At 62.0% G+C, this 54,114-nt stretch carries 62 protein-coding genes and 1 pseudogene (2 of these 63 cut by a window edge); 34 read left to right on the forward strand and 29 right to left on the reverse strand.

Annotated elements, in window-relative coordinates; genetic code table 11:
• From ABWI03_RS26990 to ABWI03_RS27005, 4 genes are all read left to right on the forward strand, one after another.
• Positions 1-680, forward strand: partial view of an amidase gene (locus ABWI03_RS26990; RefSeq protein WP_298772789.1) — the end only. 763 nt of this gene lie to the left of the window's left edge; 680 of the gene's 1,443 nt are visible here — the last part of the coding sequence; its start codon lies beyond the left edge, outside the window; it ends in the stop codon at positions 678-680.
• Positions 681-749: 69 nt separating this feature from the next.
• Positions 750-1,268, forward strand: coding sequence for a MarR family winged helix-turn-helix transcriptional regulator (locus ABWI03_RS26995; protein WP_003943230.1), 519 nt, complete (start codon positions 750-752; stop codon positions 1,266-1,268).
• Positions 1,269-1,506: 238 nt separating this feature from the next.
• Entirely contained in the window at positions 1,507-1,890 is a 384-nt protein-coding gene (locus tag ABWI03_RS27000) for a hypothetical protein (RefSeq protein WP_298772791.1), read from the forward strand.
• 56 nt (positions 1,891-1,946) lie between these two features.
• Complete coding sequence (locus tag ABWI03_RS27005; protein WP_298772793.1) at positions 1,947-2,813, forward strand: SDR family oxidoreductase; 867 nt, start codon at positions 1,947-1,949, stop codon at positions 2,811-2,813.
• Between the two features lie 43 nt (positions 2,814-2,856).
• Here the strand turns inward: ABWI03_RS27005 and ABWI03_RS27010 are convergent, their stop codons facing one another.
• A complete protein-coding gene (locus tag ABWI03_RS27010; RefSeq protein ID WP_298772910.1) occupies positions 2,857-3,105 on the reverse strand; it encodes a DUF3253 domain-containing protein in 249 nt (82 codons plus the stop codon).
• Between the two features lie 103 nt (positions 3,106-3,208).
• Between ABWI03_RS27010 and ABWI03_RS27015 the strand changes: the two genes are divergently transcribed.
• Positions 3,209-3,835: a class I SAM-dependent methyltransferase gene (locus tag ABWI03_RS27015; RefSeq protein WP_298772795.1), complete on the forward strand. Its 627-nt coding sequence runs from the start codon at positions 3,209-3,211 to the stop codon at positions 3,833-3,835.
• A 115-nt stretch (positions 3,836-3,950) separates the two neighbouring features.
• The gene (locus ABWI03_RS27020) at positions 3,951-4,421 is read left to right on the forward strand and encodes a hypothetical protein (RefSeq protein WP_095971782.1); all 471 of its coding nucleotides are present in this window, start codon (positions 3,951-3,953) and stop codon (positions 4,419-4,421) included.
• A gap of 39 nt (positions 4,422-4,460) precedes the next feature.
• Here ABWI03_RS27020 and ABWI03_RS27025 read toward each other — a convergent pair whose 3' ends face one another.
• The gene (locus ABWI03_RS27025) at positions 4,461-5,150 is read right to left on the reverse strand and encodes an Imm52 family immunity protein (protein WP_298772803.1); all 690 of its coding nucleotides are present in this window, start codon (positions 5,148-5,150) and stop codon (positions 4,461-4,463) included.
• On the reverse strand, positions 5,150-6,067 hold the full coding sequence (locus ABWI03_RS27030) for a LysR family transcriptional regulator (protein WP_235170687.1): 918 nt from the start codon (positions 6,065-6,067) through the stop codon (positions 5,150-5,152). Before ABWI03_RS27030 ends, ABWI03_RS27025 begins: the two co-directional genes overlap by 1 nt.
• A gap of 110 nt (positions 6,068-6,177) precedes the next feature.
• On the opposite strand from ABWI03_RS27030, the gene ABWI03_RS27035 reads away from it, so the two are divergent.
• Genes ABWI03_RS27035 through ABWI03_RS27045 form a run of 3 tightly spaced genes read left to right on the forward strand, consistent with a single transcriptional unit; the run spans position 6,178 to position 9,155 of the window.
• A complete protein-coding gene (locus ABWI03_RS27035; protein WP_298772806.1) occupies positions 6,178-7,389 on the forward strand; it encodes a YbfB/YjiJ family MFS transporter in 1,212 nt (403 codons plus the stop codon).
• A gap of 45 nt (positions 7,390-7,434) precedes the next feature.
• Positions 7,435-8,463, forward strand: a complete 1,029-nt coding sequence (locus ABWI03_RS27040) for an NAD(P)H-dependent flavin oxidoreductase (RefSeq protein WP_298772808.1) — start codon at positions 7,435-7,437, stop codon at positions 8,461-8,463.
• Entirely contained in the window at positions 8,460-9,155 is a 696-nt protein-coding gene (locus tag ABWI03_RS27045) for a hypothetical protein (protein WP_298772810.1), read from the forward strand. The genes ABWI03_RS27040 and ABWI03_RS27045 overlap by 4 nt, the downstream gene beginning before the upstream one ends.
• 18 nt (positions 9,156-9,173) lie before the next feature.
• Here ABWI03_RS27045 and ABWI03_RS27050 read toward each other — a convergent pair whose 3' ends face one another.
• The 3 genes from ABWI03_RS27050 to ABWI03_RS27060 all read right to left on the reverse strand — a co-directional run bounded on the left by ABWI03_RS27050 (position 9,174) and on the right by ABWI03_RS27060 (position 12,933).
• A complete protein-coding gene (locus tag ABWI03_RS27050; RefSeq protein ID WP_298772812.1) occupies positions 9,174-9,659 on the reverse strand; it encodes a hypothetical protein in 486 nt (161 codons plus the stop codon).
• A 20-nt stretch (positions 9,660-9,679) separates the two neighbouring features.
• Positions 9,680-11,515, reverse strand: a complete 1,836-nt coding sequence (locus ABWI03_RS27055) for an acyl-CoA dehydrogenase (protein ID WP_296554096.1) — start codon at positions 11,513-11,515, stop codon at positions 9,680-9,682.
• A gap of 395 nt (positions 11,516-11,910) precedes the next feature.
• Complete coding sequence (locus ABWI03_RS27060; protein ID WP_200312988.1) at positions 11,911-12,933, reverse strand: zinc-dependent alcohol dehydrogenase family protein; 1,023 nt, start codon at positions 12,931-12,933, stop codon at positions 11,911-11,913.
• 134 nt (positions 12,934-13,067) lie between these two features.
• Here ABWI03_RS27060 and ABWI03_RS27065 point away from each other — a divergent pair, with 134 nt between their 5' ends.
• Positions 13,068-13,964, forward strand: a complete 897-nt coding sequence (locus ABWI03_RS27065; RefSeq protein ID WP_298772816.1) for a helix-turn-helix transcriptional regulator — start codon at positions 13,068-13,070, stop codon at positions 13,962-13,964.
• 28 nt (positions 13,965-13,992) lie between these two features.
• Here ABWI03_RS27065 and ABWI03_RS27070 read toward each other — a convergent pair whose 3' ends face one another.
• Complete coding sequence (locus ABWI03_RS27070; RefSeq protein WP_298772818.1) at positions 13,993-15,192, reverse strand: MFS transporter; 1,200 nt, start codon at positions 15,190-15,192, stop codon at positions 13,993-13,995.
• A gap of 178 nt (positions 15,193-15,370) precedes the next feature.
• On the opposite strand from ABWI03_RS27070, the gene ABWI03_RS27075 reads away from it, so the two are divergent.
• Together ABWI03_RS27075 and ABWI03_RS27080 are read left to right on the forward strand one after the other, a co-directional pair.
• Complete coding sequence (locus tag ABWI03_RS27075; RefSeq protein ID WP_298772820.1) at positions 15,371-16,456, forward strand: PQQ-dependent sugar dehydrogenase; 1,086 nt, start codon at positions 15,371-15,373, stop codon at positions 16,454-16,456.
• 108 nt (positions 16,457-16,564) lie between these two features.
• Entirely contained in the window at positions 16,565-16,969 is a 405-nt protein-coding gene (locus ABWI03_RS27080) for a DUF4259 domain-containing protein (RefSeq protein ID WP_124567230.1), read from the forward strand.
• Positions 16,970-16,994: 25 nt separating this feature from the next.
• On the opposite strand, the gene ABWI03_RS27085 is transcribed toward ABWI03_RS27080, so the two are convergent.
• Entirely contained in the window at positions 16,995-17,678 is a 684-nt protein-coding gene (locus tag ABWI03_RS27085; RefSeq protein WP_095971784.1) for an SDR family oxidoreductase, read from the reverse strand.
• Positions 17,679-17,758: 80 nt separating this feature from the next.
• Here ABWI03_RS27085 and ABWI03_RS27090 point away from each other — a divergent pair, with 80 nt between their 5' ends.
• A complete protein-coding gene (locus ABWI03_RS27090; protein WP_296554100.1) occupies positions 17,759-18,385 on the forward strand; it encodes a TetR/AcrR family transcriptional regulator in 627 nt (208 codons plus the stop codon).
• 13 nt (positions 18,386-18,398) lie between these two features.
• Here ABWI03_RS27090 and ABWI03_RS27095 read toward each other — a convergent pair whose 3' ends face one another.
• On the reverse strand, positions 18,399-18,836 hold the full coding sequence (locus ABWI03_RS27095) for an SRPBCC family protein (RefSeq protein ID WP_095971718.1): 438 nt from the start codon (positions 18,834-18,836) through the stop codon (positions 18,399-18,401).
• 87 nt (positions 18,837-18,923) lie between these two features.
• On the reverse strand, positions 18,924-19,889 hold the full coding sequence (locus ABWI03_RS27100; protein WP_095971719.1) for a DUF8129 domain-containing protein: 966 nt from the start codon (positions 19,887-19,889) through the stop codon (positions 18,924-18,926).
• Between the two features lie 283 nt (positions 19,890-20,172).
• Here ABWI03_RS27100 and ABWI03_RS27105 point away from each other — a divergent pair.
• Positions 20,173-21,069: pseudogene (locus ABWI03_RS27105) on the forward strand (SDR family oxidoreductase).
• A 39-nt stretch (positions 21,070-21,108) separates the two neighbouring features.
• Here the strand turns inward: ABWI03_RS27105 and ABWI03_RS27110 are convergent.
• Positions 21,109-21,735, reverse strand: a complete 627-nt coding sequence (locus tag ABWI03_RS27110; RefSeq protein WP_296554103.1) for an FMN-binding negative transcriptional regulator — start codon at positions 21,733-21,735, stop codon at positions 21,109-21,111.
• A gap of 79 nt (positions 21,736-21,814) precedes the next feature.
• On the opposite strand from ABWI03_RS27110, the gene ABWI03_RS27115 reads away from it, so the two are divergent.
• On the forward strand, positions 21,815-23,149 hold the full coding sequence (locus ABWI03_RS27115; protein WP_296554104.1) for an aminotransferase class I/II-fold pyridoxal phosphate-dependent enzyme: 1,335 nt from the start codon (positions 21,815-21,817) through the stop codon (positions 23,147-23,149).
• A 594-nt stretch (positions 23,150-23,743) separates the two neighbouring features.
• On the opposite strand, the gene ABWI03_RS27120 is transcribed toward ABWI03_RS27115, so the two are convergent.
• Both ABWI03_RS27120 and ABWI03_RS27125 read right to left on the reverse strand, forming a co-directional pair.
• Positions 23,744-24,112: a hypothetical protein gene (locus ABWI03_RS27120; RefSeq protein WP_296554105.1), complete on the reverse strand. Its 369-nt coding sequence runs from the start codon at positions 24,110-24,112 to the stop codon at positions 23,744-23,746.
• A gap of 25 nt (positions 24,113-24,137) precedes the next feature.
• Positions 24,138-25,484, reverse strand: a complete 1,347-nt coding sequence (locus tag ABWI03_RS27125) for an APC family permease (protein WP_353799003.1) — start codon at positions 25,482-25,484, stop codon at positions 24,138-24,140.
• 146 nt (positions 25,485-25,630) lie between these two features.
• Here ABWI03_RS27125 and ABWI03_RS27130 point away from each other — a divergent pair, with 146 nt between their 5' ends.
• Positions 25,631-26,302, forward strand: coding sequence for a DNA alkylation repair protein (locus tag ABWI03_RS27130; protein ID WP_298772825.1), 672 nt, complete (start codon positions 25,631-25,633; stop codon positions 26,300-26,302).
• 5 nt (positions 26,303-26,307) lie between these two features.
• Here ABWI03_RS27130 and ABWI03_RS27135 read toward each other — a convergent pair whose 3' ends face one another.
• Positions 26,308-27,252, reverse strand: coding sequence for a GlxA family transcriptional regulator (locus ABWI03_RS27135; protein ID WP_298772827.1), 945 nt, complete (start codon positions 27,250-27,252; stop codon positions 26,308-26,310).
• Positions 27,253-27,458: 206 nt separating this feature from the next.
• Here ABWI03_RS27135 and ABWI03_RS27140 point away from each other — a divergent pair, with 206 nt between their 5' ends.
• The 4 genes from ABWI03_RS27140 to ABWI03_RS27155 all read left to right on the forward strand — a co-directional run bounded on the left by ABWI03_RS27140 (position 27,459) and on the right by ABWI03_RS27155 (position 30,433).
• A complete protein-coding gene (locus ABWI03_RS27140; protein WP_298772829.1) occupies positions 27,459-28,133 on the forward strand; it encodes a DJ-1/PfpI family protein in 675 nt (224 codons plus the stop codon).
• A gap of 34 nt (positions 28,134-28,167) precedes the next feature.
• Complete coding sequence (locus ABWI03_RS27145; RefSeq protein ID WP_298772831.1) at positions 28,168-28,638, forward strand: DUF2269 family protein; 471 nt, start codon at positions 28,168-28,170, stop codon at positions 28,636-28,638.
• Between the two features lie 81 nt (positions 28,639-28,719).
• Positions 28,720-29,385: a HEAT repeat domain-containing protein gene (locus tag ABWI03_RS27150; RefSeq protein ID WP_298772833.1), complete on the forward strand. Its 666-nt coding sequence runs from the start codon at positions 28,720-28,722 to the stop codon at positions 29,383-29,385.
• Positions 29,386-29,398: 13 nt separating this feature from the next.
• A complete protein-coding gene (locus tag ABWI03_RS27155) occupies positions 29,399-30,433 on the forward strand; it encodes a MerR family transcriptional regulator (RefSeq protein ID WP_298772834.1) in 1,035 nt (344 codons plus the stop codon).
• A 37-nt stretch (positions 30,434-30,470) separates the two neighbouring features.
• Here the strand turns inward: ABWI03_RS27155 and ABWI03_RS27160 are convergent, their stop codons facing one another.
• Positions 30,471-30,842: an SdpI family protein gene (locus ABWI03_RS27160; protein WP_298772835.1), complete on the reverse strand. Its 372-nt coding sequence runs from the start codon at positions 30,840-30,842 to the stop codon at positions 30,471-30,473.
• 160 nt (positions 30,843-31,002) lie between these two features.
• On the reverse strand, positions 31,003-31,344 hold the full coding sequence (locus ABWI03_RS27165; protein WP_298772837.1) for a VOC family protein: 342 nt from the start codon (positions 31,342-31,344) through the stop codon (positions 31,003-31,005).
• Between the two features lie 162 nt (positions 31,345-31,506).
• Here ABWI03_RS27165 and ABWI03_RS27170 point away from each other — a divergent pair, with 162 nt between their 5' ends.
• Both ABWI03_RS27170 and ABWI03_RS27175 read left to right on the forward strand, forming a co-directional pair.
• The gene (locus ABWI03_RS27170) at positions 31,507-31,950 is read left to right on the forward strand and encodes a hypothetical protein (protein ID WP_298772839.1); all 444 of its coding nucleotides are present in this window, start codon (positions 31,507-31,509) and stop codon (positions 31,948-31,950) included.
• A gap of 127 nt (positions 31,951-32,077) precedes the next feature.
• Positions 32,078-32,572, forward strand: a complete 495-nt coding sequence (locus ABWI03_RS27175) for a DinB family protein (protein ID WP_296554114.1) — start codon at positions 32,078-32,080, stop codon at positions 32,570-32,572.
• Between the two features lie 97 nt (positions 32,573-32,669).
• Here the strand turns inward: ABWI03_RS27175 and ABWI03_RS27180 are convergent, their stop codons facing one another.
• The 5 genes from ABWI03_RS27180 to ABWI03_RS27200 form a co-directional block, all read right to left on the reverse strand.
• Entirely contained in the window at positions 32,670-33,131 is a 462-nt protein-coding gene (locus ABWI03_RS27180; RefSeq protein ID WP_298772842.1) for a DUF6389 family protein, read from the reverse strand.
• Between the two features lie 38 nt (positions 33,132-33,169).
• Positions 33,170-33,868 (reverse strand): NUDIX domain-containing protein, encoded by a 699-nt coding sequence (locus tag ABWI03_RS27185; protein ID WP_298772844.1) that lies wholly within the window; start codon positions 33,866-33,868, stop codon positions 33,170-33,172.
• Positions 33,869-34,028: 160 nt separating this feature from the next.
• Complete coding sequence (gene dmpG, locus ABWI03_RS27190; RefSeq protein WP_020909650.1) at positions 34,029-35,057, reverse strand: 4-hydroxy-2-oxovalerate aldolase; 1,029 nt, start codon at positions 35,055-35,057, stop codon at positions 34,029-34,031.
• Complete coding sequence (locus ABWI03_RS27195; protein WP_020909649.1) at positions 35,054-35,998, reverse strand: acetaldehyde dehydrogenase (acetylating); 945 nt, start codon at positions 35,996-35,998, stop codon at positions 35,054-35,056. The genes dmpG and ABWI03_RS27195 overlap by 4 nt, the downstream gene beginning before the upstream one ends.
• Positions 35,995-36,822 (reverse strand): 2-keto-4-pentenoate hydratase, encoded by an 828-nt coding sequence (locus ABWI03_RS27200; protein ID WP_298772846.1) that lies wholly within the window; start codon positions 36,820-36,822, stop codon positions 35,995-35,997. The genes ABWI03_RS27195 and ABWI03_RS27200 overlap by 4 nt, the downstream gene beginning before the upstream one ends.
• A 69-nt stretch (positions 36,823-36,891) precedes the next feature.
• Between ABWI03_RS27200 and ABWI03_RS27205 the strand changes: the two genes are divergently transcribed.
• Positions 36,892-37,653, forward strand: a complete 762-nt coding sequence (locus ABWI03_RS27205; protein WP_095971733.1) for an IclR family transcriptional regulator — start codon at positions 36,892-36,894, stop codon at positions 37,651-37,653.
• Here the strand turns inward: ABWI03_RS27205 and helR are convergent.
• Entirely contained in the window at positions 37,615-39,837 is a 2,223-nt protein-coding gene (helR, locus tag ABWI03_RS27210; protein WP_298772850.1) for an RNA polymerase recycling motor ATPase HelR, read from the reverse strand. The two genes, ABWI03_RS27205 and helR, sit on opposite strands and share 39 nt — an antisense overlap.
• Before the next feature lie 271 nt (positions 39,838-40,108).
• On the opposite strand from helR, the gene ABWI03_RS27215 reads away from it, so the two are divergent.
• The 4 genes from ABWI03_RS27215 to ABWI03_RS27230 all read left to right on the forward strand — a co-directional run bounded on the left by ABWI03_RS27215 (position 40,109) and on the right by ABWI03_RS27230 (position 43,709).
• On the forward strand, positions 40,109-40,573 hold the full coding sequence (locus ABWI03_RS27215; protein WP_298772852.1) for a hypothetical protein: 465 nt from the start codon (positions 40,109-40,111) through the stop codon (positions 40,571-40,573).
• Positions 40,574-40,803: 230 nt separating this feature from the next.
• Positions 40,804-41,040 carry a microaggregate-binding protein 1 gene (gene mbp1 / locus ABWI03_RS27220; RefSeq protein WP_003943084.1) on the forward strand — a complete coding sequence of 79 codons (237 nt, stop codon included), beginning with the start codon at positions 40,804-40,806 and terminating at the stop codon, positions 41,038-41,040.
• A 143-nt stretch (positions 41,041-41,183) separates the two neighbouring features.
• Positions 41,184-43,352, forward strand: coding sequence for a catalase (locus ABWI03_RS27225; protein ID WP_298772854.1), 2,169 nt, complete (start codon positions 41,184-41,186; stop codon positions 43,350-43,352).
• Positions 43,353-43,439: 87 nt separating this feature from the next.
• The gene (locus ABWI03_RS27230) at positions 43,440-43,709 is read left to right on the forward strand and encodes a DUF7218 family protein (protein WP_095971744.1); all 270 of its coding nucleotides are present in this window, start codon (positions 43,440-43,442) and stop codon (positions 43,707-43,709) included.
• A 57-nt stretch (positions 43,710-43,766) separates the two neighbouring features.
• Here the strand turns inward: ABWI03_RS27230 and ABWI03_RS27235 are convergent, their stop codons facing one another.
• On the reverse strand, positions 43,767-44,072 hold the full coding sequence (locus ABWI03_RS27235) for a hypothetical protein (protein ID WP_298772856.1): 306 nt from the start codon (positions 44,070-44,072) through the stop codon (positions 43,767-43,769).
• A 160-nt stretch (positions 44,073-44,232) separates the two neighbouring features.
• On the opposite strand from ABWI03_RS27235, the gene ABWI03_RS27240 reads away from it, so the two are divergent.
• The 3 genes from ABWI03_RS27240 to ABWI03_RS27250 all read left to right on the forward strand — a co-directional run bounded on the left by ABWI03_RS27240 (position 44,233) and on the right by ABWI03_RS27250 (position 46,547).
• On the forward strand, positions 44,233-45,381 hold the full coding sequence (locus ABWI03_RS27240) for a glutamate--cysteine ligase 2 (protein WP_298772859.1): 1,149 nt from the start codon (positions 44,233-44,235) through the stop codon (positions 45,379-45,381).
• A 162-nt stretch (positions 45,382-45,543) separates the two neighbouring features.
• Complete coding sequence (locus ABWI03_RS27245; protein WP_298772861.1) at positions 45,544-46,023, forward strand: hypothetical protein; 480 nt, start codon at positions 45,544-45,546, stop codon at positions 46,021-46,023.
• Positions 46,020-46,547 (forward strand): CinA family protein, encoded by a 528-nt coding sequence (locus ABWI03_RS27250; protein WP_095971748.1) that lies wholly within the window; start codon positions 46,020-46,022, stop codon positions 46,545-46,547. Before ABWI03_RS27245 ends, ABWI03_RS27250 begins: the two co-directional genes overlap by 4 nt.
• Positions 46,548-46,555: 8 nt before the next feature.
• Here the strand turns inward: ABWI03_RS27250 and ABWI03_RS27255 are convergent, their stop codons facing one another.
• The 3 genes from ABWI03_RS27255 to ABWI03_RS27265 form a co-directional block, all read right to left on the reverse strand.
• Positions 46,556-46,771 (reverse strand): hypothetical protein, encoded by a 216-nt coding sequence (locus ABWI03_RS27255; protein ID WP_235170663.1) that lies wholly within the window; start codon positions 46,769-46,771, stop codon positions 46,556-46,558.
• Positions 46,772-46,846: 75 nt separating this feature from the next.
• Positions 46,847-47,698: a PHP domain-containing protein gene (locus tag ABWI03_RS27260; protein WP_166809951.1), complete on the reverse strand. Its 852-nt coding sequence runs from the start codon at positions 47,696-47,698 to the stop codon at positions 46,847-46,849.
• A gap of 37 nt (positions 47,699-47,735) precedes the next feature.
• The gene (locus tag ABWI03_RS27265) at positions 47,736-48,434 is read right to left on the reverse strand and encodes a TetR/AcrR family transcriptional regulator (protein WP_240952064.1); all 699 of its coding nucleotides are present in this window, start codon (positions 48,432-48,434) and stop codon (positions 47,736-47,738) included.
• 219 nt (positions 48,435-48,653) lie between these two features.
• Between ABWI03_RS27265 and ABWI03_RS27270 the strand changes: the two genes are divergently transcribed.
• The 3 genes from ABWI03_RS27270 (at position 48,654) to ABWI03_RS27280 (ending at position 52,155) form a co-directional block, all read left to right on the forward strand.
• Positions 48,654-50,024 carry an MFS transporter gene (locus ABWI03_RS27270; protein ID WP_042448184.1) on the forward strand — a complete coding sequence of 457 codons (1,371 nt, stop codon included), beginning with the start codon at positions 48,654-48,656 and terminating at the stop codon, positions 50,022-50,024.
• A 14-nt stretch (positions 50,025-50,038) separates the two neighbouring features.
• Positions 50,039-50,503, forward strand: a complete 465-nt coding sequence (locus ABWI03_RS27275) for a MaoC family dehydratase (RefSeq protein WP_200312966.1) — start codon at positions 50,039-50,041, stop codon at positions 50,501-50,503.
• Between the two features lie 122 nt (positions 50,504-50,625).
• A complete protein-coding gene (locus tag ABWI03_RS27280; protein ID WP_387411010.1) occupies positions 50,626-52,155 on the forward strand; it encodes an AMP-binding protein in 1,530 nt (509 codons plus the stop codon).
• Positions 52,156-52,162: 7 nt separating this feature from the next.
• Here the strand turns inward: ABWI03_RS27280 and ABWI03_RS27285 are convergent, their stop codons facing one another.
• The 3 genes from ABWI03_RS27285 to ABWI03_RS27295 all read right to left on the reverse strand — a co-directional run bounded on the left by ABWI03_RS27285 (position 52,163) and on the right by ABWI03_RS27295 (position 53,791).
• The gene (locus ABWI03_RS27285) at positions 52,163-52,525 is read right to left on the reverse strand and encodes a hypothetical protein (RefSeq protein WP_234036585.1); all 363 of its coding nucleotides are present in this window, start codon (positions 52,523-52,525) and stop codon (positions 52,163-52,165) included.
• 88 nt (positions 52,526-52,613) lie between these two features.
• The gene (locus tag ABWI03_RS27290; RefSeq protein WP_298772870.1) at positions 52,614-52,916 is read right to left on the reverse strand and encodes a hypothetical protein; all 303 of its coding nucleotides are present in this window, start codon (positions 52,914-52,916) and stop codon (positions 52,614-52,616) included.
• Positions 52,917-53,065: 149 nt separating this feature from the next.
• Positions 53,066-53,791, reverse strand: coding sequence for a TetR/AcrR family transcriptional regulator (locus ABWI03_RS27295; RefSeq protein WP_166809947.1), 726 nt, complete (start codon positions 53,789-53,791; stop codon positions 53,066-53,068).
• A 97-nt stretch (positions 53,792-53,888) separates the two neighbouring features.
• Between ABWI03_RS27295 and ABWI03_RS27300 the strand changes: the two genes are divergently transcribed.
• Positions 53,889-54,114 carry the 5' portion of a VOC family protein gene (locus ABWI03_RS27300; RefSeq protein WP_298772872.1) on the forward strand. 152 nt of this gene lie beyond the right edge of the window, so only the first 226 of its 378 coding nucleotides appear in the window; the start codon lies at positions 53,889-53,891; its stop codon lies off the right edge, out of view.

The raw sequence follows: 54,114 nt of genomic DNA on the forward strand, positions 1-54,114 counted from the left end.
CGACGCGTTCGTGCACAGGCATGCGTATCGCCGTGATTCCCGCGTTGGGTGACTGGCCGGTTGCTTCGGACGTCGCCGAGAACACGGCGAAGTTGGTGGATACTCTCACTGCGCTGGGCGCACGCGCCGAGATCGTCGAAATCGACCTGTCACGCGCTGCAATCATGCGCGCTGCTGCCATTCACTACGACCACGTATTCGGTGCTTCGATTTCTGCCGAAGCGTCCGCGCACCCCGACAAGGTCACGGAGTACGCGAAGGAATTCGCCCGATGGGCACGCCGCACCCGTGGTGACGCGACTTTCCTCGACGGACTCGCGATCGAAGCCGAACTGTATTCGTCGATCGGATCCCTGTTCGACACCTATGACGCGTTGATCACACCGGCAGTGGCGACGGACGGGCTTCTTGCCGGTGACGACTACGTCGCGCACGGAATCAAGGTGGCTGGAACAGAATTGGAGTTCTACCTCGAGGCTGTACCGGCAATCACCTTCAACATCCTGAGCAGTTGCCCGGTGCTGACAATCCCCACCGGATTCGCTCGGAACGGAATCCCCACGGGCACACAGATCGTCACGCGGCCGTACGACGACCATACGGCCTTCGCCATTGGTCTCGCCCTGGAAGGGGTTTTGCTGTATCCGAATGAGCATCCAGACTGCTGCGCGACTCCGTAGGAATTGTTCGGCGTTTCAAGTTAATGGTGGAGGGTTGACCAGAATGTAGTTAGGTGCCATATTAGTTGCATGGCAGTGGACGGAACCGATCACGACTCACCCACGTTGGATCAGGCGCGGAGGCAGTTGGAGCATTACGGCCTCGGGTCCGATCCGCAGGCGGTGCTGGTTGCGGTGCGGCTGATCTCGGCGGGGGCGCGACTCGGTCGAGCGACCGAGGTTCACTTCGCGAGGTATGGACTGTCGACCGGCCGTTATCGACTGCTTGCGGATCTGGAAGATCACGACGGGGAGAAGTCTCCCTCGCGGCTGGCCGCTGATCTCGGCGTCTCGCGAGCCACGGTCACCGGGCTGGTCGATGGGCTCGAGCAGGAGGGTTTGGTTGCTCGGCGTCCGTCCGCCGAGGATGGGCGTGGTGCGGTGGTCGTCCTGACTGCTCGTGGCGCTCAGCGTTTACGTGACATGGCGCCAGAGCACTTTGCCCGTCTCGAGGAAATGGTCGACGAGCTCACTGTCGACGAGCGTGCGGTCTTTCTGGATCTGCTCTCGCGGGTCGTTCGCGGTATCGGTGCGCTGACTGCGGAGTAGTCGGCTGGGATTCCAGGCATTCGCATAGCGATTCGAATCGTCGTTGATTCTCGACAAAGGCTTCTCTTTCCATGCCCAAATAGTTAGCCACCTAATTACAATCGGAAAGTTGGTCTCCTTCATGTCCGGACTCACCCCACCGATCCGTCACGAAAACAATAGGGAGATAACAGATTCCAATCGACGCGTCCCGGTTGCCGGTCGTCGCACCGCACGACCTTTCACCCTGTGGAGAGAGGTGCTGGTCGCCTACCTTGCCCCTGCATTGATGGCGGGTGCTGGCGGAGTCGCATCCGGCCAATCGGGCCTCACGATGGCGGCCTTTACGTCCATCGCGGGCACGTCGGCTGTGGTGGCGTTGCTGATCGGCTCCTGGCTGCAGCGTCACGGGAGGTCACGACCGTGGACGACGGCCCTGCCTCGCATCATGGTGGCGGCAATTCTTGCCGTCGGAGCCGCTGTAATCGCAGGCCTCGTCGGGTGGTTCGCCTCCCGTTGGCTACCAGATCACACGAGCGTGGTCGACACTGCTTGGCTTGCTCGCCTGCACATCGACCTGCCGATATCTGCCGCTGTGGCTGCCGTCATCGTGAGTTGGCGATGGCGCCGTCAGAATCCCTGACCGACAACACATGTCAAAGATCCCCAGGTTTCCTGGGGACGACCGAAAGGAACACGATGATCGTCATCATGGGAGCGTCCGGAACCACAGGCGGCGCGTTGCTACGCAGTCTCGCATCCTCGGGTGTGCCGAGTAGAGCCCTGTCCCGCGACCCGGACAGGCTGCGCGCTCACCTGGGCGACTTGGCCGACGGTGTGGTCGAAGTAGTGCCGGCCGACGCCGCAGACCCAACTTCGCTACGTACGGCTTTCCAAGGGGCCGAACAGCTTTTCCTCGCCATGGCCAACGGCCTCGACCAGGTCGAGCTCGAAACGCGTGTGATCGACGTAGCCGCTGAGAGCGGCGTCGAACACATCGTCAAGATCTCCGACCCTGCCGCCGCGGCCGACTCCCCCATCGCTCTCTCCCGCGGCCACCATGCCGTCGGCGAACACCTGCGCGCATCCGGACTCCGTCACACCCTGCTCCGCCCTTACGCGTTCATGCAGAATTTGTTGCTCCTCGCCCCGGGGGTGGCTGCGCAGGGGGTCATTCTGGGCGCGATGCGAGACGCGCCGTGCAACTGGATCGACTGCCGAGACATCGCCGACGTCGCCGCCGCCGTGCTCACACGCGCCGACCTCGCCGGCGGCACCTACGTCCTGACGGGCAGCGAGGCGGTCGGCTACGGCGGCATCGCCGATTCTCTGACCCGCATGCTCGGTCGCCCCGTCCGATACATCGACCTGCCACCGCACGAACTGCGGCAAAACCTCGTCGATCATGCCCACATGCCTCCGTGGCTGGCTGAGCACATTCTGGAGATCCAGGAGCTTGCCATCTCGCGCCCGGAGTCACCCACCGACACGGTGACACGTGTGCTGGGGCGTGAGCCACGAAGCCTGGATGCGTTCCTGCGTGAGCATCTGGACCGTTTCCGCTGATTTCACGCTGCGAGAGCGGTGTCGCCAGAAGTCACGCGGTTGATCAACGAGCCCACCGAATTCTGATCGGACCTCGTGCGGATTCCGGGTCGACGACTTCGCCGCCCTGGGTGATCTGTACTTCGCCGTCGGCGACCATGTGGCGGGCAGCCTCTCGGACGGGTTCCATCAGCGGACGCCAATTGTCGGGTGCCGCTGCGCGAGCCACGTCAGAGGGGCAAATGCTCGACGTGGGCGATCGCGCACTGAGCAATTCGCGGATCTTCGCGGACAGATCCTTTTCTGCCACCATATGAGCCAGCTTCCGATCGTGACCGTTCGCAGTCAACACCGCGGCAGGCTTTACTTCGGCGAGTTGCGAATCAGGTCGGCTCGCATCGACGATCATTGACGGAATGGAGAACGCGAGCGCACTACGAAGAGACATCGTCCGAGATTCGTACTCAGCCCGATCCCAGGAGTACACAGATCTCTTCGGCCACATGGATTCGACGCACGCATCTGATCGGGCACTGGTGACCAGTTGGGCCGCCACATTGACCGGCCGTGTGCTCGACGCCGGGTGTGGGCCGGGGCAGTGGACGGACTTCCTGGCCCAGCGCGGGCTGGCCGTGAGTGGGATCGATCTGGTGCCGGAGTTCGTCGAACGCGCTCGCGATCAATACCCAGACCTTTCCTTCGAGGTCGGTGGCTTCGAGGCATTGGACGTCGAAGCGGATTCTCTGGGCGGCGTGCTGTCCTGGTACTCACTCATTCACCACCACCCGCAAGATATCGAGACACCGCTCGCGGAATTCGCGCGTGTGATCCGCCCAGGCGGTGGGTTGCTGGTCGGCTTCTTCGAAGGCGCAAGCGTCGAGGCTTTTGATCACGCGGCGACAACTGGCTATCGATGGCCGGTGGCTGAACTTTCCCAAGTGCTGGTCACAGCTGGTTTCGACGTGATCGAGACCCATACCCGGACGGGGAGCGGCTACCGGCCGCACGGCGCAATCACTGCCAGTCGGCGCAGCGGCGAATAACGGTTCGAGGCAGAGCGGAACTGTCCTCTTTCATTCATTTCGTCCGAGTGGTGTGCTGGATGAGTCACTCCTCCGTATTTCAGCACCGGATCATCCACAGTTGAAGGAAGGCGCCATGACCACGATCCATCTTCACCAGACGACCACCGCGACGCCCGAACAGGTCCTCGCCGGCCTGACCGACTTCGGGCCGGGCCGTGAGGAAATCTTCGGCCGCAGCGCGGACAGTTACCTGAAAGTGCACCAACAGGGCCCCCACGAGGCTGATGTAACCGAGGGCTCGAGCGGCATCTGGGAACGCCTGCACTACGACTGGACCGACCCGCATCGCGTCGTGATGACAACCACCGATTCCAATCTGTGGGGTGGTGCCTCGAGCCACACCTACACCCTGACCCAGCAGCCCACCGGCCTGACCGATGTCGACGCCGTCGTGGTCCGCGACGGCAAGAACATCAAAGGAAAGCTCCTGGCATCGGTACTCGGGCTCTTCGGCACTCAGGTGTTGGGAAAGTCGTTCACGAAGTCCATCGAGGCCATCGAAGCTCGCAACGGCGGCGCGAAGAGACAGCCGGGAGAGGGCTGAGTTCTTTACCGATTCGCGGTCATCGTCGATAGCAACGTTTCAGAAGACTGCCCGATCCAATGGACGGGGCAGCGGTTCCAGCGCCCCGGCGTCACGGAGGCGTTCGTATGCCCGAAGGACTGTATCGACGGATCCGATCTGAAGCAGTACGCCCCGGCCCGGCACTGCGGAGGTTGTGACTCCCAACTCGGCAGGGAGCGCATCTGCCCTGGCTGCCGAGAGAAAACCGACTCGGCCCACTACGGGATCACCGACGCGATAGTCGGACTCGTCTTCGAGAGCGTCGAGGATGTTGTCGTCGGTGACGTCTCCGAAGTCCGGTTCCCAGACAGCGGCGAGCATCCGAAGTAGTTCTGTCTCAGGAACTTCGGCGGCAGCTGGCGCGCTGACAGCGAGAACCATCGACTGAAGGACGATTTCAGGTTCGCCGCCCGCCAGCCCGGAGAGTTCGAGTTCCCATTCTGGGCCACCGCCGGATGTGAGTCTCAATCCGATTCCCAGACGATCCGACCAATTCTCGGCAGTCCGTGCATTGTCGAGCACCTGGGTCAGTTGTTCGACGGTCAGGGTGGTGGCAGGTCCGGATGAGTGGACCTGTTGCCACGACCCACCGACTGCCTCCGGCAACAGGAACTCGACTTGTTCCAGGGTTCGCCGCCACCGGATCGACACGGCCTGAACCGATTCGGGCCGCCGTCCCCAGAACACACGAATTGCACGTCGTGCCATCAATTCCTCCGGTAGGGATCGTCCTTGGGTAGCCATATTCCGTCTTCTTGGATTCCGAGATCAGTGACGTCCCGAGTGAGAGCGTCGACGGCGGCGAGAACAGCAGAGCGCGTCTCGTTCTCGCGGCACAGGAGCGACCACGTCCAGACTGCTGCCGGGTCGACCATTGAACGTGCGGTGAGGTCGGTTGGCAGCGTTGTGGTCTGACCCTTGGGTGAGTTGACCACGGGGCGGCCGATAGCTCGGACGTGATCGAAGAATGCGGGGCCGGTGATCCCGCCATCGTTGATGCGCAGGATCTGCGCGCCGGTATCGCGGGCGAATTCTTCGGCAAATACATTCCACGACCACCAGGAGGTGGTGTCGTCGTCGACCAGTAGGACGACGTCTCGCGCCTGCACCGGCGTGGTGTCCGCACCGGAGGAGACCGCGTGAATCCGATCCGCGCCGAGCAGGCGGGCCTTCAAACCATGTTGGGCTACATCGGTTTTCCGCACCCAGGCGATAGCAAGGTCGAGGCTACCGTCTGCCACCCGCGTGGCCTGCGCGTGCGAGGGCACCACCCACGGGTCGACGTGCAGTTGCGCAACCCCTGAGGTGCGCGCGACGAGATCCGTGGGAAGCCAGTTGACGTAGCCGATCCGGACGGGCTCAGCTCCGGACAGACGTTCCGCGCGACGGCGTAGATTCTCGGCTCGCTCGAGCAGCGCGCGGACGTCGGGGAGCAGCGCAGCGCCGGCCGGGGTCAGGGCGACGGAGCGGCGGTCGCGGACGAACAGCTTGACGCCGAGGTCGCGTTCGAGTGCCTTGATCTGCTGCGACAACGAGGGTCCGGCTATCAGTAGCCGTGCCGCGGCTCGGCCGAAGTGCAGTTCCTCGGCGACGACCTCGAAGTATCTCAGCTGACGCAGCTCCACAATCCCAGATGCTACGTGCCCGGATGCTACGTGCGGTGGGAGGTTGCGCCTATCAGTCAGGAGCAAAGCGGTCGTGGCGGTCCGGCACGAACGAGGCACAGGATAAGTCCATGACCTCAGCCCAGAGCGCGACTTCTCCGCGAACGCACGCAGTCCAAGCCGGCGCTGCGTTGGCCGCGAGCATGGGCATCGGTCGGTTCGTCTACACACCGATCCTGCCGCTGATGCACTCTCAGGCTGGTATGTCCGCCTCGCTCGGCGCCACCCTGGCCACGGCCAACTACGTCGGGTACCTCATCGGTGCGCTCGCGGGAATCTTCATTCCCGGGGTGGTGCGTTCGGCAGCGGTGATGCGTACGTCGTTGGTGGTTCTCATTGCGACGTTGGTGCTCATGCCCACCACACACGACGGATCGATGTGGTTTGTCCTCAGGCTCGTCGCAGGCGTCGCCAGCGCACTCGTCTTCATGATCGCCGTCAGCGCTTTGCACGCCCACCTTCGGGGAACGTCCCACTTCCTGGCCGGGTGGGGGTTCGGCGGAGTCGGGCTGGGTATCGCCTTGTCCGGTGTCCTCGTGTTCGTCATCCGCTTCATCGGCACCTGGAGTACAGCCTGGCTGGCATCTGCGACCCTCGCAGCGGTGTGCGCGGTCGTAGCCTGGAGACTGACACCGGAACCACGTCCGATCATCACACCGGACGCACCCGCAACTATCGGTTCCCAACGCACACGCCGGTGGTTCACGCCCTTGTTCATCAGCTATTTCCTGGAAGGCGTCGGCTACATCATCGCGGGCACGTTCCTTGTTGCCGCAATCGATCTCGCCGCACCCGAATGGGTGGGCAGTGGTGCTTGGATAGTGGTCGGGTTGGCTGCATTTCCGTCATGCGCCTTGTGGGCGTGGCTCAGCCTGCGTTGGTCGCGGCCGACTCTGCTGCTGGCTGCACTGTTGATTCAGGCGGTGGGCATAGCGCTTCCTGCTGTGATCGGCGGCGTCGGCCCTGCGTTGATCTCCGCTTTCCTGTTCGGAGTGACCTTCCTCGGTGTCGGGTCGATCGTGTTGGCCATCGGCGCGCACCTGCAGTTCCCTCGCGCAGTGGCGTTGCTGACTGCTGGGTACAGCGTCGGTCAGATTCTTGGTCCGCTCGTTGTCACTCCGCTGCTACGAGACGGGTACCGCGACGCTCTGCTGCTCGGAAGTGCCGTCGTCTTTGCCGCGGCAGTGGCTGCCGCAGCCTTGCGATACCGATTCCCTTCCGATCTCGATGCGGGCCCTCGGACGGTCACCTCGAATGAGAAGGTAGTTTTTGATGTCAGATGACGAAACCGCCGGAGCACTGTCCGGCGTAGGACTGGAGATGTTCGAATGAGTGCACTCACAACCGATCTCGACCTGAAAGTCCCTGTCATCGCGGCCCCTATGGCCGGAGGAGCCTCGACTCCGGCTCTTGTCGTGGCCGCCGCGCGCGCCGGCGGCCTCGGCTTCCTTGCCGCCGGATACAAGACGCCACAGGCTCTCTCCGACCAGATGGACACCATGCGTACCGAGGGAGTCTCGTTCGGTGTCAATGTTTTTGCGCCCAACCCGGTACCTGTCGACGCCGCCGCCTTCCGAACCTATGCCGAGGCGATTCAGGTAGAGGCAGATCGTTACGGCGTCACACTTCCCGTCGGGGAACCGGTCGAGGACGACGACTATTTCGAGGACAAGATCGATCTCCTCCTGGCAAACCCGGTTCCGGTGGTCAGTTTCACTTTCGGCTTTCCCGCCCCCGGCGTCGTCAAGGCACTGCGCGCGGCCGGTTCGACTGTCGTGTTCACCGTGACCTCGGAGGCAGAGGCACTTCTTGCCGTCGACGCCGGTGCTGATCTGCTCGTCGTGCAATCTGCGGCTGCCGGTGGTCACTCCGGAACCATTACTCCCCTGCAGGTTCCGGCAGAAACACCGATCACCGAACTGATCGCTCGGATCCGTCACCGCACGTCGGTTCCACTGTTGGCGGCAGGTGGACTCGCAACGTCCGCCGACGTCGCAGCGGCCTTGCACGCCGGAGCGGAGGCGGCAGTAGTCGGTACTGTGTTGCTGCGCACCGAGGAAAGTGGTGCCTCGGCTCCACACAAGTCGGCCCTGGCCGACGACTCGCGTGGAAAGACCGTCGTCACAAGAGCTTTCACGGGACGTCCCGCACGGGCACTTCGGAACGAGTTCATCGACCGCTACGATTCACAGGCGCCCGTCGGATACCCGGCCATCCATCATCTGACCAACCCGATGCGCAAAGCCGCTGTTGCACAGGGAGACCCCGAGCGCATGCACCTGTGGGCCGGCACCGGGTACCGTCACGCCACTGCCGAACCGGCAGAGGTCGTGCTTACGCGATTGATCAATCTGTGATGGCGCGGACACCCGACATCACAGTGCCGGAGGTAGTGACGTACGACGGGTTGCCCGGTGGCGCACACTCGCTTCGAGCCAAGCGTCCCGACGTGGCATTTCAACGCCTGCACACATTCCTGGAGGCCTGTGTCGAACCAGTCCGGTTGCCGTCCTGGACGTTCGAGATTCACAAGGGCGGGCCGCCCGCGCCGACCGAGCAGTTGTTCGAGCTTGCCACCGGGATCTTCGGTGGGCCACGACTCAAAGCGCAAACCCATACCGAATGGAACGTCCCACCTGGTTCCGTCGACGACGCGCTCGGTGTGCTTGTCCGGTCCGATGCGGTCACAACCTACGGACATTCTTTGGCGGCACTGACGTACAGCGCGCCCGTACGCCTGATCGACCCGGACACCCGCGTGCCGTTTCCCGACATCACCCCGGACATGTTCGGCGGTTTTGCCGTGGATGGATACGGCCGGACTCTGGGCGAATCTGGAATACGCGCAACCCTCGGCAACGCGGCATCCTCACTGTCCCTGTGGCTCAATCTGCCTGCAGACGAACGGTTGTCGTCCGGCGCTCGTCACCTACAAGACCATCTCCCGTTCCGGCTGTCAGCGAAACACTGGCGTCTCTGGCGGCCGACCCGTCGCGGAGACTCGTACCGTTCCAACAAGATTCCGTCGCCGGTCCCCGACCACGGTTGAATCACGCTGCAAGCATCCTCATCTCGGGCAGAGTTCGCCGATCTCGGAGACAATGCGATTCGAGCTACGAACCACCCATACCGCGCGCCCGTCTCGCAATGACGGCATCAGAAATCGGTCCTTCTCAATGGGCCAGTGCACAAACGGAAATCCGCCGGCCAGCTCATCCTGGACTTCTCCGGCGATCAAGGCCCTCAGTTCCTGTGCAGACTGTTCGACGTGCGGCCCGACGCACCTGATACCGATCAGAGAACTGGTTCCTGCACTCTTGTCTTTTGGCCGCGGTCCAGCGTCGAGCGCGAGGTGGCACTGACCGTCATCGAGCATCGACACCGTCCACACGCAGTTCTGCATGTACGTATCAGGGCCTTGCCATCGGCATTGCAGATCCCTGCCGACGGCCTGGCACGCCTCGACGACGTTGGTAGGGGCGTCGTCTGGTGCATCCGGCCCCATGATCGGAAAGCTCCATACCCCCACGTAGTCGAAGTCGGGCATATACATGCCTTCACTATGGCACGTTGTCAGAACGCGTCCTCCTCGAGTTCCATGATCTCGTTGTCCAGGGAACCCAGGATTTCTTTGGTCGACGCCAGGACGGGCAGGATGTTCTTCGCGAAGTACGACGCGACGACCACCTTGCCCCGATAGAACGACCGGTCCTTTGCCGACGCATCACGATCCAAGGCTGCCAACGCGACTTCGGCTTGCACCAGCAGTCGCCATCCGATGAGCAGGTCACCTACCGCGTACAGAAAGCGCACCGAGCCGAGGCCTATCTTGTACAACTCGGAAGGCTGGTCTTGGGAAGCCATCAGGTAGCCCGTGAGCGTCCCGGCCATCTCCTGCACGTCGGTCAACGCGGTCTCGAGTAGGACTCGTTCGGCCTTGAGACGACCGTTCCCGGCCTCGCTGTCGATGAACTCTCGTATGCGACCGGCTACGTGAGCGAGTGCAACACCGCGGTCGCGGGCAATCTTTCGAAAGAAGAAGTCCTGCGCCTGGATTGCCGTGGTGCCCTCGTACAGGGTGTCGATCTTGGCGTCGCGGATGTACTGCTCGATGGGGTAGTCCTGAAGATAGCCCGAGCCGCCCAGGGTCTGCAGGCTCTCGGTGAGCAGTTCGTAGGCCTTCTCGGAGCCGACGCCCTTGACGATCGGCAGCAGTAGGTCGTTGACCCGCGCGGCCAATTCGGCGTCTGCACCGGAAACCAATTCGGCGACATCGGCATTCTGATGGGCAGCGGTGTAGAGGTAGACCGCTCTGAGGCCTTCGGCGTAGGCCTTCTGCATCGCCAGACTGCGTCGGACGTCGGGGTGGTGCGTGATCGCGACTCGGGGTGCGGTTTTGTTTGTCAGTTCGGTGAGGTCCGCACCTTGAATTCGTTCTTTTGCGTACTCCAGAGCATTGAGATAGCCGGTGGACAGTGTTCCTGTTGCCTTGGTACCCACCATCATCCGGGCATTCTCGATTACCTGGAACATCTGGGCGATACCGTTGTGCACGTCACCCACGAGCCAGCCGACCGCGGGAACGTCCGTGGCCCCGAATGTGAGTTCGCAGGTCGGGGATGACTTGAGGCCCATCTTGTGTTCGACGCCGGTGACGTATACGCCGTTGCGCTCGCCCAGTTCGAGTGTCTCCGAGTCGAAGTGGAACTTCGGAACGTAGAACAGGCTCAGCCCTTTGGTTCCGGGGCCTGCTCCTTCGGGTCGTGCAAGCACCAAGTGGAAGAGGTTCTCGGCAGTGTCTCCGACGTCGCCGCCGGAGATGAACCGCTTGACACCCTCGATGTGCCACGTACCGTCGCCCTGCTCGATCGCCTTTGTTCGGCCTGCGCCCACATCGGATCCGGCGTCGGGTTCCGTCAGCACCATGGTTCCAGCCCAGCCGCGCTCGAATCCCTCTTTGGCCCAATGTTTCTGCTGTTCGTTTCCGATGGAGTAGAGCACGCTTGCCATCAGCGGGCCCATGTTGAAGAAGCTCGCCGATCCGTTTGCCGCGACCAACATTTCGCCGATCGCCCAGACCAGCGGCGCCGGAGCGGGAACACCGCCCATGCCTTCTGGTAAACCGAGCCGAGACCAACCGGCCTCGTTCACCGCCTCGACGGTCTTGCGTAGCGGTTCCGGGACCACGACCGCGTGATTGGGTGCGTCGAATTCGACAGGGTTCCGATCTGCGTCGGCGAAGGACGCGGCGACCGGGCCCTCCGCCAGCCTCGCTACCTCGGCAAGAATGTTGCGCACAGTGTCGGTGTCGAGATCCCCGTAAGCACCGGCATCCAACAGTTCGCCGATCCCGAGTACCTCGAACAGATTGAACTCGATATCACGGACGTTGCTTTTGTAGTGACCCATTGTTCTCCGACCTTGGTTCGTCAGCAATACGGCTTGTCAGCAATACGGCTCGTCAGCGGTACACAGAAAGCCTGCCCCACAAGGAATTCAGTACGCAACCGTAGGTAGCGACGAGTGACTTTGCTGCGAAGTAGCGCAGCCGTAGATTGCTTTGAAACATTCACTCGTACAATCGGTTTCCGCTGTCGGGGTGCAGATCAGTCGCGTGGCAACCTTTGGCTCAAAGCAGCTGCACGCCAAGCGAAGTGCCCAACCTCACCTTCGGTGTCGTACGCATTTGCGGTGATCAGTGAACATGCTGCTCGGTAAACGATAGGTGCCTCTCGTTGGTAGCCGAGACCTTCCTCGATCTACGCGTGGAGCCCGAGTTCTGCCGTGCGCGCCTTCGGTATCGGTCAGAGGGTGAGTAGCACTTTGGTGGCGCGCCGCTCGTCCATTGCCTGGTAGCCGGCGGCGGCGTCCTCCAACGGGAGAGTGAGGTCGAAGACGATGCCCGGGTCGATCTGGTCGGTCATGATGAGCTCGATCAGTTCGGGTAGGAATCGCCTCACCGGCGCAGGACCGCCGAGCAGGCTCACCGTCGCGAAGAACAGGTTCATGCCGTCGAGTTCGACGCCGTGGGATACCCCGACGTAGCCGACGTGTCCGCCGGGACGGGTAGCTCCGATAGCCTGCATCATCGATTCTTGGGTGCCTACAGCTTCGACGGTCGAGTGGGCGCCGTAGCCGCCGGTGAGTTCCTTGATCTTCGCGATGCCCGCGTCGCCCCGCTCTTCGACGATGTCGGTGGCGCCGAATTGCGTGGCGAGTGCCTGCCGTTCGGCATGACGTGACATGGCGATGATCCGCTCGGCGCCGAGTTGTCTGGCAGCGAGGATCGCCAGGAGTCCGACTGCGCCGTCGCCGACGACGGCGACCGTTTTGCCAGGTCCAGCTTCCGCGGCTACCGCGGCGAACCAACCGGTGCCGAGTACGTCGGAGGCTGCAAGGAGACTGCGGGCCTGCCGCTCAGTCGGTTCTCCGCGGACAGGGACGAGGGTTCCGTCCGCGAGCGGGATGCGAGCGTATTCGGATTGGGTGCCGACCGAGCCCATCATGACCTGGTGGATACAGCGAGACTGAAAGCCGGCCGCGCAGATTTCGCAGGTGTTGTCCGACGCGACGAACGAGCCCACGACGAAGTCCCCAACTTCGATGTCGTTGACGTCAGGGCCGACCTGTTCGACGACGCCCACGTATTCGTGTCCCATCGGCGTCGGGCCATTCAGCTCTTCGATGCCGCGGTACGGCCAAAGGTCGGAACCGCAGACGCAGGTGGCTGTAACGCGAATGATCGCGTCGGTCGGTTCGACGATCACCGGTGCTTCGATCTCTTCAACCCGGACATCGCCGGGGGCATGCATGACGACAGCGCGCATGACGTGGCTCCTCACCATCGGTTTCTTCGTGTCCCTTCAACCTGATCACGATTTGGCGGCCTGCGGGAGTCCTGCGCGATAGTGGTACTGCGAGGGACTCCCTCGCTACCGGTCACTGACTTACCCTCGATGGCATGGACGATCGAGCGCAGGTACGCGAATTCCTCACCTCGCGGCGCGCCCGAGTCACGCCTGAGCAAGTTGGACTTCCGGCCGGATCGAACCGCCGCGTGGAAGGTTTGCGTCGAAGTGAAGTGGCAACCCTTGCCGGAGTGAGCGTCGAGTACTACACGAGGCTCGAGCGCGGAGCGATCAGCGGCGCGTCGCCGGGAGTGCTCGACAGCATTGCGAAGGCACTACGACTCGACGACGCCGAGCGAGCCCACCTTTTTGATCTCGCGCACGCGGCAAGCCCGGTAGCCAGGCCCCCGCGTCGGCGAAATACGAAGTGCTGGAAGCCCCATCAGAGCCTGCAGTGGGCGCTCGATGCAGTCACAGCGGGACCCGCTTTCGTACGGAACGGTCGCATGGATCTTCTTGCGGTCAACACACTCGCGCGTGCATTTTACAAGGATGTGTACGACATGCCGGGGCAGCCGCCGAACATCGCACGCTTCACGTTCCTCGACGAAAGAGCTTTCGAGTTCTATCCGGACTGGAACGCGTTTGCCGAGGTGACTGTCTCGATTCTGCGAACCGAGGCTGGGCGAGATCCGCACAACAAGGAATTGCACGATCTGATCGGTGAACTCAGCACTCGGAGTGAGGAATTCCGGCGGCGGTGGGGCGCGCACGACGTCCGCCATCACGGGGCCGGATTCAAGACTTTTCACCACTCCGCAGTGGGGGAGTTGACGCTTGCTTTCGAAGGTTTGGAGATGGCCGCCGAGCCAGGGTTGACGCTCACGATCTACACCGCAGAGCCGGGATCGCCCTCCGCCGAGCGGATGCAGCTACTCGCCTCGTTGGCAGCCAGTGGCAATGCGGACTCTGCGCCTCACGTGTCGGAGCGTTCGCTGACGGACGGCTGACGAACTGCGCGACGGTTGATGTGCGTCGTCAGTCGACGACGGTGCGCTTCGTGCGTTCCTTACGCAACAGGATCATCAGCGGCAGAAAGTAGAGAGCGGCGAAGCCGGTGCCTACCAACACCGGCCCAGTGGCACCGAGACTCGAGGCGAACGCGAACCCGGCGATCCAGGAGCCGACCGCTGTGCCCAGATTGAACGACGAGGTGCTGAGAGCAGAAGCCATCGTCGGCGCCTGATCGGCATACCGCACAGCCATCCCGATCAGGATGGGATTGGTCGACATGCCGAACAGTCCCAGCATGACCACGAGAATCACTGTCACGAATGAGTTGTACGAGAAGAGGCAGAGCGCACCGAGTACGAGAAACGTCATCGTTGCCGAGGCGAACAAGACGCCGTACTGATGCTTTGCACCGAGTCGGCCGCCGAGATTGGAGCCGACGAACGCACCGAGTCCGTAGCCGACAAGTACCAGTGGCACTGCCGACGCGACAAGGCCCGTGTTCTCGGTCAACAGCGGCGAGATGAAACTGTATGCCGCCAGCGACGAACCGCATACGACGGTGCAGCCGGACAGAACGAGCCAGATACGTCCGTCCCGCAGGCTCGCGATCTCCGCTCGCCAAGACGGCACCGCATCGGAATCGGAGTCGGCGGGCACCAATCGATGGACAACGGCCGCGGCAACGAGTGCGAGGGCTGCGAGTGTCCAGAAAGGACCACGCCACCCGATGGTTTGGCCGGACAGAGCGCCGAGCGGAACACCGATGACGTTCGCGAGCATGCCTCCGCCCAAGACGATGCCGAGTGCGCGCGAGGAAGACGCCGGGCCTGCCGCTTTCGCTCCGACCACTGCGGCGACTGCCCAGAATGCGCCCGTCGCCACGGCGGTGAGGAAGCGGGCGCCGAGAATGAGTCCGAAGTTGGACGAGAGCGCGACGACGACGTGTCCGATCGCGAAGACAACCAGCGCCCAACTCAAGGTCACGCGTCGGGGAACCCTGAGTGTCAAGATCGCCATCGTCGGCGTGCCGACGATCATTCCGATCGCGAAGACGGTGATCATCAGCCCGACGTTCGCGATCGACGTGTCGAGGTCGCTCGCGATCTCAGGGAGAATGCCGGCGACGACGAATTCGGTTGTGCCCATAAGGAAAACGCCGACGGCCAGCACGTAGATCACGAGCGGCAGGCGGCCGGTTCCTTCGACTGTCGGGACGGAAATCATGAGGTGGTCAGTTCTCTTTCTGTTGACGACGCGCATGTCGTGGCGCACCCGTCCAGGGCATCACGCCTGTCGCCTGCGAGGGAGTCCCGTTCGTTGGGGGTACTCGAAGGGACTCCCGGTGTGGCCGATTGCGCGCTACCGTCGGCGCAAAGACTGCCTGCACCCGGGAGACGCGCCCATGACACGACGACAGATCCGAGGACTGGGCACCGCCGTGCTCGTCTCGGCCTTCCTGACGGCCTGCGGTAGCGAGGATCCTGAAGGGCCCCGTCCGCAGGCAAGCACGACAACACGATCGGCGCCCGCCGCGGCCTTCGGTGAACCCGAGACCGTCACCGACGGCTTGGACGCGCCCTGGTCGATCGCATTCCACGGCGACACACCACTTGTCAGTGAGCGCGACAGCGCGCGAATCCTCGAACTCGACGCCGGCGGAAACAGCCGCGAGGTGGGAGTCGTCGACGGCGTCAGCCCAAGAGGTGAGGGCGGTTTACTAGGGATCGCAGTACGTGAAAACCGCCTGTACGCGTACTTCACCGCGAACGGGGAGAACCGGATCGAACGCTTCGACATCATCGGTGCTTCGGGGGAATTCGCGCTCGGGCCGGCCGAGACGATTCTCGACGGGCTCGCTTCGGCCAACTACCACAACGGTGGTCGCATCGCGTTCGGCCCGGACGGGATGCTGTACGTGACCGTCGGTGATGCCGGTAGTCGAGACAGGGCTCAGGACCTCGACTCGATGTCCGGGAAAATCCTCCGAATGACTCCGGATGGCGGTGTACCGCAAGATAATCCGTATGCCGGCTCGCGCGTCTACAGCTATGGCCACCGCAACTCGCAGGGCATAGCCTGGGCCGAGGACGGCACGATGTACGCCAGCGAGTTCGGGCAGGATACCTGGGACGAGCTCAATGAAATCGAAGCAGGCGGAAACTACGGGTGGCCCGAGGTCGAAGGCATTGCCGGCGAGGACGCGTTCATCGACCCGCTCCAGCAATGGTCACCGGATGATGCCAGCCCCAGCGGAATCGCCATCCACGACGGCACGATCTACATCGCCAATCTTCGTGGCGAGCGGCTCCGGGTTGTGCCGCTGACCGATCTCGCAACGGCCGACGAGCACTTCGTCGACACATACGGACGCCTTCGAGACGTGGCCCTCGCTCCCGATGGGTCGCTGTGGATATTGACGAACAACACGGACGGTCGTGGCGACCCGAACCCCGGTGACGACCGCATCATTCGCGTCCCGTTGCGCTGAGTCGATATACGGCGAACGCAGCACTTTCAGCCGGACGAGCCTGGCCGAGGCCGGTGATTCACTACTATCGCTACGACAGATGACGCGGGCACGGATCGGAGAGACAGCATGGGGACTTGGGGTTCAGGACCTTTCGACAACGACGTAGCGGGCGACCTGCTCAGCGCGATACAGGCGGGTGACTACGACATCGACGATTACGCTCGCCACCCCGACGACGGCTACCTCGATGCCGATGATGCTCAAACAGCCATCGCTGTCGCCGAGATTCTTGCGGTTGCGCACGGGGTTGCGCCGAAGCCCGTGCAGCTGGACGAGATTGACGCCGCGGGGTACGCCGGAACCTTGAGCCCGGAGCAGAAAACCTGGATCCTCAACGCTCTCGAGCGCGCAGTCTCCGACAGCGACACGTCGGAGTTGCACGAGTTGTGGGAAGAGAACGGTCCCGAAGATCTCGAGGCTTGGCGGGCACCGATTCTGAGCAGATTGGCCAGTCTCAAATCGGTGGGATGAGTGTCGCCCGTCGACAGTCTCTCGGTCACTCGGAGTTCGACGACGACAGGCTCTGCTTGACGTACCGGGTGGTGTCGTCGGCGAGAATTTCGGCGAGCCCGCTTTCGATGCCGTCCAGTGCTTGCGCCGCGACATCAGCAGGATCGATCTTCTGTTCGGCGGGTACGCCCGCGGCCATGTCGGTGTCCATGTACGCGACATGGAGTGCCGAGACGGAGATTCCGCGCGGCGCCAGTTCTTCTCGAACGGCGTCACTCATCGCCCATGCCGCTGCCTTCGATGACGCGTAAGACCCCAGTGCGGCAGGATGGAACCAGGACAGCACTGAGAGAACATTGAGTACTGTTCCGCCTCCGTTGTTTTCGATGACGGGAGCAAACGCTCGGGTCACGGCGAGTGGGCCGTAGAAATTGACGTCCATCTCGCGTCGAACGTCATCGATGTCGCCGCTGATCAAGGCCGCGGAGGTGGAGATACCGGCGTTGTTGACCAGCAAGGTCGCATCCGATGCGATTCGGGCCGCAGCCGTGATCGATTCGGCGTCCGTCACGTCCAATTTCAGGGGAATCACGCCGGGCAGGTCGACAGTTTCCGGATTGCGGGCAGCTGCGTACACCTTCGCGCCGCGCTCGACGAGTCCCGCGGCCAAATGCCGTCCGAGTCCACGATTGGCTCCGGTCACAACGGCAACGGTGTTGTTCAGGTCCATGATTTCTCCCAGTGCTGCGGCTAGCGTCGGCTGCTCCGACATTTAGATTATGAATGTAATCTAAGATCGAGTTAAGATAGATGTCAAGTGAAATCCAAGCCGGAGGGATGCTGATGGGTCGCGTATCGCAGCAGCAAGCGGAAGAGAACCGTCGACGCGTCGTGGAAAATGCCGCCCGTCTGTTCCGTGAGAAGGGCACTCACCTCAGCGTCGCAGACTTGATGAAGGCGTCGGGACTGACCCACGGTGGTTTCTACAAGCAGTTCGCGTCCAAGGATGCGCTGATCGACGAAGCTACCGCCCATGCTTTTGCCGAGCTGGCTCAGCTTCACAGTGCGGGGCTCGAAGAGCATGCAGGGCAACGTGACTCTGCCCGGAAAGCTCTGATCGACACTTATCTCTCGGTGGAGCATCGCGACAACCCGGCAGACGGATGCCCCGCTGCCGCGCTCGCCGCCGACATGGCGCGCGAGCCTGCAGACAGCGGGGCCCGTCGGGTTTACACGGAGGGCGTGGGTGATTTTGCCGCAGCCCTGGCTGACGAGGAAGCGGACGGTCTCGTCCGGCTCTCCACCATGCTCGGCGCATTGGTCCTCGCGCGAGCTACGAAGGGATCCCCCCTCTCCGAGGCAATTCTCGATTCCGCGCGCGCTGCGCTGGGTTCGACGGATCGCGAATCGGCGCTGACGTCGGCGACCAAACCCTGACGCAACTTGCCGATCAGAGGGCCTCGAGAGCCCCGGTCATCTTCTTGACTGTCTCGGGTGCCACCTTGGCCTCGAATCCCGCTTTCAACAGTGGGGAGGCGATCTTGGCAGCGCCGTTGAATTCGACGTTCGCTCGGTAGTCGATTTCAGTCGAGTTCGCGCCGATTGCGGTCAAGGTGATGTCGTCAGTACTCGTGGCGGTCTTGTTCTTTCCTTCGAGCACAATGTGATTCGGCTCGTCGGTCACCAAGGTGTAGGTCAGTTCGGTGCCGATGCCGAACAGCTTGGACACGTTGTGCCACTGGGTTCCGATACCGATCGGGCCATCCGAGGTCTGGGTGCAACTCTCGGTGCCCGGATCCCACAGTGGGGCGTTGGCGAAGTCGCGGAGAAACGCGGCCGCCTTCTCGATCGGTACTTCGGCGGTGAACTTTCGGGTGACTTCGACCATGTTTCGTGCCTTTCGATTCGGTTTCGTAAGTCTGGATCTCGCGCATCGGGTTCGACGAGACAACGCCGAGCGTCGCGGTCGAACGATCTAGTTGATACCGACGACTTCCTGGGCGATCGCTGCCAGCCTTGCCTGAGCAGCGGAGACAACGCCATGTCGGTTCTTGTGCGCTTCCTCGTACGCGACGATATCTCGCACTTGGGCGGCCTCGGTCAGTTCCTTCACCGCGGAGACGGCCTGCGCGACGTTGAGTTCGTCGAAGTCTTCGATGGGAAGTTCAGTGGGGTCGAGTAGCCCACTCGACTTTCGCACCGAACGGAAGACGTCTGCGGCGCCGTCCGCGCCCTCTCGGCGAGTGACCTTCTCTGCAGTGGCAATGGCCGCGTCCCTACTGGCAGACAGCGTTTTCACGGTCACGTCGCCGGCATACGCACCCCAGCTGATCAGCTCACCCAATACCGGCGGCGAGGTGCGAACGGCGTCGATCGCACGGTCGAGGCTGCGAGTGGACCAGGAGACGGGAACGTTCACCAGTCGAATGGCTGCGCCTGTGGCCGCTTGGAAGGGAGTGCGACGCAAAGCCGCCGGGCCCCCGAGCGCCTCTTCGGCCAGGACGGTGGTCAGCCACTCCACAGTCGCCGAGTGCGCAGTGATGAGTCGATCGGCCAATGTGGCGACGGTCTGATCGCCGCCGGCTGTGGCCAGGGCTTTGAGGTAGCGCGAGCGGTCGAGGAGTTGATGTTCGAGCGCAAGGTCACCCAGTACAGCTTCGTCGAAAGGTTGGGCCTGTTCGACCATCGCTTTCACTCCTGCTGTCGCTCGCCCGATGAACGGACCGACCAATTCAGGTACGCCACCCAGATCGCGAATTGTGGACTCGATGGAACCGGCCCTTTCACGACCGTTCTCTGCGTTTTCCGTGAGTTCGCGTCGAACAGCTTCGGTTCTGGCCTGAGCGACGCGCGTTTCGGCGACCTGGATCTCGGCGTGCGTCAGTCCGAGGAGGATGCGTAGCTGCGTGATCAAGGCGGACGTGGTTTCGGAGTTGCTCATAACGGGGTCGTCCCTTCGTCGGTGCGTGCTTTACATGATGTTCAGCTTCTGCTCGACGCGTGCTCCGCGGGTCGCGGAGCCACCGCCGCTACGCGGGCTACCCCGACCTACCGCGTAGTAACCACAACGAACAAGTGGGGTCGACGCACCGAGATCGTCGGCGCCAGGACGAGTGAGATCCCGGCCACCCCGAGGTTTCGATTTCTATTCGGCGGGAAGGAGGCATGTGCAGTGCATCCATCCAGAAGCCCACGAGAAACTGCGTCACCCGAGGAGTATCGATATGCCGGACCAGTTCGCAATGCAGGACCCGACCACGCGGTTCCCCGCTCCTGTGCGTGAGCGGCAGGCGGAGATCGCACACCCCGGTCTCACCGCAGACATGATTTCTCCTCCCGACCACGGTGAAAACACCTATCGAGGAAGCGGTCGACTCGAAGGAAGGCGTGCGATTGTCACCGGAGCAGATTCGGGCATCGGGCGTGCGGTCGCGATTGCATTTGCCAGAGAAGGCGCGGACGTTGTCCTGAGTTATCTCGACGAGGAAGAACAGGACGCTCGGGAAACCGCTCGCTGGGTCGAGGAGGCAGGTCGCAAAGCCGTCTCGGTGCCGGGAGATCTCCGAAGCGAGGAACACTGTTCTACTTTGGTCGAAACCGCGGTGCGTGAACTCGGCGGACTGGACATCTTGGTGAACAACGCCGCGTTTCAGATGGTGCAGATGGGCGGCATCGCCGATATCACCACCGAACAATTCGACCGTGTGATGAAAACCAACCTCTACGCACTATTCTGGCTCTCCAAAGCAGCGATCGCGCAGATGGAGCCCGGATCGACGATCGTGAATACCTCGTCCATCCAAGGTGCGTCCCCGTCGCCCGAGCTGCTCGATTACGCCACGACATAGGCGGGCATCATCGACTTCACCAAGGGACTGGCCGCCGATGTCGCACGAAAGGGAATCAGGGTCAATGCTGTTGCACCTGGACCGATTTGGACGCCACTGATTCCGGCGACGATGCCCAAGGAGAAGTTCGAGACGTTCGGGGACGACGTTCCGCTCGGGCGGGCAGGTCAGCCGGCCGAACTTGCTCCCGCCTATGTATTTCTCGCCTCTGGCGAATCCAGTTACACCACTGGGGAAGTCATCGGCGTGACGGGTGGAAAACCGCTCACCTGAATGTGCGACTAGACAAGGCGTACGACGACGGCGTAACGGTCAACCGTTGTCGAGACCCGCTGCGACCATCGCTGCGGCGGTCTCTCGTTCGGAGAATGAGCCCTTCTCCAGACCCCGGATGACGCCGGAGCGATCAGCGGGGGAACGGTTTTGGTTCAACTTCGCTTTTCCGTAGACACGGGTCACGTTCAGTTCGATCCCCACAATCCCTCGCAGCTGCGCATCGACGAACTGCGGCGGCGCGTCGGTGACCTTCCATTCGTTCTCACGGCCGGATTCATGTCGAGCTGTCAGTGCGGTGACGTGCGCACGCAGCCACTGCTCGTCGTCGTGCGCAACCAGTTGGCCGTAGACGTAGAGAACTTCGTAGTTCCATGTCGGGACGACCTTCCCGTGGACGCTCTTGCTCGGGTAGAACTCGGGGCTCACGTAGGCGTCGGCGCCGGGGAGGATCACCAGAGACTCCGATGTCCCGGTGTATCGCCAATGCGGATTCGTCCGGGCGAGATGCCCCTCCAACACGTTTCCTTCGGCGTTGTACAGCAGTGGCATCGACGTGACTTCGAGGGTCTCGGGGCCCGGTGTGACCAGGTGTCCGAATCCACCGGCGTGGAGAGAGTCGCCGACCGCGTCGTCCGAGAGACGGAATTGTCCGGGCAGTATCATGTGTCTCCTCGCAGATTTTTTGTCATGTGACAATGTGTCACAGCGTGGAGGTTTTGTCATGTGCTAATAGAGTGAGCCTGTGACCAGCACTGTGGCGTACCAGGTGAGGCTCTATGTCGTCCGCGGGACAGCGGGCGAGATTTCCGAGGGCATCCGCAATCTCATCAGTGCTGGGGTACTGGCTCCAGGGGATGCGTTGCCGCCCATACGGGCCTTGGCCGACGATCTCGAGGTTCACCGGAACACAGTTGCCGGAGCCTATCGCTTGCTCGTGGCGGGGGGAGTTGTGGAGACACAGGGCCGGCGCGGCAGCTTCGTGCGAGCCATACCGTTCCTGGAAGGAGAAGGCGGTACCGCTCTTCCTGGCAGCGTGGATCTCGCCAGCGGAAATCCTGATCCGGCATTGCTGCCTGATCTCAGAGCCTCGTTGGACCGGACCACTTACACGCCCCGGTTGTACGGCGCCGCAGCCACCGAGCCTCTACTCGATTCCTGGGCACGTTCCTCGATCGAGGACGAGGTTCCAAGGCCGTGCTCGATCACCATCACCAACGGTGCCGTTGACGCGGTCGAGCGACTGTTGACCGCTCATTTGACCCGAGGTGACGCCGTCGCGATCGAGGATCCGTGCTTCCTGGCGAGCATCGGAACGCTCAAAGCCAACAGCTTCCGAGCGGTACCGATGGACATCGACACTTCGGGTATTACCCCGCAAGGGCTGCTGCGTGCTCTCGAAAGTGGTGTGCGCGCGATTATTTGCACCCCTCGTGCGCACAACCCCACCGGGGTCAGCATGAGCGCCGACCGAGCGGCGATTCTCGGAAGCATCCTGGCCGAGTTCCCTCACGTTCTGGTAATCGAGGACGATCACTTCTCTGCCGTGTCCAGCAATCGGTACTGTCGGCTCGCTCCGATGAGCACGACGCGGTGGGCGCTTGTTCGTTCCGTGTCGAAATTTCTCGGGCCCGACCTGCGCGTGGCAGTGGTCGCCTCGGACCTCGACACCGGCATTCGGCTGAGCACTCATCTCCGGTCGGGCGCCAACTGGGTCAGTCACCTGCAGCAGCGCTTGAGTGCTGAACTGCTGAGTGATCCGACGGTGATCGACGGCCTCGCCGATGCTCGCGCTGTCTACGAGCGCCGCCGAACCCTTCTGAAATCTGCACTGTCAGAACATGATATCGAGGTTCCTGACACTTTCGACGGACTCAATGTCTGGGTTCCGCTGGATCGGGATTCCGAACCGATTGTCGAGCGACTCGCCGAGTCTGGCTGGCTCGTGCGGGATGGAAGTCAGTTCTCGGCGACGCCGGGTCAGTGCCACCGGGCACTTCGTGTGACCGCCTCCACCCTCACCTCCGACCAAGCTCGCGAGTTCGCCAGTGCCCTGGCTGAAATATTGGCGAGCCCGTAGTCGTCCAGCTGCACTACGGTGCGAATCTGAGTCTCTCGCGTCTCGACGAAACTACCGGCGACGGCTGGATCGATAGGATCGGTTCGAGCGACGACGAAGGGTGTAATTGTGGCGAGGGCGGTTGTTGTCGGTGCGAGCCGAGGTCTCGGTCGTGCTTTGATCGAGGGACTGAGGAGCGACGGCCACGAATCGGGAAGGCGACGCCTTCACTTCCGACTCTGAGTTCACAGATCAATCCAACGTCGACATGCTGGAAATGTTCAGCGCCAACATCACGGGCACGATTCTTTGCCCGAGCGCCTGATCCCGCGAACGATCGGCAGTGGCGTTCGGTGCATCGAAGTTCGCGATCAACGGCATTGCCGACGCATGGAGAGGGCTATCGGAAGGACCGACTCGCGGTGACTGTCCTGCATCTCGAATATCTCAATACAGAAGACGGACTCGACGTGCCCCGCGACGTCGCGGCCACCGGGGAAGAGGGATCCTGGTCCCGGTGCATCACGTTGTGAATACGATGCGCCCGACTATTCTGACCCAAGGTTGTGAACCTTTGCCGTGAATCTGTTTGTCGAACAGGCATATTCAGAGATTTTACCCATAGGTCAGGAGGTAAGCTCCTGCCGGATACACGACGGTGAGCCCCGTCAGGAGCCATGCCATGTACGGCCGGATGTAGAGGCGCCGCAGGCGGTGCAATCGCAGGGAAGATCGCAAGAACGCACCTACGGAGCCGAGCAGCAACACGAGGCTCGGGACGAACACCGCCAGCCGGCGATCTTTCTGTGAGCACAGCAAGGTGTCGGTGCCGAAGCATTCGCCTCGTCGCGAGCCCAACCACACGATCGCGATAACCAATACTGCGGTAGCCAGAACGACTGACAGGCCGTACGTCAGGGTTCGCCTGTCGATCTTTCGCTCTCGACGCTGAATTACATCTGGTGCGTCAGAACTGTCGGTCATCACACCCCCTCGTGAACATCGCACCTTACTTCGTGGATCGCCGGTGGGAGAGGGCGTACAGCACAACTCCGACGGCCAAGAGTAATGATGCGCGCAACCATGTCGCAGCGCTCTGCTGGGTGAGCAACGCAACGCACGTCCCGAGGGCGAGGATCGGAAAGATGATCGGCGTTCGGAAATGTTCGTGTTGCACTACGTCACGACGTAAAACCAGGACCGCGATGTTGGTGCTGATGAATACGAAAAGCAGCAGGAGTACCACCGTCTCCGCCAGGGCCGACAACGAGCCGGTGACGCACAGGGCCATGGCAACGGCGGTGGTCGCGATGATCGCCACCCAAGGGGTCCGGCGCCGCGGCAGCACCCGCGCGAATACGCTGGGGAGCAAGCCTTCCGACGCCATTCCGTACGTGAGCCTGCTCGCCATGATCATTGTCAGCAGTGCGCCGTTGGCGACGGCGACCAACGCGATCAGGCTGAACAGGCGAGGTGGAACGCCGACGTCGGCAGCTGACACAACTTCCAGCAGTGGCACGGAGGATGCGGCAAGTTCGTCGGCGGGCAGGACCACCGAGACAGCCAGGCCGACAAGGACATAGGCGGCGCCGGCTGTCAGCAATGCTCCGAACAGTGCGCGTGGGTAGACCTTGCTCACGTTCTTCACTTCTTCGGCGACGTTCGCGGACGTTTCGAAGCCGACAAAAGAGTAGTACGCGAGGAGTGCCGCAGCCAGCACCGCGAGTGCAGGCGATCGGCTGTCGTCGAACTCCACGACGCGGCTCAGGGTTCCGTCGCCGCGCCCGAGAACTATGCAAGCGAGGACGACAACGAGGACGAGCCCGGTGACCTCCACGACTGTCATGATGACGTTGGCGCGCATCGACTCCTTGATGCCTCTGGCATTGAGAAGTCCCACCAGGAGCAGGAAGACGAGCGCCGCTGGAACGGTTGGGACGTCGATGAAGGCTTTGAGATAGTCGCCCGAGAAGGCGAGGGCGAGTCCCGCCGCACTGGTTACGCCGGCCGCCAGCATCGAGAAGCCGACAAGGAACGAGATCAGTGGTTTCCGATACGCCCGTTGGGCGAATACTGCTGCACCGCCCGCCCGCGGATATTTGGTGACCAGTTCGGCATACGACGTTGCTGTCAGCAATGCCATGACGAGCGCTACGAGCAGTGGTACCCAGACGGCTCCACCAACTTCACCGGCGATGACGCCCACCAATGCGTAGATGCCGGCGCCCAGGACGTCTCCGAGGATGAACATGAAAAGGAGTGGGCCGGTTATGGCCCGAGTGAGAACGTTCTTACCGCCGCCTTCATCTCCGCGTGTGGTTTCGTCCACGTTCTCAGCACCCGCGGCGCGTCGCATATGCAAGGTTCGTCCTGTCTTCATGGTGGCGTGCCGCCACCTCAGGAGCAGACATGTACCCAGTGGTCGAAGTTTCAAACGTGGGTCGCTCGCCTTCTCGTGCTTTGCTTGTAGGTGAATCGCAGAAATAGTGACTGGAGGACGACGTGGCTGAAACGACGGTTGCCGCGGTGATGGACGAGCTGGCTGCGCTCGAGGATCCGAAGGCGCGCGCGGTGAACGAGAAACACGGTGACGATCACGGTGTGAACCTTTCAAAGCTGCGCGCTGTTGCGAAGCGATTGAAGACTCAGCAGGAACTCGCACAACAGCTTTGGGCAACGGGCGACACCGCAGCGAGACTGCTTGCCCTTCTGATCTGCCGCCCGAAGGTGTTCGAGCGTGACCAGTTGGACGTCATGTTGCGTGAGGCCCGTACTCCCAAGGTGCAGGACTGGCTCGTCAACTACGTGGTGAAGAAGAACCCGCACGCGGAGGAATTGCGGGTGGCCTGGACCGCAGACTCCGATCCTGTGGTTGCGAGCGCCGGCTGGGCCCTGACTACCGAGCGCGTAGCGAAGAAGCCTGAGGGACTTGATCTTTCAGGATTGCTCGACGTCATCGAGGCGGAGATGAAGGATGCTCCTGATCGCCTGCAATGGGCGATGAACCACTGCCTGGCTCAGATCGGGATCGAACATGCCGAGTTCCGGGCCCGCGCAATCGACATCGGTGAGCGTCTGCGAGTGCTCGAGGATTACCCGACTCCGCCGAACTGTACCTCGCCGTTTGCGCCGATCTGGATCTCGGAGATGGTGAGCAGACAGAGTGAGAAGTAGGTCGACTACCGCGACGTTCGAAACTGCGTCCGGTATCGCTGTGGACTGGTACCGACCAGGTCTCGGAAGCGTTCGCGGAATGTCGTGACGGCATTGAACCCGACTTGTCCCGCAACACGTTCGATGGAGTGGTCGGTAGTCTCGAGCAGAAATTGCGCTTGGCGGAGCCGCGCGTGATGGAGCCACTGCAACGGCGTCGTACCGATTTGTTCCTGGAACCGGCGGTTGAGCGTGCGGGTGCTCATCGTTGCCTTGGCCGCGATCGCCGTGATGTCGAGCTGCTCCCCGAGATTCTCCTCCATCCAGTTCAGTAGTGGTCGAAGGGTTGCCCCGCTGGGTACGGGAGGTTCGTGGACGATGAATTGTGCTTGCCCTCCGGCACGTTCGAGCGGCATCACGCTCAGTCGCGCAGTGTCGGCGGCGACCGCAGACCCGTAGTCCTGACGCACCATGTACAGGCAAAGGTCGAGTGCGGCCGCGGCGCCGGCGGAAGTCAGGACGTGCCCGTTGTCTACGTAGAGAACGGCGGCATCGACGTCGATGGCCGGGTGCCGGCGGGCCAGCTCCGACGCTGCCGCCCAGTGGGTTGTCGCGCGAAGTCCGTCGAGCAAGCCTGTGTCGGCGAGTGTGAATGCACCGACGCACAGTGACGCAATGCGTGTGCCGCGGTCCGCGGCTGATCTGAGGGAATCGATGATCGCGGGGTCGATCGGCACGTCGAGATCGGCGGTGCCGGGAATGATGATCGTGCTGGCCTGGGCGAGGCGTGGCAGTCCGTGCGGTACTCGCATTGTGAACGTTCCGGTCTCCACCTCCTCGGTGAGCGCGCACACTGCGGTCCGATACGCCGGTGCACCCGAGGGGAGTCTGCATCGTCCGAAGACTTCGAGGGGTGCCGCCAGATCCATCGGTACCACCCCGGGCAACGCGAGAACTGCAACGTCATGCATGTCTGAAACTTAGCGTATGTGGCGCGAGATCCGACGAACTCGTGAATCGAAAAAGCTCGTCAACTGGTATTTTGCAGAATCTTCGACATTGTCTGAAAACCGTCGAAGGTTGGCTTTCAGCCGTCGCTGCGGAGGCGAATTTCCTCCTACTGTCGTGGGGGACAGCGACGTGCGCAGGAGTGCGTCGCACAAAATCGGAGGTTGCAGTGCACGCGCAAATCGTGTTGTTCGACGGATTCGATCCCATGGATGTCGTGGGCCCGTACGAGGTGCTTTACGCCGGGGGGCTCGCCAGCGGTGGGGCGTTGAGCGTGGAACTCGTCAGCGCGGAGGGGCCTCGGACCGTCCTGAGCGGGAGTGGTGAACTTGCGATGACTGCCACTGCGACCCTCGATGTAGAACACGCGGATTTGATCATCGTTCCCGGAGCATCGGGTCTCTTCGAACCCAACGCGAACCAGCCGGGTACCAGCTTGCCGGAAAGGCTCGCGGCCACAACGAAAACCGAACTGCCTGTCATGATGCGCCGCGCACTCGACGATCCCGGTGTTCTCGTTGCGACCGTCTGTGGAGGGTCATTGGCACTGGCGATGGCGGGGCTTCTCGTCGGGCGCCGCGCCGTGACGCATCATCTCGCCGTGGACGCACTGGCGGCCGGCGGGGCAATTCCGATCCAGGCGCGAATCGTCGACGACGGTGACCTGATCACCGCCGGCGGTGTGACATCCGGTCTCGACCTGGGCCTGTACCTGTTGGAACGATGCCTCGGGCCCCGGATAAGTCTCGAGGTCGAAGCGCTCTTCGACTACGAGCGTCGTGGAACGGTGTGGTCGGCCAAAGGCGCCGAGCCTGTAATCACCTTCGCCCCGGGCGCGGCGTGAATACGCTTACGCGTACCGAAACGCGAGAACTCCCATGACCGGAATCCTGCTGTCCCTCCATGTGATTGCGGCCATTCTTGCCATCGGCCCCGTCGCTGTGGCGGCGAGTATGTTCCCGGTGGCGAGCCGCGCAGCGCTCGCCGATCCGGACAGCGGCAGTGTTGCGACGACGGGAATGTTGCATCGCATCGTTCGGGTGTACGCCACGATCGGGATCGTCGTTCCGATGCTCGGTGTCGCGACCGCCGTCAATCTGGGGGTACTCGGTGACCTGTGGATCCTCACCTCGATTGCACTCACCGTCGTTGCTGCCGTGATACTCACCGCGGTAGTGCTCCCTGCCCAACGGCTGACGATGGCTGCGATCGACGGAACCGGGACCGGTGTGGACGTCGCAACGCGGCTGACCCGTCGACTGGGTACTTCGACGGGAATCTTCAATCTGCTGTGGGTCGTTGTCGTCGTCCTGATGATCTTTCGGCCAGGATCGACAACCGGCGTGTAGTCCGAGGTGATTTTCACGTGTCGGTGACAGCGGAGCTTGACCTTGACACAGTGACAAGGACTCCAATGGTCGACGAAGGAGGTGGTTGTCGTGAACACAACCAACCACGGTGGGCAGAATGCTCACCTCGTCGACGCACTGGCCGCAGCCGACCCCTCGGTTCGGCTGCGAGCCGCGCTCGCCGCCGGCACACGCCCGGACCCTGAGCTGACGAATGCCCTGGTCGATCGGTGTGCCGTCGAGCCGGACTTCTTCGTCCGCGACATGTTGACCTGGGCATTGTGCCGCCTGCCGGCTGAAATCACGGTGCCGCAGCTGATTCGTGAGCTCGGGACCGACGGTTCGCAAGCCCGCAGCCAGGCACTCCACACCTTGTCCAAGATCGGCGATCCGATCGCGTGGCCCGAGGTCTCTGCGCTGGTTCACGACCAGGACGACGAAGTCGCGCGCAGTGCGTGGCGTGCGGCCGTGGCTCTCGTGCCCGTTGGAGGTGAAGGTGCACTCGCGACCGATCTGGCCACCGAACTCGGACGGGGTGAACTGCAGATGCAGCTCAGTCTCAGCAGAGCTCTGACAGGGCTCGGCGAGGCTGTACTTCCGGTGCTCGAGGCGGCCGGCGCAAGCACGAATCCGCGTGTTCGGGCGCATGCTGATGCTACAAAGCAACTCTGGCACGACCCCGACGGTGGGTTCGCTCTCTCGCACGAGTTGGCGAAGCGCGTCGCGGCAATCGGCCCGGACGCGTAGGAAGGGGAGACGGATGTTGATCGGCGAGGTCTCGCGGCGCTGTGGTGTCAGCACACGGATGCTGCGTCACTACGACACATTGGGGCTGGTGAAGCCGACGGGCCGCACGTCCGGCGGTTACCGCGAGTACTCCGCCGACGACATCCGCCGACTCTTCCACGTCGAAAGCCTGAGGACGTTGGGGCTCTCGTTGAACGAGGCCAAGCGTGCACTGGACGAACCGGACTTCGCCCCAGCCGATTTGGTGGGTGAACTCATGCAACACACTCGTCAACGGATCGCGGCGGAGGAGGAATTGCTGACCAAACTCGAAAGGGTCGACGCCACCGCCCCTTCGGAGTGGGACGACGTCCTGCGCATGGTCTCGCTGTTGCGTGCACTCGAATCCGAGTTCGCCGCCCACCGTCAGCAAGCGATCCTGTCGCAGGATGCGAATGCGGCATTGCCCGTCGACGCACTCGTCGAAGCCATCCTGTCGGAGAAGGATGCCAACGTGGCGGGTGCGTTGCAGTGGGCGTTGGCGAGGAGCGAAGGTGCGGGCCTTGCAGGTCTCACGAAGGGGCTCGAATCGGAGGACGTCGAGGTTCGACGCCGCGCGACGTCGGCCATATCCGGGATCCACGCCGAGGAAGCAACTCGGTCACTGAAGCGAGCTCTCGATGATTCGGACGCGATAGTCCGTGCCGACGCCGCTCTCGCCCTCGGATCTCGCGGAGAGGCCGTCTCGATGCCCGCTCTCCTCGAGATGGTCGCCGACGGGCGACGCGACGTCGAGGCCGGCGAGGTGCTCGGTCTTCTCGCGGAGCACTCACCGACCAGCGGTGAGGTCGTCGATGCCGTGCAGGCAAAGCTCGACGGCACTGGCGACGCCCCGACGAGGTTGCGAATCACGCAGGCGCTCGCAGAGATTCCCGGCGCGGCAGCACGCGAGGCGCTCGCCCGGATCGCCAGCGACGACGACAAGACGGTCGCGTCCACGGCGGTGGCGATTCTCGAGATGCGCGATCGAGGACCACGTCGGCGCGAACGACCGCGTATCGGGAGCTGAGACCTTGGGCACGTCTGACAGCGGCAGGGTCAGGCGGTCAAGGCTGCAACGATTTCGCCGCGGCATTGCCCTTCAACCCTGCGAAGAGCAGGACAAGGAGAACCGCTAGAAACACGACTGTTGAGGCGACAGCCGACACCACAGATCCGAAACCCGTCACGACGCCGATGGTGACCTGCATGCACATTCCCGCTACGGCTGTCCACATCGTCAGGCGCAGAAGCGGACGCGCAATCTGATGGGCCAATCGCCACGCCTCTGGACTCGAGGTCGTCGACTTGGACCGTATGCCGACAACGGGATTCGGTTCGTCGCCGACGAGTCGCGGCATGAGCCCAGCAACGAACGCGAGGATAAGCGTCGACGACGCAAGTGAGGCCGTCAGGCCTAGTAAGTCAGGCGATTCCATCCGTCCAGCCCCCAATCGGCAGATTTGACTCAGCGGACGGTGCCGCCGGGACACGTCCGACTGTATGCGAACGAAGGCATGTACAGCTGTTCGGGTGACGCGATTTCGGGCCTTGCCGGATGAGTAGGGGCCACGTTCTCGGACCGTTGTCAAACAAGCCCTAGTGCGGATCACCTACGCAGAAAAGGTTTCCCGCCGGATCCGCGAGAACGTCCCAAGTCGATCCACCCGCTTCGTGGCGCTCGACGTGGGCCGCGCCTGCCGCGACGAACGCTGCGACGACCTCGTCTCGTGGAGGATCGTGCGACTCGAGGTCGAAGTCGAGGTGAAGCGTATTCCTTTGGCTGCGAGCCTGATCGATTCGTTGGAAACCGAGAGTGAGCGGGAGATCCGGGGCCGTCACCGTGAGGAAGTCTTCGTCGCCGTCAATGCTCGCGTTGCTGAATCGCTCCGACCACCAGGTGGCCAACGATCGGGCGTCCGTTGCATCGAACGTAACCATGGCCAATCGCACCATCCCACACCAACCTCTGTACACGTGAATGCCTTTCGAACGATCTTAGGCAACACCTTGCACCTGCTGCGGAGTGATCAGCGGATAGTGTCTGCTTTCGTGGTGGATCAACGGCGACAGAGTGTGCGACGCAGGTACCTGAGCCTTGGCATGGGAGAGTTGGCAGCCGCGTCCGTATTCGCCGCTGTGGCTGTCGGCGTCGTGACTCCTCGCCTCGAAGGTCCGCAAGACTCCGCTGCGCTATGGTCGGCGCTGGCCCCACTGCTTGTGATCCTCATGCAAGCAGGTGTCTATTGGCTGCTTGCACGAGGCTGGACCGAGTTGGAGTCGATGCCGGCCCGCCTCGCAGCGCTTTACCGCGTGTTTCGGGTCCTCGATGTTCTCCTGCTGGCGATAGCTCTTCTCGGCGTTGTCATCTGGTTACCAGATCACTCCGGCACGGCCGTGGGCGTCGTGACGGTGTGGGCTTTCGGCGTCGTCGAGTACGTCAATTACTTCGTGGCTCGTCTCGCCTATCCGCTGCGGCGGTGGCCTTTCGAGGTCGGCAAGTGGCGGAGACCCCAACTTGTGCGCGACCTGAACTCGGCGCGCTGATACCGGCAACCAAGTTGTCTTTGCTGTAACGGCAAAACTTGATGCGGGATCGGAGTGGAACCGGAAGAATCGACCCTGCTCGTCCAGGAAGCCTCTGACTGTTCGTCGCGGAGGAAGGAGAACCACCATGGCTACGTCGCGTCGCAGCCGCCGTGATGTCCCACCGCCCCGGGCGGGAAACAGCGAGGCAGCCACGCTACGAGCGTTTCTCGACTACCTCCGTGATTCGATTGCCGCCAAGGTCGAGGGTGCTCCGGAACCTCAGGTGCGCAACACAGTTGTTCCGTCGGGAACAACCTTGCTCGGGCTGATCAATCATCTGATCTTTGTCGAGCGGTCGATGTTTCTCGCCGAAAACGTGACGGATTGGAAGGCGACCTTTCAGCCGTCATCGGAAGAAAGCGTGGACGATGTCGTCCGTCGCTATCGCGAGACGGTCGAGCGCGCCAACGCAGTTCTCGACGGATGCACAGATCTTGCCGCACCCATCCCGCGACCAGGGGCGAAACGACCCACTCCCAGTGTCCGTTGGGCGCTCGTGCACATGATCGAAGAGACCGGACGCCATGCCGGGCACGCCGATATCCTCCGCGAACTGATCGACGGTTCGACCGGCCGGTGACATCGCAACACCCGATAGATCCGTCGCTGCAACTGGCAGAGCCTGGACGACAACAGTGGCGGTGAGGTCGTTCATCTCGCCGACAGCTTCCGCGCTTTCATCGAGGTGAATGTCCACGACTGAAATCGGGGCCTACGGGAACCGGGTCGGTCGCTCCGTCGGGAGTTGTTACTTCCCAGCGCAGTTCGGATGCAGTCGGGGAAATGAGCGTGTGGATCCACTCGGCCACGACACCGACGATTACTTTCTCCAGTTCCGCGTGCGACCATTCTCGTGGCCGAGTAGGAACCGGCGGTTCCCAGCCTTCCTCGCCCCAGATCACGCCGAATAGCTCTCTCTCGTCACCGATTTGCTGATTCAGGCTGAATGCGTCGGAACCCTCGAATCGTGCCCAGACGCCGAATGTTCCCTCGCCGTCTTGGTCGAGCGAGACATCGATGACAATGCCTTCGGTATGTGAGGTCGCCGTGGCGCGCATCGCCGCCAGCCGGCTTTCGGCCACCGACGATGCAGTGTCGAGGACAGATCTCAGCGCGTCACGGTACTCGGCAGACTCCATCGGTACAGGAACTAGAATTTCAGGCAATCGACTTCGAGTCAGAGCGCCCCCGACATGGCCGCCCATTGAAGAAGAATGACCGTCTTGCCGTCGACGATTTCTCCGCCGGAGATCATGTCGAGTGCCGTCTCGAACGGCAACTCCAGGACTTCGATGTCCTCACCTTCGTCCGGCACTCCGCCACCACTGCCGGTTCTGTCCGCCGGAGTGTATCGGCCGGCGTAGAAATGCACTCTCTCAGTGACGGATCCGGGGCTCATGTACAGATCGAACAGATGTTGCACATCACCGATTGCGACTCCAAGCTCTTCGCTCGTCTCTCGCCGAATGGCTACTTCCGGTGTGTCGGAATCGAGCAAACCGGCTGCGGTCTCGATCAACATTCCGTCGGGGTGTGCGTTGACGTAAGCGGGAAAGCGGAATTGCTTCGTCAACAGGACGGTGCGCCGTTCGGGGTCGTACAGCAAGATCGTCGCGCCGTTCCCGCGGTCGTAGGTTTCCCGTTGCTGTGTCTCGAGGGTTCCGTCCCTTCGCCGGTAAGTGAAGGTGCTGCGACGCAACACATGCCAACCGTCCGAGGTGACCTCGACTCGTTCGACCTCGACATTCGGATTACCGTGCAGCCCGAAGCCTGTTCGGTCGAGGCCGGTGCGACCCCGGCTGTCCGGAATGTCGACGCCGGCACATCCCACCGTTGCAGTTGGGTGTATCTGCCTGTCGCTGTCAGGTTCGGTCATGTCATCCACCGTAGCGAAGATCGGTCCCTCGGCGTTATTGGGCAACAACAGTTTCAGAGGTTGAGCGCCGTCATGACAGAACCTCTCGGCTCAACTGAGAAGTCCCGCCCCCGTCCGGAGACGGGAGCGGGACTCGAGTATCAGCGAACTGGGCAGTGCGTCAGACAGCTTCCTTTGTCGCCTGCGCTGCGAGGGTGAGCGCGATGTCGACGATCATGTCCTCCTGGCCACCCACCAGACGGCGGCGTCCGGCTTCGAGCAGCAGTGTGCGAACGTCGATTCCGTAGCGCTCCGACGCAGCTTCGGCGTGGCGGAGGAAGCTCGAGTACACGCCTGCGTAGCCGAGTGTGAGGGTCTCTCGATCGACGCGGACCGGCCGGTCCTGCAGCGGACGGACGATGTCGTCGGCAGCATCCTGCAAGGCGAACAGGTCGCAGCCGTGCTCCCACTCCTCGATGTTCGCAACGGCGATGAAGGCCTCGAGGGGGCAGTTACCGGCGCCGGCGCCGTGACCGGCAAGTGAAGCGTCGACGCGTGTGACGCCGTTCTGCACTGCAACAACGGAATTGGCCACCGAGAGTGAGAGATTCTCATGGGCGTGGATACCGATTTCGGTGCCCTCGTCGAGGATGTCGCGGTACGCGCGAACACGGTCGGCGACGTCGTTCATCACCAGACGTCCACCCGAGTCGGTGACGTAGACGCAGTGCGCGCCGTACGACTCCATCAGCTTGGCCTGCTTCGCCAGTTCTTCGGCCGGAGCCATGTGGCTCATCATCAGGAAGCCCGAGACGTCCATGCCGATCTCGCGGGCGGTCTCGATGTGCTGCGCGGAGACGTCGGCCTCGGTGCAGTGCGTGGCAACGCGAACCGACCGCACACCGAGGTCGTAAGCATGCTTGAGTTCACTGATCGTGCCGACACCCGGAAGCAGTAGCGTGGTGAGGCGAGCGTGCTCGAGTACCTCGGCCGCAGCTTCGATCCATTCCCAGTCGGTGTTCGAACCGGGGCCGTAGTTGAGCGAGCCGCCGGCGAGGCCGTCACCGTGTGCAACTTCGATCGCGTCGACACCGGCAGCGTCGAGAGCTGTGACGATCCGCTTGACGTCGGTAGGCGAAATGCGGTGGCGGACAGCGTGCATCCCGTCGCGAAGGGTGACGTCCTGGACGAAGATCTTGCGGTTGCTCACTTGGTTGCTTCCTTCTGCTGGGCGATGCGCTCCGCGATCTGCATTCCGGCGGACGTCATGATGTCGAGATTGCCGGCGTACGCAGGCAGGTAGTGTGCAGCACCCTCGACCTCGAGGAACACCGACACCTGATGGGTGGGGCGATTGCCGTCGACGAGCAACGTCTCGACCGGCTGGTCGGCCGGGATCTCGGTGATCTGGACTTCCTGCTTGAGCCGGTAGCCGGGAACATACGCGGAGACGTCGCCGACCATTTTCTCGATCGACTGACGGATCTCCTCGTGAACAGCCGGGTCCGGGGCGTCGACGAGGCAGAAGACCGTGTCGCGCATGATGAGCGGCGGCTCAGCGGGGTTGAGGATGATGATGGCCTTGCCGCGGCGGGCGCCGCCGACAGCCACGATCGCCTCGGACGTGGTCTCGGTGAACTCGTCGATGTTGGCGCGCGTTCCGGGACCTGCGGACTTGGAGGCGATGGACGCGACGATCTCCGCATACGCCACCGGGACCACCCGAGAAACGGCGGCAACCATCGGGATCGTGGCCTGGCCACCACACGTCACCATGTTGACGTTGGGTGCATCCAGGTGCTCGTCCGCGTTGACGGCCGGCACGACGTACGGGCCGATCGCTGCAGGCGTCAGGTCGATCATGCGCTTGCCGAGGGGAGCCAGCCGCGCGTTGTTGGCGACGTGAGCCTTTGCCGAGGTGGCGTCGAAGACGATCTCGATCTCGTCGAAGTTCGGGAGACCGATCAAACCCTCGACACCTTCAGCCGTGATCGGCACGTTCAGACGCGCAGCACGGGCGAGGCCGTCCGACGCCGGGTCGATGCCGACCATCGCGCCCATCTCCAGGTAGTCGGAGTTGCGCAGCACCTTGATCATCAGATCCGTGCCGATGTTGCCCGATCCGATGATCGCGACCTTGACCTTGCTCATGCTTTGTCCTCTTCGCTGGAAAAACTGGTGGTGACGGAACCGAACCCGGAGACGGTCACGGTGACTTCGTTGCCTGCGGTGACCGGCGCCATGGGGCCGAGTGCGCCGGACAGGATCACCTGGCCTGCCGTCAGTGGCTGCCCCAACTCGCGTGCCGTGCGGGCGAGCCAGACGACTGCTTCGATCGGATCGCCCAGGCAGGCGGTTCCGACGCCGGAGGACACCTCGGTGCCGTCGACGGACATCGACATGACGACGCCGGCGGGCTCCACCTCGTCGAGGGTCCGACGTTCGGTTCCCAGGACGTACACGCCCGAGGACGCATTGTCTGCGACGGTGTCACCGAACTTGATGTCCCACGACGCGATGCGGCTGTCGCAGATCTCGATCGCGGCGACGGCGTAGTCGATTGCGCCGCGCACCTGTGCGCTGTCGAGAGGTCCGTCCACAAGGTCGGCACCGAGCACGAAGGCAACTTCCGCTTCGACCTTGGGCTGGATCAAACGACTCATGGGGATGGCGCCACCGGCGGGGAACTCCATGTCGGCGTACAGAACGCCGAGGTCGGGCTGGTCGACACCGAGCTGCTGCTGGACTGCCACCGAGGTCAGGCCGATCTTGCGGCCTACGACGACGGCACCCGCCTGCCGACGGATTTCATCGACGCGGCGCTGGACAGCGTAGGCGGCGACGAGATCGTCGGCGCCGATCAGATCGCGCACAGGCGCGCAGGGAGTACCGCTCGCAATGGCGGCTGCGAGGCGGTCCGCAGCAGCTGCGATGTCGGTCTCGCTAGCTGTACTGGTATTCGTGGGCTGGCTCATGACCACTACCTTCGCCGCAGTACCGAGGTTGCGCCAGGGAACTGTCTCACTCAGCGATACGCTGGGCACGTGACTGGCGGCGCAAACCTCGACACCGTGCTGGGCAAGGCGGTGACGATCCTGCGAGCTTTTCGGGCCGACGACCACATGTTGCCTCTGGCCGTCCTGGTCCAACGGACAGGACTGCACAAGGCGACGGTGCACCGCCTGGCCAACGAACTGGTCGCGAACCGACTACTCGACCGCATCGACGGCGGTTACCGACTCAGCGGCGGTCTCTTCGAACTCGGCATGCTCGCCTCTCTCGAACGTAGCCTCCTGGAGATGGCGATGCCGTTCCTCCAAGACTTGTACGAGCGGACCCACGAGACAGTCCACCTGGGGGTCCGTGACGGCCACGACGTCGTGTACGTCGCGAAGATCGGCGGACATCGACAAGCGAACTCCCCCTCTCGGACCGGTGGCCGGATACCGCTGTACTGCACTGCGATCGGAAAGGCACTCCTGGCGTTCTCCGACAGCGATTTTCGCCGCGAAGTGCTGTCGGAACCGATGACCAGGCGCACCCCGCACACAATTGTCGCGCCCGGCATTCTCAACACTCAACTGAACAGAGTTGTCGAGACCGGCATTGCGTTCGAGCGTGAGGAATCGGCCCCTGGTCTTGCGTGTGTCGCGGCTCCGGTATTCGGAACCAACGACAAACCGGTCGCCGCCATCAGTGTCACCGGCCCCACCAGCCGCTTCGTTCCCGAGAGCCAAGTGCCTTACGTTCGCGCGGCTGCCGAAGGGCTACACAGCACGATCGCTCGTCGCGAACGATTGCGGTGACCTCGCCGTCTCGAACTGGACGAGTCCGCTCAGGGCTTGCGGCAGCGGACCCTCGTGCAAGACGCCGAGACGTTGGGTGGCGCGGGTGAGGGCGACATAGAGCTCCGATGCGCCGCGTGGACCGTCGGCGATGATTCGTTCCGGTTCCACCACGAGTACGGCATCGAACTCCAGGCCCTTCGTTTCCGAAACCGGCACGGCGCCGGGCACATCCGCAGGTCCGATGACGATGCTCGTACCTTCGCGCCCATCCTCGTCCTGATTGAATTCGTCGATGGCGGAGGCCAGTTCGTCGGCCGAGATCTGTCTGGACCACGGCGCGATCCCGCAGGCGCGGACGGACTCGGGTGGTTGGACTCCCGGCGCGAACTCGGCGAGCAATGCGGCGGCGACGCTCATGATCTCGGCCGGCGTGCGGTAGTTCACCGACAGTGATCGGTAGATCCAGCGACCGGGGACATACGGCTCCATCATCGTCGACCACGAGCGGGCACCGGCCGGTGAACGTCGTTGCGCGAGATCGCCTACCACGGTGAAAGACCGGTCAGGACAACGGCGCATCAGGACCCGCCAATCCATCTCGGACAGTTCTTGTGCCTCGTCGACGACGATATGCCGGTACGTCCAGTCACGGTCTGCAGCAGCGCGTTCGGCGAGTTCCCGGGTATCACGTTCGACGAAGCGGTCAGCCAGGTCCTCGGCGTACAGCATGTCCTGGGCGAGAAGGTGATCCTCGTCGTCCATCAGGTCCTCGCGGCTGATCATCATGTCCAGTACGCCCGCTGCATACGCAGCCTCGTCGCGGCGTTCACGTTCGGCACTTTGGTCGACGGGCTTGTCCCGGCCGAGCATGTCCGCCAACTCGTCGAGCAACGGAACGTCCGAGACGGTCCAGCCGTCACCGTCCTGGCGAAGCAGCTTCTCGTCCGCGCCTGCCGCACGTAGTCGTGCCGGAGAAGTAAACAGCTGTGTCAGTAGCTCTTTCGGAGTCAGGATCGGCCAGAGGGTGTCGAGCGCCGCGCCAAACGCGCTGTTTCCCACCAGCTCTGCGGTCAGGTCTGCTCGCACTTGCTCCCAGGCTTCACGGTCACTGCGTGTCAACCACCCCTTGCCGATCCGCGCTATCGCCCGTTCGGTCAGCGCCCAGGTGAGGATTTCGGTGAACACAGTGCGAGCGTCGTTGTGGGGGAGTCCGCTCGAACGGGCTTCTTCTCGGGCCCACTCCGCGGTTTCGGCGTCGATTCGCACGGTGACGTCCGCCAATTCGATCAACAGCGGGTTCTCGGGTAATCGCTGATGATCGGCAATCGCTGCGCCGAGAACGTCGAGGATCTTCAGCGAACCTTTGAGTTCGGCGGCGGCCGGGGTGTCCTCGGCGGTGACGCGCAGGCCGGGAACGAGATCACCGGTGGTTATGAACACCACGTCGGACTCTCCCAGCGAGGGCAGTACGCGGCCGATGTGGTTCAAGAACGCCGGGTTCGGCCCGACCACGAGAACGCCGTGACGTTCCATCCGCTCTCGCTGCGTGTAGAGCAGGTAGGCGACGCGGTGCAAGGCGACGACGGTCTTCCCGGTACCCGGGCCACCCTCGATCACCAACACCCCTGGGTGCTCGAGCCGGACGATGTCGTCCTGCTCGGCCTGGATCGTCGCCACGATGTCCCGCATTCCTTCACCGCGGGGTGCGTTGACTGCCGCGAGCAGGGCGGAGTCGCTGTGCGCGTCGTGTTCTACGCCGTCGGGGCGTCCGAGTACCTCGTCGGTGAAATCGACCACGCGTCGACTACGGGTGTGGAACTGACGGCGTCGACGCATGTTTTCCGGGTTGGCAGCGGTGGCCACATAGAACGCGCGAGACGCCGGCGCCCGCCAATCGAGCAGCACCGGTTCGTAGTCGTTGTCCGCATCGAGAAGGCCGATTCGGCCGATGTACGAAGTCTCACCCGACAGCGAGTCCAACCGGCCGAAGCACAGTCCGTTGTCGGCTACGTCCAGCCTTTTCACCTCTTTGGCAAGTGCGCGCACCTCGGCGTCGCGTTCCATGAGTGCCTCGCCGTTTCCGCGCAGAGCGGTGTTGTACCTGCCTTTGACTCGGGCGCGCTCCGCATCGAGGCGTGCGTAGAGCCCCTCCACATAGTTCCGCTCGGATCGCAGTTCTTCTTCGTATCCCTGGGTTGGCACGTGCCCTCACTTCCGCTGGCTGTTCCGATCCCGTAGTCGGTCGTGCGGGATCGGAAGAGCCATTCTGCGGCACTACCCGGGCCTTGCCGCAAGGCCCCCGGTGAGATATTACATTGATAGTGGAAGGGAGTGTCGATCCTCCCCACAGGTTCTCTCACAGATCCCCCGGACTGACGGACGGCTCCCAGCCTGGTCGATGTTTGGACCCTGAACGCCGCGGGTACAAATGTAATGGCCGGTGTTCGAAAATCGGTTGCCCTCATGAACTTACGTGGATCGAGGGATTGTGAAGGCGATACTGGCAACGGCCGCAAGCATCCTTCTGGTGGTTGCCTTGGCCGTCGCCATCTTGCTGTTGCTTTCCGGATCCCCGCGCGAACGCACCTCTCACGAGCTTGCCGATACGGAGCACACGATCGGTGGGCAGCCGACCACCTGCACCGAGTTGTTCGGCGAAACATGCAGCTTTGCTATGCAGTCGGACTACAACCAGTGGGGACAAAATCTCGAGAGCTTCGTCAATGCCGGGACTCTCGGGCCCTTTGCCCGCAGCATCGGCTTCGTGGCGGAGGCAAAGCTGAGCTTGCAGGCATGCGAGGTCAGCGCAACCGCTGGTCGGACGATTCTCGATTTCTACACTCTCGCCGGGATCGACCACCCCGCGGCCACGACCACAGACCTCTTCCCCTTCTGGAACGAGTCCCGCCAATTCCTGTGCCCGGTAGACAGTTTCTGAGAACGGTTGATCGCTACTCGATGCCGGACTGAACAAAAGCGTCGCGCACGTAACGCTGAACGAAATTCGCACTGGTGCAACAACGTCGCAGTTCGACCACAGGAGTCATGCCCGCACCTCGTCCCAGCACTAAATGTTTATGCGAATTTCGACGGGGTAGGGCCTTCTGTGTGGGAGTCCTGCCTGCGCGGGAACCCCGAGCGAGAATCCGAACGAATTGGAGGGTCAACGTGCCAGACGACAAGAGCGGCCCCAGCGAGGGCATCAAAGGCGTTGTAGAGGACGTCAAGGGTAAGGCGAAGGAAGCCGTTGGTGCGGTCTCCGGAAACGACAGTTTGACCCGAGAGGGCCGTGCTCAGCAGGACAAAGCCGAAAGCCAGCGAGAAGTCGCGAAGAAAGAGGCAGAAGCCGAGAAGGCTCGCGCTGAAGCGGCCGCGGACGAAGCGCGACAGAAGTCCGAGCAATAGCCCTGACGCACTCGTCGCCCTCGGCCTGGGATTGATCCCAGCCCGGGGGTGAGTCGTGGCTCCGCATTCAGTTTGAAATCTCTACTTACTTAGGGCGTACCAGAATTCGTGCGCCCAGCATGACGATCAAGAGGAGCTGTTCGATGCCTTCATCTCAGTCCGTCCCAGGTGCACCGGCCCCGAAAGCGCCGGACCTGAAAGAGCCGGTCAAGCCTCGACAGCCATTGCCGCCCAAGGACGACCAGCGGCAGCCGGAGGTGCGTACCGTCGCGGGTGCCGAGGAGAAGGTGAAGGGAAACGGTCGCGGCCAGCGGGGGGAGTACCTCACCACTGCAACCGGTACACGGCTTTACGAGACCGACCACTCACTCACCGCAGGCGAGCGGGGCCCGACTCTTCTCCAGGATCACCATCTGCGTGAGAAGATCACACATTTCGATCACGAGCGAATTCCGGAGCGCGTCGTCCACGCTCGCGGTGCGGCCGCGCACGGCACGTTCCTGGCCAATGGTGCAGCCGAAAACATCTGTAAAGCCTCGTTGTTCGCTTCCGGTGCCAGAACCCCGGTATTCGTACGCTTCTCCACAGTTCTGGGTTCACGCGGTTCGGCGGATACCGTCCGAGACACACGCGGCTTCGCCACCAAGTTCTACACCGACGAAGGTGTCTTCGATCTGGTGGGCAACAACATCCCGGTGTTCTTCATTCAGGACGGAATCAAGTTCCCGGACATCATCCATGCCGCTAAACCTCACCCGGACCGGGAGATTCCGCAGGCGCAGAGTGCTCACGACACCTTCTGGGATTTCGTGTCGCTGCACACCGAAGCCACGGCGCACACATTGTGGAACATGTCCGATCGAGGCATCCCGCGCTCCTATCGCATGATGGAGGGCTTCGGCATTCACACGTTCAGGCTCGTGAATGCCGACGGCGAGACGAATCTGGTGAAATTTCACTGGAAGCCGGCCGCTGGAGTGCATTCACTCGTGTGGGAGGAAGCGCAGATCGCCGGCGGTGTGGATCCGGATTTCCATCGCCGCGATCTTGCCGACGCCATCGAGGCGGGCGCATATCCGTCCTGGGATCTGGGCGTGCAGGTGTTCCCCGATACCGCAGACGAAATGTTCGAAGGCATAGATCTTTTGGATCCCACCAAGATCGTGCCCGAAGAACTCGCGCCGGTTCAGGTCATCGGAACGATGACACTCGATGCCAATCCGACGAACTTTTTCGCCGAGACCGAGCAGGTTGCATTCCATCCGGGGCACTTGGTCCCGGGCGTCGACATCACCAACGATCGTCTCCTGCAGGCGCGTTTGTTCTCGTACCTCGACACCCAGATCACGCGACTCGGTGGCCCCAACTTCGACCAGATTCCGATCAACCGTCCTCACTCGCCCGTCAACGACATGCTCCGCGACGGCTTCCATCAGGACGGTGTGCATACCGGAGTCGCGCCGTACCATCCCAATTCGTTGGACGGCGGGTGCCCGTTCCTGGCCTCGGCGGACAGCGCGGCCTACATCGAGGTGCCCGAGGAAGTTTCAGGGCGAAAGGTGAGGCAGGCGCCGGCATCGTTCGACGATCACTTCTCGCAAGCTCGACTCTTCTATCGCAGCCTCTCCCCTGTCGAACAGGAGCACGTCGCGCAGGCGTATACCTTCGAACTGGGCAAGTGCTACGAAGAGAACATCAAGACCCGGAATCTGGGAATCTTGGCAAACATCGACGCGGGTCTCGTGTCGATCGTCGCAGGGGGGCTTGGCCTTCCGGTTCCCGAACCGACGGAGCCGTTGAGTGATCCGGAGCTCAGCCCTGCGCTGTCCCAGGTCGGTGAGGAATGGCCGGTAGACGGAAGGATCATCGCACTACTGGTCGACGAGAACTCCGACCTCGAAACGGTTGTCGCCGTTAGAGACAAGATCTTCGATGCCGGTATGGTGCCGCTGATCCTCGGCCCGCACGGCGGAACCATCGGGGACGGTGACGACGCGGTGACGGTGCAGCGAACGTACCTCACAGCTCGATCGATCGAATTCGACGCAATCCTGCTGAGCGGCGACGTTTCTCGGATCGGCGAGGGCAAGTTGGATCCACGGGTGGAGACTCTGCTGAACGAAATGTATCGTCACAGCAAGGCAATTGGTGGTTGGGGTGAGAGCATGAGTGCGCTGGCCGCCGCCGGTATCGACGAGTCTGCATTGGGAGTCGTGGTCGATGCGGACGCGGAAGGGGCCCTGGCCTCGCTGGCTCAGCTTCTGAAGACGCACCGCGTGTGGGGGCGTTTCGAGGTGCCGCCCACATCCTGAGTGCCGGCGTACGTTCGAACTTGCGGTGTGGCCGAACTGCCAATTCGGCCACACCGCCGGAGTGAAGACGAGTGAAGGGACGAAACAGTGGCTCGCAAGGACTCACAACCTCAACTCAAGGATCAAGAACTCTACGAAGAGCTACGCGAGAAGGGTGATTCCAAGGAGAAAGCGGCCCGAATCTCCAATGCGGCCGCCAATCGAGGGCGGTCGAATGTCGCTAAGTCGGGCGGGCAATCCTCGCCTTATGAGGAGTGGACGGTCGACGAGCTGAAAGAACGCGCCAAGGAACTCGATCTGCACGGCTATTCGAAGCTGAACAAGGGTGAGCTGATCGAGAAACTCCGAAATCACTGAGCTCCATTCTGCTCGAGTCGTATTCTGCTTGTGCAGAATACGACTCGAGCCGTCCGTTCAGTGCCCTTCTTGATCGGAGAGTTCCTGACCTTCCAGTCGCTTGACCCGACGGTGTTCCATCAAGATGGCCAGTGTTCCGACGATGAAGGACACCACGCACACGGCGCCGGCAATGACTGCCCAACCACGAAATCCGTAACCTGCTGCTACCAAGGTTAATCCGAGTGTTGCCAGACCCAGTCCGATCAGCAGGTACCCGGGATAGTTGCGACCGTCGCTGATTGCCTCCCCGACGTGCGATCGATTGGTGTGTTCGTCGTCTACCGGTGAACTCCCGCTTGCGTTTGTCATGGCACACTCCATCCTGAGTTCATGAAGAATTGTGATCCTTCGGCCTGTGGTCGGTTCGCAAGCAACTACCCGATCGGTGGCTGAATGAAACAGTTTGAGTAGTGCCGAAATAGGTAGAAGGACGTACGCTCTAAGTAACGGATGTGGATGGAAACCGGTGCGAGGAAGTCCTATGAATGCGAAGGCGACTCCCGACCTATTTTTGTCAGGTGCACCGACTCTCGGTGTCGAAGAGGAGTTTTTGCTCTGTGATCCGCAGACTGGGCATCCCGCTCCGCGCAACGCCGAGGTGGCTGCCGCGGGGCAAGAACTCGGGATCTCTCTGCAACTCGAACTCACACGTTGTCAGGTGGAGACTTCCACTTCGGTCGGCAGCCATATTCGTGATCTTCGTGATCAACTCTGTGAGTCTCGTGCCCTCACTGCCGAAGCTGCTTCCCGTGTGGGATGTCAACTCATCGCAGTCGGGACGCCGTTCTACGATCCACCGGTCGACGAGATCACGCAGAAGTCGCGATACCAACGAATGGCCGGTCAATTCGGTGCGATCACCGAAGGTGTGATGTGTGGCTGCCATATCCACGTGGGTGTCGAAGATCGAGAACGATCGGTCCAGATCATCAATCATCTGCGTCCGTGGTTACCTACCTTGTTGGCATTGACGGCGAACTCGCCGATCAGTGCCGGACGCGATACCGGTTATGCGAGTTGGCGTTACGTTTTGTTCGGCAGGTGGCCGAGTTCGGGTCCGCCGCCCTTCTTCGAGTCTGTGGGGCACTACGAAGATGCTGTTGCAGCGATGCTGGAGACTGGGGTCATTCTCGATCCGCACATGGTCTATTGGGACGTGCGCATGTCGGATCACCTTCCCACCGTGGAGATTCGGATCAGTGACGTTCCCGCCACCGTGGAGGAGACGATGACTCTGGCCACACTGGTGCAGGCGCTCGTCGGCACCGCATCCGCTGCGATCACCAAAGGTGAGGTTGCGCCTGCCGTCGATCAAGAGCTACTCCGCGCGGCTTGCTGGCGGGCGGCGCGTGACGGACTCGACGGGAGGTCGCTCGACGTCGAATCGGTACGCTTGCTGACTGCGCACCAGGCGGTTCGGCGACTGGTCGATCATGTCGAACCTGCTCTGACCGCATTCGGAGAATTCGAGCAGGTCACGGCTTCCTTGGACAAGGTCTTCAGTAACGGAAACGGAGCGATCGTGCAGCGCCGGCAACTCGCACGCCGGTCACGGGTGGCCGATGTGATCGGCGAGTGCGCCCGACGCACTTTCGATGGGTGCAGTTCGCAAGAGGTCAGTGAGCTGTAGGCAGCCGGGACCTGCAGATAACGGGGCCTACTGGAAACGGGGAGGCGTTGACTTCCAATTTCGTGCCGAGTTCACTGGAAATGAGGACTTGTCGGCTCCCCGTGCAGAAGTCATCCCGTCTGTAGGCCGCGTCGCGAGTTGCAGGATGGCGAAGGGTTGGTCATGAAAAACGAATCTGGCGAGCGGGCGTCCGAGGAACCTCAGTCTGCGCGTGGAGCCGTAGGCTCGCGAGGCACGGGCTCGAATGAACCCGGAGGCGGTCCGGTAGATCGCCCTTCCGGCTCGTTCGACGACGAGGAGACGATCTCGGGGGTGGAAGGAACTGAGACGACTCCTGCCGAGCCCACCGCGTCTGAACCGGCTGTGCCGCCCTACGACGGACGTCAGGAGTCCGCAAAGAAGTCGGCCTTCAAGGAGGCCGAGAGTTCTGGTGGGCCGAATACCGGAGGGGCCGGCGAACCGGTCACCGATTCCGAGTTCAAGGCACCACCGGCGGAAGAGACTGCCGGTGGTCGAACTGCATCCCCCGCGGACGAGCAACCTGCCGCGGAGACCACTGAATCGAATTCCAGCGAAAGCGGAGTGGGGCCGGCACATCAGACCGGCGTAGGGAGGAGCGAAGACAAGAGTGGCAACATATGACTGACGATCCACGTCCCGAAATTCAGTCGAACAAGGACCTCGACGCGCTGTGCCGTCGGCTGGCCACCGTGGTCGAAGAGCGTGGCCTGACAGTCGCCACAGCGGAATCGTTGACTGCCGGGAACATCGCTGCACATCTGGGGAAGGCACCGAACGCGGGATCGTGGTTTTGTGGCGGGATCGTCGCCTATACCCGAGCGGTCAAGCATTCCGTTCTTCATGTTCCTGACGGCCCGGTCGTCTGCGAGGACGCTGCTCGGGTCATGGCACACAGCACTGCCACACTGTTCGGCGCGACGTTGGCACTGGCTGTCACTGGCGAAGCCGGTCCGGATACCCAGGAGAACGTTCCACCGGGAACAGTGTGGTTCGGTGTCGTCGACCATGGGACCGCGGAAACAGAGAAACAGGTTTTCTCAGGTGACCCCGAAGCAGTCCTGGGAGCGACCGTCGAGCATGCGATCCAACTACTTCTGCGTCACGCATCCGGTCGTCACACACCGATTTCGAGAGTTGGGATCTAGTCGACTATTCAACGCTTCGAACGGTTCTTCTTGTGACGACCTGTTTGTTTCGCAGGTGCCTGCGCGATAGGAACCAGATGACCGTCGGCCGTGTATTTTTCGACTACGAGGTTCTTGCTGACTCCTCGGTTGGCATCCACTGCGCAAGTGATTGCTTCCATGTCGGAGTTGAAAGGTTCCTCGGTCGAAGAGCCGTCGGGCATCGTGATCTTGTACCGATCCATACATCGACTATTGCGGGTTGATCCGTCTCCGACAACCCGAGTTCACGGAAAATGTAGGTCTTGGAATCAGGTGGATCAGCGGGTCCAATACTCTTCCGGACGTTGACCCGGACGGAATCCGTAGTGCTCGAGCATCGCTGTCGCTTCCGGGAAGTTGGCTGCCAAAGCTTCGGGCACATGTGCATCGCTGCCGAATGTCACCGCTTTGCCTCCCTCTTCGCTCCACCATTGGGGTATCCAGGGCCACAGCCGACGGGTGTTCATCTCGAGGGCTCGGTCGCTGTTGGCTATGGCGCGCATGGCATTTCGGAATCCCTCTTCGAATCGGCGGGGATCGAACGGTCCCGCACTTTCGGTCGGCCATGCGCGCACCGCGTAGTCGATGTGGGTGAACACTTCGAAGACACGGGAACCCGCGACCATGCGCGGAATCTCTTCGAGGTACGCCCACATGACCTCGTCGGCGTCCCAAATGCGGAACAGAGTGTTCGGTTCACTTCGATCTTCGCCGACTTCGAGCGTGTGCAAGGAACCCAATACTCGGTCGATGACACCGAGATCAAGGAGTTGCGTCGCCTGCGCTTCGTGCAGGTGCGGTTGCCCGAACTCGACTCCGGTGAGAATCTGCAATTCAGGAAAACGGTGTCGACATCGTTCGATGCTGTCGAGATAGCCGTCGAGGTCGAGGATCGGTACGCGGACGTAGCCGTCGGTGCTCAGCAGATGAATTTGATGGGGCATCAGATCTGCGGCGGTTGTGCGCCAACGAGCATCGAAGTCGAGATGTTCGGTGAACACCAACGCGGACAATCCGATTGCTTCGGCACGCGCGCAAGTCTGTTGCATTCGCCCGGAAGCGTCGGACTGTGGTCCGCCGGTGTCCCACGACCACTCGCTGTGAACATGGCTGTCCGCGGGTAGGTGCATGTTCAGTGCGTACCACAGCCCGGGAGTTCTGGTGTGATTACGGTTCGGACCGGCGCACGAAGTCGCTCTGTGCGTGGGTGCCCCAAATTTCAGAGGACTGAGTCTCGGGCTCGCTGTCCAGCTTTCGAACGTCGTGAATGAATTCCACGCCGTTCAGTTCGTCAGACGGAACCGACAGAAGCTTGCACGTCGTGCTCACGAAGAATCGTTGTACATCTTCCAACTCGAGGCGCCCACCGGGCCGGTACCAGTGCGCGACCCCGGTGCACATCTCGAGTATCGCGAGTCGACTCAAGGCCAGATCTTCGATGTCGAAGGCTCCCACGCGTTGGCCGCGTTCGAGGATCTGTCCGAAAAGAAGCTCGTACTCGTCGCGCAGCGTCTGCAACTCGATTCTGTTGTCGCCGGTCAACCCGCGCATCTCGTACTCGGCGACGCGGGCAGTCAGTTGGTTGACGGCGGTAATGCCGACGTGTGAGGACACCAAGCCGGCGAGCTGGACTACGGGATCGGCGCTGCGACGCATGGCCCGCTCTCCCGACTGCGTCAGCTCGTCGAGGCACGACCGAATGATCGAAGCCAACAGTGATTCTTTGCTGCCGACGTAGTGATAGAGCGTTGCCGAGTTGATGCCGGCTTCTGCTCCGAGTTCACGAATGCCGGTGGCGGCGAACCCTTTCGTCGCGAACAGCGTGACTGCCGCCCGTTGAACGCGCCCCAGGTCCATGATCCTCATTTCGGTTGGTTGCCCAATCATGCTAGCATCGCCGCCGAAATCGACTGACCGTCAATCAGTTGATTGATAGCTGTTCATATACTGGCGAATTGCGTCTCGACTAATCAATCGATCGATTGAAAAAAGCTTGACTGTGCCCTGGGTCACTGCATAGTCTCCTTGTCGAGCCTCCCTCTCGGTGCGAGAGCTAACAGGGCACTCCATACAAGGAGCAATGACATGAACGACGCGAATCCTCCATCTCCCGCAACTGTCGACAGGCCTGCCCTGCGGCGTGTGGCGGGATCGGTTCTGGTTGGCACCACGATCGAGTGGTACGACTTTCAGATCTACGGCGCATCCGCCGCGCTGGTCTTTGCGCCACTGTTCTTTTCGGGTGCAGATCCCGCGCTCGCGACGATTCTCTCGTTCGCCACCTTCGCGGTCGGCTTCCTGGCGCGGCCGCTCGGGGGCGTTGTGATGGGCCACTTCGGTGACCGCATCGGACGCAAGAAGGTCCTGGTTCTTGCACTTCTCTTGATGGGAGCCGCGACGTTCCTGGTCGGCGTCCTTCCGACCTCCGCCCAGATCGGCGTGTGGGCCCCGATTCTTCTCGTATTGCTGAGACTGATTCAAGGCTTCGGCGTCGGCGGTGAGTGGGGCGGTGCAGTTCTGACTGCTGTGGAATACGCACCCAAGAATCGCCGCGGCTTCTACGGCAGCATGCCGCAGGTCGGTGTGCCGGCCGGCCTTCTGCTGGCGACGGCCGTCATGTTCGGCACCAAGGCGCTCACCGGAGACCAATTCCTGGTGTGGGGGTGGAGAATTCCCTTCCTGCTGAGTATCGCGTTGGTTGCCGTGGGACTTTACATTCGCACCGCGTTGGAAGAGACACCTGCGTTCGCTCGCGTGAAGCAGCAGAACACCGCGGTCAAGATTCCGATGGTCGACGCGTTCAAGAACTATCCTCGTCAAATCATTCTTGCCGCAGGTTCGATGATAAGCACGGGTGCTTACTTCTACATCCTCAACACCTACAGCCTGACATACGCCGATCAGTTCGATCTGCTGTCCGGAAACCTCATGCTCGGCGCCGTCATGGTGTCCGCGCTCGTTGCAGTCATCTTCATTCCGATCTTCGGCCAACTGTCCGAGAAATTCGGCCGACGCCGGATCCTGATGGTCGGAATCACCGGCATGGGAGTGTGGGTCTTCGTTGCATTCGCCGCGATAGATACCGGCAACTTCTGGATCACCACCGGCGCATTGGCAGTCGGCGCATTCATGCTCAGCATTTCGTACGGGCCGCAGGCGACGTTCATCGCCGAATTGTTCGACGCACGGGTGCGGTACAGCGCAGCGTCCATCGCTTTTCAGATCGGGGTGCTCTTGGGTGGTGCAATCGCGCCGATGGTTGCCGCCATGTTGGTTCGCGCAACCGGAGGATCGTTTGCGGTCGCTGTGTATATCGCTGCCCTGTCGGTTATTTCGCTGATCAGCGTCTACTTCGTCCGTGACACCGACCTCGACGAAGGAAGTCGCGACATGTACATCGATGACAACGGGGCGTATCTGCCGCCGGTCGATCAGCGCTCAACGGTTGTCAACTAATAGAGGAAACTTCAATGATCACAAAGAGTTTCGAAGAGATCTCTGTCGGAGACATTGCGGTAACGGACCCGCGAGTCGTCACCGAAGACTATGTGCGAAGTTTCGCCGACCTCACCTGGGACCGCCATCCTCTTCACCTCGACCCCGACTACGCGCAGCAGACGCGCTTCGGTCGACAGATCGCCCACGGTGCTCTCATGTTGTCCACCTTGCTCGGCCTGGTGGAGTTGGATCCCCGGTATCTGCAGTGCTTCTATGGGCTCGACCAGGTCAGATTCCACAGGCCGACCTACCTCGGTGACTCGGTGCATGCGGTGTCGGAAGTGCTGTCGGTGCGCCCGCGCTCGGACGGTGAGACCGCGATCGTGACGTCGAAAGGTTCACTCGTCAACCAAGACGGAGACCTTGTCTTCTCCGGCGAATTCTCTTTCCTGGTGGGCGAGACCCATTCCCTCGACCTCGAAGTGGGTGTTCGGTGAGTTCTCGGCAGCATATGCCATGGTGGCAGGACCTCGAAGCAGAACACTTCGAATGGACTGTGCCAGAGCAATTCAACATCGCGCACGCATGTGTCGATGTGCAGAATCCAGATGATCCAGCCTTGGTCGTAGACACCGCTGGACACTGGACTCGGTACACATTCGGTGAAGTTGCCACGAGAAGCCGAAAGTTCGCAACCGTGCTCGCGGACCTCGGCCTTGTCTCAGGGGACCGCGTCGGTGTGATGGTCCCACAGGGGATCGAGGTTCTCGCGACACATCTGGGCGCCTTCCGATCCGGAATGGTCACCGTTCCGCTTTCGGTCAAGTTCGGCGCGGATGCGCTAGTCCATCGAATGCGTGACTCCGGTGCAAAGGTTCTTGTGATCGACAAGGACTGTTACGAACGAGTCGTCGACGGAATCAGCGACATCCCTGGCCTCGAAGCCGTAATCGTTGTCGGAGAGTTCGATCAGCAGTTTCATCCGACGCCCGTTCAACTCCTCGATTTCCACAACCTCGTCGACAATGCCGCAGAAAGCGCGGAATTGGCAGCGACGGGCCCCGATTCACACGCCATCATCATCTACACCTCGGGAACGACCGGTAATCCGAAAGGTGCGCTCCACGGGCACCGAATCCTCCTGGCGCACATGCCCGGTGTGCGGACGGCGTTCGACAATGCTCCCCAGCGGGGAGACGTCTTCTGGACGCCGGCAGACTGGGCCTGGATCGGTGGTCTGTTCGACGTACTGTTCCCCGCACTTGCGTTGGGGTGTCCCGTGGTCGCGACGCCCGACAAATTCACGCCGGCGCGTGCGGTCGAGATACTGAGCCGTCACAAGGTGACGGGCGCCTTCATTCCGCCCACCGCGCTCAAGCAGATGCGAAGTATCGGCATCGACAAGACTGCTGCGCGTGGTATTCAGTTGCGGGCATTGGGAACTGGTGGCGAGGCGCTCGGTGACGCCCTGCAAGCCTGGGTGGCGAGCACGTTCGGCGTAGATGTCAACGAGTTCTACGGGCAGACAGAAATGAATCTGACCATCGGGACTTCACGTTCGAGGTGGAACCCCGCCAGCGGTTCGATGGGTCGGGCCTTTCCCGGCTTCGAGATCACCCTGCGGGATCCGTTCGGCGAGCCGGTCGAGGTGGGACAGGTAGGTGAAATCTGTGTGAAGGCAGGCAATCCCGGACAGTTCCTCGGCTATTGGAACCAACCGTCGAAGACCGATGAAAAGGTGTACGACGGTTGGATTCACACTGGCGATCTGGGTCGAACCGATGACGCCGGGAACTTCTGGTACCAGGGACGCGCAGATGACGTCATTTCGTCCGCCGGGTACCGAATCGGTCCCGGAGAGATCGAGGAGTGCCTGCTCTCGCACGACGAGGTAGCCATGGCCGGTGTCATCGGTGTGCCGGATCCGTTGCGAGGGGAAGCTGTTCATGCTTTTGTCGTTCTGTCCGAAGGAACGGAGTCTTCGGAAGAGCTTCGCCAAGAGTTGCAGACCCACGTGAAAAGTCGCCTTGCTTTCTATCAGTATCCCAGGCAGATCACGTTCATCGACAGCTTGCCGCTCACCACCACCGGCAAGATACTGCGACGGGAACTCCGAACATTGGCCACGCACGCCAACGGTCTCGGCTAGCGGACGCCTACATGTTAGGTAGGACCACGACGAAGAACCAACCGCTCAGGGCAAGACCGATGACGCCGGTGAAGAGGCCGACTATTGCATCCCAGGGCAGCTGGCGGGCATTCGAGAGCAGATGCCCGCCAGACTTCTTCGGGTGACGTCGGAGCGCGAAGATTCCTGTTGTAATCGCGCCCGCCCCGAGCAGGATGCCGAAACCGAAAGCCCAGAACAGGAGTACCGACAGCGCGCCGAGCATCTCCGACCGCTCACTCCAGCGTGCGATGCGCTGTGTTTCGGTGGGCGGAGGCCACTTGTGTGAAGGCGACAGAGCTGCTCCGAAACGGCGGGTGTGACGACGAATTGACTGGTCGCTGAGAAACATTGTCCACCACGCCTGGAGTTGAGTCGATGTGCCGCTGGTATCTACTCGTCTACCCCGTCTTCGCGGATATATGCCGCTGAATTCGGGGCTAGGTGGTCGTCGCTTCTTCCCAGGAATTTCCGTTCCACACAATGGCGACGGGGTACTCGTTGTTCACGCCGTCTTCCCAATAGTCGATGATGCCGTGTCGCTCTGATTCGAGTTCGATCCAGCCGATGCTGAATCCCCCGCGGAGGATGCGTTGGGCTCGTCGGTGGATCTCGTCCAGCGAACTGCAGAGCCCTCGAACTCGGGGCTCGATCCAGTCCGCGGAGGGATCGAGGATGGTGATCTCCAGGATGCTCGCGTCGCTCAGCGGAATCTCGATCAGAAGCTCGCCGGAATCCCGCACCTCTCGGGTCGACCGATTCTCATAGGCGTGCAACAGCTCTCGCGATTCGAATAACGAAGGTTTCCCACCGAACCGTCGAGACCAAGCGAAGCGCTGCACGGACATATTGTCACCCACGAATTGCAAGAATGTCATTCGATCTGAACGAGTCATTCGATGTGAACAAGCCCCTCGAGAGCGTCCAGTACCCGGTCGAGCCCGAACTCCCACGCCGCCTCGGGGCTGTACGGGGTGTTCTTCGCTTCTCCCGCCGCGCCGCCGACGCGCTGAGCCAACGGGAAGTCGTCGCCGAGGTAAGCGGCCAGGCGTTGGTTCCAGGAGGACCACACCTCGGCCATGTCGGCTGCGCGAGGGTCGGGGCGCCGTGCTTGCGCCGAGGATCGGGCGAAGTCGGCGACAAATGTCAGGGCGGAGTCCCGGTCGATGTCGGTCAGTCCCGTGCGGTCGAACGCGTGAAGTTCGTGGTCGTACTTCGCGATAGTTCCCGGACCCAACGCGGAGCGCTGATCGGTGATGTCGAGGAGCCACCAATGCTCCGCATAGAGGGCAAGTTCTTCCTCTGCGACCCGACGAACGCGTTGGCGCCACGTCAGGTTTCCGTACGGCAGACGTGGGCTGTTCGCGTGTACGGCGTCGACCATGAGCACCAGCAGATCGTCGCGGGATCCGACGTGGGTGTAGAGCGCCATTCCCGAGATGCCGAGGTCGGTGGCCAAGCGACGCACGGTCACGGCGTCGAGGCCGTCGGTGTTCGCGACGGAGATGGCGACGTCGACCGCCTGTGAGGTGGTGACCTTCGCGCGCGGGCCACGGGCGCCACCCTTCGGTGCCAGGGGGTGATCGCGCCAGAGTAGGTCGATCAGTTCGCGTGCCATCAGTCGTCTCCAGAAATCGGGAATACCTCAACGGTGGTATACCTTATACGGTGCATACTGTATGCACTGCACAAGGTTTATGATCATGGAGGCCACGATGAAAATCACCAGCACTGCTCTGTCCTTGAACGTCACCGACACGGACGCCTCGGCCCACTTCGCGAAAACTCATTTCGGTTTCACCGAGGCCATGGCCGACGACGGCTTCGTTTCCCTGAATCATCCGGATACCGGGGTCAACGTGGTCTTCCTGCGCACCGGGCTCGGGACGTTCAAGCCCGACTTCGTCGCAGGTCCGGCCGGCCAGGGCATGCTCATCGCAT

Source organism: Rhodococcus baikonurensis, from assembly GCF_040489275.1.
GTDB classification, from domain to species: Bacteria; Actinomycetota; Actinomycetes; order Mycobacteriales; family Mycobacteriaceae; genus Rhodococcus_F; species Rhodococcus_F baikonurensis.

Excerpts from the sequence above, each read along its gene's own strand:
- ABWI03_RS26995 (WP_003943230.1), top strand. The coding sequence starts at position 750 with ATGGCAGTGGACGGAACCGATCACGACTCACCCACGTTGGATCAGGCG.
- ABWI03_RS27060 (WP_200312988.1), bottom strand. The coding sequence starts at position 12,933 with ATGCGCGCTGTCGTCATGCATGCCCCCGGCGATGTCCGGGTTGAAGAG.
- ABWI03_RS27155 (WP_298772834.1), top strand. The coding sequence starts at position 29,399 with ATGTTGATCGGCGAGGTCTCGCGGCGCTGTGGTGTCAGCACACGGATG.
- ABWI03_RS27035 (WP_298772806.1), top strand. The coding sequence starts at position 6,178 with ATGACCTCAGCCCAGAGCGCGACTTCTCCGCGAACGCACGCAGTCCAA.
- ABWI03_RS27005 (WP_298772793.1), top strand. The coding sequence starts at position 1,947 with ATGATCGTCATCATGGGAGCGTCCGGAACCACAGGCGGCGCGTTGCTA.
- ABWI03_RS27145 (WP_298772831.1), top strand. The coding sequence starts at position 28,168 with ATGACCGGAATCCTGCTGTCCCTCCATGTGATTGCGGCCATTCTTGCC.
- ABWI03_RS27275 (WP_200312966.1), top strand. The coding sequence starts at position 50,039 with ATGATCACAAAGAGTTTCGAAGAGATCTCTGTCGGAGACATTGCGGTA.
- ABWI03_RS27270 (WP_042448184.1), top strand. The coding sequence starts at position 48,654 with ATGAACGACGCGAATCCTCCATCTCCCGCAACTGTCGACAGGCCTGCC.
- ABWI03_RS27075 (WP_298772820.1), top strand. The coding sequence starts at position 15,371 with ATGACACGACGACAGATCCGAGGACTGGGCACCGCCGTGCTCGTCTCG.
- ABWI03_RS27050 (WP_298772812.1), bottom strand. The coding sequence starts at position 9,659 with ATGTATATGCCCGACTTCGACTACGTGGGGGTATGGAGCTTTCCGATC.
- ABWI03_RS27195 (WP_020909649.1), bottom strand. The coding sequence starts at position 35,998 with ATGAGCAAGGTCAAGGTCGCGATCATCGGATCGGGCAACATCGGCACG.
- ABWI03_RS27070 (WP_298772818.1), bottom strand. The coding sequence starts at position 15,192 with ATGATTTCCGTCCCGACAGTCGAAGGAACCGGCCGCCTGCCGCTCGTG.
- ABWI03_RS27265 (WP_240952064.1), bottom strand. The coding sequence starts at position 48,434 with ATGAGGATCATGGACCTGGGGCGCGTTCAACGGGCGGCAGTCACGCTG.
- ABWI03_RS27010 (WP_298772910.1), bottom strand. The coding sequence starts at position 3,105 with ATGGTGGCAGAAAAGGATCTGTCCGCGAAGATCCGCGAATTGCTCAGT.
- ABWI03_RS27250 (WP_095971748.1), top strand. The coding sequence starts at position 46,020 with ATGACTGACGATCCACGTCCCGAAATTCAGTCGAACAAGGACCTCGAC.
- ABWI03_RS27295 (WP_166809947.1), bottom strand. The coding sequence starts at position 53,791 with ATGGCACGCGAACTGATCGACCTACTCTGGCGCGATCACCCCCTGGCA.
- ABWI03_RS27285 (WP_234036585.1), bottom strand. The coding sequence starts at position 52,525 with ATGTTTCTCAGCGACCAGTCAATTCGTCGTCACACCCGCCGTTTCGGA.
- ABWI03_RS27085 (WP_095971784.1), bottom strand. The coding sequence starts at position 17,678 with ATGGACCTGAACAACACCGTTGCCGTTGTGACCGGAGCCAATCGTGGA.
- ABWI03_RS27100 (WP_095971719.1), bottom strand. The coding sequence starts at position 19,889 with ATGAGCAACTCCGAAACCACGTCCGCCTTGATCACGCAGCTACGCATC.
- ABWI03_RS27015 (WP_298772795.1), top strand. The coding sequence starts at position 3,209 with ATGGAGAACGCGAGCGCACTACGAAGAGACATCGTCCGAGATTCGTAC.
- ABWI03_RS27090 (WP_296554100.1), top strand. The coding sequence starts at position 17,759 with ATGTCAAGTGAAATCCAAGCCGGAGGGATGCTGATGGGTCGCGTATCG.
- ABWI03_RS27240 (WP_298772859.1), top strand. The coding sequence starts at position 44,233 with ATGAATGCGAAGGCGACTCCCGACCTATTTTTGTCAGGTGCACCGACT.
- ABWI03_RS27135 (WP_298772827.1), bottom strand. The coding sequence starts at position 27,252 with ATGCATGACGTTGCAGTTCTCGCGTTGCCCGGGGTGGTACCGATGGAT.
- ABWI03_RS27175 (WP_296554114.1), top strand. The coding sequence starts at position 32,078 with ATGGCTACGTCGCGTCGCAGCCGCCGTGATGTCCCACCGCCCCGGGCG.
- ABWI03_RS27260 (WP_166809951.1), bottom strand. The coding sequence starts at position 47,698 with ATGCACCTACCCGCGGACAGCCATGTTCACAGCGAGTGGTCGTGGGAC.
- ABWI03_RS27185 (WP_298772844.1), bottom strand. The coding sequence starts at position 33,868 with ATGACCGAACCTGACAGCGACAGGCAGATACACCCAACTGCAACGGTG.
- ABWI03_RS27120 (WP_296554105.1), bottom strand. The coding sequence starts at position 24,112 with ATGACCGACAGTTCTGACGCACCAGATGTAATTCAGCGTCGAGAGCGA.
- ABWI03_RS27180 (WP_298772842.1), bottom strand. The coding sequence starts at position 33,131 with ATGGAGTCTGCCGAGTACCGTGACGCGCTGAGATCTGTCCTCGACACT.
- ABWI03_RS27125 (WP_353799003.1), bottom strand. The coding sequence starts at position 25,484 with ATGCGACGCGCCGCGGGTGCTGAGAACGTGGACGAAACCACACGCGGA.
- ABWI03_RS27065 (WP_298772816.1), top strand. The coding sequence starts at position 13,068 with ATGGACGATCGAGCGCAGGTACGCGAATTCCTCACCTCGCGGCGCGCC.
- ABWI03_RS27170 (WP_298772839.1), top strand. The coding sequence starts at position 31,507 with ATGGGAGAGTTGGCAGCCGCGTCCGTATTCGCCGCTGTGGCTGTCGGC.
- ABWI03_RS27200 (WP_298772846.1), bottom strand. The coding sequence starts at position 36,822 with ATGAGCCAGCCCACGAATACCAGTACAGCTAGCGAGACCGACATCGCA.
- ABWI03_RS27095 (WP_095971718.1), bottom strand. The coding sequence starts at position 18,836 with ATGGTCGAAGTCACCCGAAAGTTCACCGCCGAAGTACCGATCGAGAAG.
- ABWI03_RS27040 (WP_298772808.1), top strand. The coding sequence starts at position 7,435 with ATGAGTGCACTCACAACCGATCTCGACCTGAAAGTCCCTGTCATCGCG.
- ABWI03_RS27080 (WP_124567230.1), top strand. The coding sequence starts at position 16,565 with ATGGGGACTTGGGGTTCAGGACCTTTCGACAACGACGTAGCGGGCGAC.
- ABWI03_RS27055 (WP_296554096.1), bottom strand. The coding sequence starts at position 11,515 with ATGGGTCACTACAAAAGCAACGTCCGTGATATCGAGTTCAATCTGTTC.
- ABWI03_RS27165 (WP_298772837.1), bottom strand. The coding sequence starts at position 31,344 with ATGGTTACGTTCGATGCAACGGACGCCCGATCGTTGGCCACCTGGTGG.
- ABWI03_RS27225 (WP_298772854.1), top strand. The coding sequence starts at position 41,184 with ATGCCTTCATCTCAGTCCGTCCCAGGTGCACCGGCCCCGAAAGCGCCG.
- ABWI03_RS27255 (WP_235170663.1), bottom strand. The coding sequence starts at position 46,771 with ATGGATCGGTACAAGATCACGATGCCCGACGGCTCTTCGACCGAGGAA.
- ABWI03_RS27025 (WP_298772803.1), bottom strand. The coding sequence starts at position 5,150 with ATGGCACGACGTGCAATTCGTGTGTTCTGGGGACGGCGGCCCGAATCG.
- ABWI03_RS27235 (WP_298772856.1), bottom strand. The coding sequence starts at position 44,072 with ATGGAGTGTGCCATGACAAACGCAAGCGGGAGTTCACCGGTAGACGAC.
- ABWI03_RS27160 (WP_298772835.1), bottom strand. The coding sequence starts at position 30,842 with ATGGAATCGCCTGACTTACTAGGCCTGACGGCCTCACTTGCGTCGTCG.
- ABWI03_RS27245 (WP_298772861.1), top strand. The coding sequence starts at position 45,544 with ATGAAAAACGAATCTGGCGAGCGGGCGTCCGAGGAACCTCAGTCTGCG.
- ABWI03_RS27110 (WP_296554103.1), bottom strand. The coding sequence starts at position 21,735 with ATGATACTGCCCGGACAATTCCGTCTCTCGGACGACGCGGTCGGCGAC.
- ABWI03_RS27020 (WP_095971782.1), top strand. The coding sequence starts at position 3,951 with ATGACCACGATCCATCTTCACCAGACGACCACCGCGACGCCCGAACAG.